Here is a 57,671-nt window from a genome sequence, read left to right as displayed (position 1 = left end):
CTTTGCTGCCGGAGTGCTGAAACATATGCAACCCGGTGGCCACCTGGCCCTGATTGCGTCTCTGGCTGGCATGTGCGGCAGCTATACCCACGGTGCCTACGCGACATCGAAATTCGGCGTCGTCGGTTTGGCGGAAGTGCTGCGCACGGAGTTGAAGCCAAAAGGCATTGATGTATCGGTGGTTTGTCCGGGCGAAATTTCTACGCCGATGCTGGAAGAAGAGCGCCGGGTCGGCAGCAAGGTGACGGAGATTGTGAACGAGTTTGCCGGTGTGCTTCCGGTCGATGTGGCGGTGCAGGGCATTCTCGATGGCCTGCGCAAGCGCACCTTCATGATTACTCCGGGCTTCAAGGCAAAACTTACTCGCTATCTGGCCCGCAGTCACACCGGACTTTTCCGCTGGATTGTGGACAAGAAAGTGGCCAAGGCCCTGAAACTCTTTGGCGATAAGACTGCCGTATAACCTGTGGTACATTGAATCGCACCGTAACCGGTAAAGGTGTAGTCCCCAAAACGACTATTAGTAAATTGAGTAGTACCCGAAAAATAAAACAATAATTATGGAGCGCAAATGAGAGAACAAACTATGAATGCACGCGATCTGAGCCAGGCTTCTGCCAACCTTGCAGACTATATCGGCCAATGCCTGAAACGCTTTCACGACAAGCCGGCCTACCACTGCCTCGGCCAGACGCTGACCTTCGGCGAGATCGACGAAAAGTCCCGCTATCTTGCCCAGTGGCTGCGCCATGAGTGCGGCCTTAAGGCTGGCGACCGGATCGCCATTCAATTGCCCAATATCACCCAGTATCCCATCGCCGCCTATGCGGCATTGCGTGCGGGCCTGGTGGTGGTGAATACCAACCCGCTGTATACGCCTCGGGAAATGCAGCACCAGTTTTCCGATTCCGGTGCTAAGGCGCTGGTGATCCTGGCGGACTTTGTCGGCAAGTACGAGGAAATTAAAGCTTCTACCGGCATTGAGCACGTACTGGTCACCGGGCCCGCCGATCTGCTGGGCAAGATTGCTCCTGCACCCGAGGGTTACCACGGTTTTGTCGATGCGCTGGAGCGCGGCGCCAACTGCCCGGAAGTTGGGGCAAGCACCGCGACACGCGAGGACATCGCGGTATTGCAGTACACCGGCGGCACTACCGGTGTGGCCAAGGGGGCAAGTCTCACCCATGCCAACCTGCTGGCGAATACCGACCAGATGCTGCAACGTATCCTGCAGCGCGGCAACGAGGGCGAGGAGATTTTCGTCTGCCCACTGCCGCTGTATCACATCTATGCATTTACTGTGAACATGCTGACCTTCTTCGGCATGGGCAGCATGAACATACTGATTCCGAATCCGCGGGATATCGACGGCTTCGTGAAAATGATTGCGCCTTTCCGCTTTACCGGTCTTGCGGGTCTTAACACCCTGTTTGTCGGTCTGTGCCGTCACCCGGAGTTCAAGAAGCTGGATTTCAGCGCGCTGAAAATGACTTTCTCCGGTGGCACCGCACTGACCAGCAGCGCTGCCGAGCTGTGGCTCCAGGTGACCGGTTGCCCGGTGACCGAGGGCTGGGGCTTGTCGGAAACCTCACCGGTTATCTGCCTGAACGCATTCGATCACGAAGAAATCGGCACCGTGGGCCCGGTATTGGAAAATACTGAGGTGCAGGTGTGGGACGAGCAGGGCAACCCGGTGCCCCAGGGCGAGAGTGGTGAACTGGTGGTGCGCGGCCCGCAGGTAATGCAGGGTTACTGGAAGCGCCCGGAAGCGACTGCTGAGGTGATGCACAACGGCTTCTTCCGTACCGGTGATGTAGGCCTGATCCAGGACAACGGCAACATCCGCATCGTTGATCGCCTCAAGGACATGATCATCGTGTCCGGTTTCAATGTGTACCCGAATGAGGTCGAAGACGTGCTCTGCCGTTACCCGCAGGTGGTTGAGGCCGCGGTCATTGGAGTTCCCAGCGAGCAGACCGGTGAAGCGGTGTGTGCGCACCTGGTCGTAGACGGGGAAATTGATGAGGCGGCATTGATTGAGTTCTGTCGCACCCAGCTGACGGCCTACAAGGTGCCCAAGCAGATCGTGATTCAAAGCGAGCTGCCCAAGTCCACCGTCGGCAAGATACTGCGCAGGGAGCTGCGCACAGCGCCGGTTTCTGAATCCGCATAAGCTCAGTTCGAACCTTAAAAAACGCAGCCATTGGCTGCGTTTTTTTTCGCCTGTTCACAGCGGCTTGATACTATGTGCTTGTGAATTGCGGGTATAAAAAAGCCGCCAGTACATTCGCACTGGCGGCTCGCAGTTACGCTACTGGCTGAAGATTAATTCAGCTTGTAGCTGCGCAGAGTAGTCTGCTCAGAGTGGCTGCCTTGCTGGTTGCTCATTTCTACCCGCAGGTGCACGAAGTCGCCGGCAGGCGCGTCATTGGGAATGACCGCGATCCACTCGCCATCGACGTTTTTCACTTCCGCGTCTACCCAGCTGCTGGCGGAGAACTTGGTGTTCACCGGGCAGTAAACATAGGCAAATACGGAGTCCAGTACGCACTCCTGTCCGTAGCCGTATTGCAGGGATACCGAAGCCAGCTCCTCTTCACCCAGGTCGGTGACACCGGAAAGTTTGACCTCCATCGGCTCGCCGGCGGGCGCGGTATTTTCGACACTAACCGGCAGATCAATGACCGGCATCAGCACAGACTGCGCGCCTTGCAGGCTACTGTCCGTGTTGAAGGTGTAGAGTCCCTGGAAGAAGGAACCCAGCTCGTCACCGATGGGAGAGCGCTCGCCCACGCCGCGGGCGTTGTAGCGGGTTTCCAGTGTGATCTGGGTTGCACCGTGGGGTACGGTGAGCATGCCGCCGTCCAGGTACTGGGCTTCGCCATTAACACGGATGCCGTACGCGGAAGAGCCGTTGTAACCGCCGGTGCCATCGTGTCCGGACGCGTCGCCGAAGGGCGCGAAGCTGAACTGAATAGCGTTGGTGTTGCGATAAGCAATCGGCGAGCCACTGGTCAACAGGGTGCTACTGCGAGGCCCCTTGAACCAGGTGGTTTCTTCTTTGGTGCCGGCGGTCATCAGACGTGGGCCGTCGAAGTAGCCACCGCTAGAGTTAAGCTGATGGTACGGCATCACAATATTGGTCCAGGCATTTCTGCTGGTGGCGGTGTAGTACTCATCGCGCTTCACTGGTGTCATCACCATCTGCGGGCTACCGGTTGAATAGAATTCGCCGGTACTGTTGGTCATCGCCATCACATCGGTCCAGGCGGGTCTGTCACCGTTCTGGGAATGGTATTGGGCAGTGGTCTTGTGCATCTGATCGTCATGGATACGCACAAGTCCGCTGTCAATTTGGCCCAGGGTAATGTGATTGATGGAGTAGGCGTAAGGGCTGCGCTCCGGTGCGATACCTGACCAGCTGACCTTGTTGTTGCCCGCTTCCACTTCGGCGTGCAGGCGCGCGCCCTGTTCAGCACTCAGGGCAACCGCAGGGATTTTCGGCGTGCCGGAAATGGTGCCCTTGAAACGGCCGTTGGTATTCGGACGGTAGGCGATCACCCCGATGGCGCCGGCGCTCATGGCGTTACCGACCATGTACGACGTGAGGTAATAAGGGTTGGAAATCAGGGCAATTTTTCCTTCCAGGTCAAACTGGGACCAGTCCGTGCTGTAGCCGGCATCACCCACAGGGACGATTTCAGCACTGCCTTCGCCGTGGAAACCCAGGGCGAGGCCCTGATTCACGTATTCAAGCACTTCGCCGTTTTCCATGGTCATGACGGTTTCCGGTGCTACCGCGCGGGTCGTCACAAAGGAGCGGAAGCGGTCGTCATGGCCTTGGGACCAGGCATAGAAGTTGTCGACGTAGTCCGGAGCCAGTTCGATGGCCGCGAGCTTGGCGACCTTGGCGTCGTCCAGCGCGTAGGTAAAGCCAAAGGAGTAGCCCTGCGGCGCCAGCGGCTGGTCTGCTTTGAATTCCAGCTTTTGTGCATCGCGCGCGTCAAAATCGATATGCGTGTCCGCACTGACCTTGCGACGTAGTACCGCCATTTGCGCCGCAGATTCCACCAGGCCGCCGAAATCGGCGTCGTTATCGTAGGTCATGATGTTGGCGACAATGCTGTATTCGCCTTCCGGTACCTCAACGCTAGCTGCACCATTTTGCAGGCTTACATAGCGACCCCAGTCGTCCTCGTCGTTCATCAGATAGATTTTCGACGGCGACGTTGCAGGTTTGCCGCGATTGTCGGTGACGTTGAAGCTCAGCTCGACGGTGGGCTGGTCGATCCAGAAAGAAACCGGCACGGTGATGCGTTCGTCGTTGGTACCGGTGCTGGTGCCGGTAATGCGGCCGGTGATGGTGCCGTAAGCACCACTGCGCAGGGATACTTCCGGGTCTATCCAAACCGGTACTTCGGCGCTGCTGTTGGCGGGCACGGTGATGGATTTTATTCCCAGGCCGGCAATGGTGGCGGGCAGCTCGGTAGAGCCGTCTTCACCGATCAGGTCCAGCTTCAGCTTGAAGGTTTTGTCTTCGCCAGACAGGTTTTCCAGGGTCACGGAGGTTTCTGTCCGTTCGTAGGCCTGGCCGTAGGCGAAGCGGCCGAGTTCGCGGTTGGGTTCGGCGACGACCGCCTGTACCACGGCTGTGTTGACATCCATGGGGCCGGCACCCTGTTCCAGCACGTGTGCGTCAGTGAGGGCTACGGAAGAGGTCAGCACTTTTTTCAGCTGGCGCGGGGTCAGGTCCGGGCGCGACTGCTTGAGAATGGCCGCGCCGCCAGAAACGTGCGGTGCGGACATGGAAGTACCGGACAGGGAAACGTAGCCGGTATCACCGAAACCACCGGAAGCGGCGGCAACCACATCCACGCCCTGGGACGTAATATCCGGCTTGGCGGAGTGGCCGTCCGGGGATGGGCCGCGGGAAGAGAATACGGCGGTCTGGTTTTCCCGGTCCACAGCACCCACGGTCAGTGCGCTCGGCGCGCAACCGGGAGAGCCGACGGTTTCACGCGTAAAGCTGTTGCCGGCAGAGATCACGAACAGGGCCTGGTCGCTCAGGGCTTCCACCAGGTCCACCATCGGACCTTCACAGGAAGTGGCGCTACCGCCGAGGGACATGCTGACAATATCGGCGCCCTGGTTCACCGCCCAGATCATGCCGTTCATGATGCCGTAGGTGGAGCCACCACCGGTGTTGCCGAGTACCTTACCGATGACGAGGTCGGCACCGGGTGCCATACCCGCCCAGAGACCATTCGACTCAGCGCCGGTACCTGCAATGGTGGAGGCAGTGTGGGTGCCGTGGCCATTCAGGTCGTCCACGCCGTTGCGGGAGTAGGTGAAGTCCATGGAGGCGATAACCTGGCCGGCGAGGTCGGTGTGCTCCACATCGTAGCCGGTGTCCAGTACCGCGACGGTAACGCCGTCACCATTAAACTGCGCGGCAAATTCACCCTTGGCGCCGGTGAGCGGAACCGTAGGCGTCAAGGTTTGCCCGCTGGAAACCTTGTGCGCGTGCACAAACGCATCCAGCCATACGCCTTCCACGTTGCCCTTGCTGGTCAGCTTTGCCCAGACCTCGGCGGCTTGCGATTTATCGATGCCAAACGCCGCGCTGTCGATGATTTCAATTTCACCGGTCAACGACATGCCGTTGAGCACTTCCGGAGTGGCAGCACCCGCGAGGGCGCCATCGGTATATTCGACGATCACCGGTAATTTGCTGGTAGACGCGTCGTCGTAACCGCTTTCGTGCAGCTTGCTGATGTTAAACAGCTCCAGATCCACGGCTTTCGCATCCACCAGCGGTTGCGCTTTCGGTGGGATGACATAAGTACCCTTGCCGTACTGGAAAATGCTGGTAACGACTTCATTGCCGTCTTCGCCAAGAAGCCGGATGCCGGCGAGTGCGCCGTCATTTTTAATAACGGCAGAAACCTTGTCACCGGTGATTAAAGTGAATATCAGTTCGCCACCGGCGGGGGCTTCACTGAGGGATTCTGCCTGTGCGAGTGCGGGAACTGTCGCCAGTCCGCTCGAGGCGGCAATGATTGCCGCGGCAATACGACGCACTCCGAAAAAGTGTTTCATTTTATTGGCCTTATCTTTCGAATTTTATTTTACCAACGACCCGTTTAACCAATCGCAAATCGATGCATGCGGCAGGTACGCGGTCAGAGTGGGCATTCAATTTCACGAGCGTATAGCAATATCGGTGCACTGTGCTGGGGCTCACGCGACCGGATTTGGTGCAAGAAATATTGAGGTGTCTGATGTGCTTTCAGGTCACAACGAAACTGCTCGGATAGTGCATAACTACTTCAAAACCTTTAGCACTGTGGCTGGCGCCAATATGCGGGATGGTTGGAAAACTAGGTGTTGGTATTAACCTACCCGATCGATTCTATGTACGAGCGTTTTTTCTTGTCTACCGGTCATTTGTAATATTTTTGGATTTTTTAAGTGGTTCAAACAATTTGAGGAATTTGTTTTTTCTGGTGTGGTTTTTTGACCGGGGTGTCGATTTTATAATGGTGGTTTTATGTTGATGGAGTTAACAAACAGGAGAGAAACTCGATGAGTTTTTTAACCCGGCTTGTGGATTCGCGAAGGGCAGTATTCAGCCCTCAAAGAGAAAAAGATTCTCGGTAGGTGCTTTTTATTTTTCATTTTTTAAATAAATCTCGGGTTTTATGAGAATACGTTTTAAAAGTGCCGCTATTGCAGTGTGGGGAGCAAAAGAGATAAATATCTTCTTTAGAAGGGGCGGTATTTTTTACTGTTATTCGCGGACGCCATTAAAAACCGGTGGCCTTAAATAACCTTAATCGAGGTGGCGGAGTGTGCCTGGGTTCTACACTGCCGGCGGCTGGCGTTGGTAGAGGTGTAGGTAGCGGCACTGAAGTAGCGGTAGACAATTGCAGAAAGTGGGAGGCCATTCACCCTTGTTGAGGGTTCTCGAGTACTACAAATGGGCTTCACAAGTGCCGGAAAAGTGGCGACACTGGACGCAAAACAATAATCAATCCCAGTGAGGACGCGATAGTAAGCGATGTCTGTGCACCATTTTGAGACCCTGATCATCGGCGCCGGCCTGTCCGGCATCGGCACCGCCTGTCACCTGATGCGCGACTGCCCCGAACGGCAGTTCGCGATTCTGGAGCGCCGCCAGCGTATCGGCGGCACCTGGGATCTGTTCCGTTACCCGGGGATTCGCTCGGACTCCGACATGTTCACCTTCGGGTACAGCTTTCGTCCCTGGAACGGCGACCAGGTTCTGGCCGACGGCCCATCCATTCGCCAGTACCTGGCGGAAACCGCCGAGGCGTATAACGTCAGTGAGCGCATTCATTTCGGCGTCGACTTGATCTCCGCCAACTGGGACAGCGCCAAGCAGCGTTGGGAGTTGGTTGCTCAGTGTGACGGTGCAGAAGTGCGCTACCGCTGTTCGGTACTCATCTCATGCACCGGATACTACGACTATGCCGGGGGGCACGCACCGGCGTTTCCCGGGCAGGAAACATACGCGGGCCAACTGGTGCACCCGCAGCACTGGCCGGAGGACCTGGATTACCGCGGCAAGAAGGTCATTGTGATTGGCAGCGGTGCCACCGCGGTCACCCTGGTACCGGCGCTGGCGGAGCAGGCTGCGCAGGTCATCATGCTGCAGCGGTCGCCGACTTATATTCTGTCGATGCCGGGCCGCGATCATCTGCTGGCTCTGCTGAACAAGCTACTGCCGGAATCCTGGGTATATCGCTTTGCCCGGCGCCGCAACCTGACACTGCACCGCCTGCTGTTCAAGCTCTCCAAACGCTGGCCAAATCTCATCCGTCAGCTGATGCTGCGCGGTGTCAGGAAGTCTCTGGCGGGCAGCGCGGATATGCGCCACTTTACTCCGAGCTACAAACCCTGGGACCAGCGCCTGTGCGCCGTGCCGGATGGTGATCTGTTCGAGGCCATCAAGTCCGGGCGCGCGGCGGTGGTGACCGACGAAATTGACTGTTTCAAGGAAGATGGCATTCGCCTGAAATCCGGTACCGAACTGGCGGCGGATCTGGTGGTCACCGCGACCGGGTTGAAGCTGCAACTACTTGGCGGCATGTCGCTCACAGTGGATGGCCAGGCGGTGGATATGCGCAACCGCCTGACATACAAGGGCGTGCTGATGGAGGGGGTGCCCAATATGGCCTGGGTGTTTGGTTACACCAATGCCGCCTGGACACTGAAGTCGGATCTGTCCGGCGCCTATATCGGCCGCTTGCTCAAGCACATGCGGGCATCAGGCTACGGCGTCTTCCTGCCGGTTGATCGCGAAGGTTGTGTCGCAGAAGAGTCGGTAATGGCGGCCCTGCAGTCCGGCTACGTGGCCAGGGCCGACCACCTGCTGCCCCGCCAGGGCACCAGTTACCCGTGGCGACTGCTGAATGATTACGAGCGGGATAAAGCGATACTGCTGAAAGCGCCCATCGAGGATGGCGTCCTCAACTTTTATCCCGCGCTGACCGAACGAGAGGGTAAAGAGGAACATCTGCCTGCAAAGGATCACGCGGCAATGGAATAGCCGCAGTGCCACCGGTTCCCCACGCCCGAGAGTGAACGGGGGCGAACCGGTGCCGACAGGGGATAGCAGCGAGTGAACGACTAGACTGTATTCTGAAGACCCGGCGCCGCGCTTGTGAATCCCCGTGACGCTCGGGCGTGTTGTGTTACCAGGTCGAATTGTTCAGCATCATGATTCCAGTTCCCGCAACTCGTTTACTGAACCTGGCCTTTTTAGTGGCGTTATTGGTGGCGTTGTTGGTGGCGCTGCTGTCGGGTTGTGGGGACCCCTCGGATACCGGTACCGGGATGACCGCAAAACAGCGAACCGTGACAACCAGCCTGAAACCCGCCACCGACTCCCGGCTTGCCGTGGGTATCCGCGACGCCCTGGCGGCACAGCCCGCGAGCGACTCCGGGTTCTACCTCTTGTCTGATGGCCTGTCGGCCTTTGTGGCCCGCGCGGTGCTGGTCGAAGAGGCGACGGTGTCCCTTGACCTCAAGTACTACATCTACGAAGACGACAGTGTCGGCCACCTGCTCACCAGCCTGTTGTTGAAGGCGGCGGATCGCGGCGTACGCGTACGCCTGCTGGTGGACGATCTCGGCACCCGCGTCGTCAATCCCTGGATCCTGGCCCTGGATCGGCACCCGAATATGCAAATCCGGGTGTTCAATCCGGTGGAGGGGCGCAGCGGTCCCAAGCGTGTGTTGGAGCAGGCCGTGAATCTGGGGCGCATCAATCACCGCATGCACAACAAGCTGCTGGTGGCCGATGGTCTGGCGATGATTACCGGCGGGCGCAATATTGCCGATGGGTATTTTTCCAAATCCACCGTCGAGTTTCTCGATGTGGATTTGCTGGCCATTGGCGAAGTATTACCACAGGCGGGGAAAATCTTCGATAACTACTGGAACAATCAGGTTTCGGTCCCTGTGTCTGAGTTGCTGATTGCGAATGACGAGACGCACACCCTGGATGAACTGCGCAAGCGCACCCGCAAGCTGCTGGCGGAGGAAAAGGGCAGTGAATTTTCCCGCGCGCTGGAGCAAAGCCGCTTGGCCGCGGAGTTGTCCGATGGTGACCTGCCTTTCAAATGGGGAAAAGCGCGGCTGTTGGCCGATCCTCCGGAAAAAGCACTAGGTGAAGACAATATTCCCCGCGAGGAATATCCAGGATTCCAGTTGGAGGAAATCATTCAGGGCGCGAGCGAGCGGCTCAATATCAGCGCGGCGTATTTTATTCCCGGTGTCATCGGTACCGATCTGTTTACGGGGTTGGAGAAGCGGGGGGTTAATGTCGGAATTCTCACCAATTCGTTGAGCAGTAACGATGTGGCTATTGTGCACGGCGCTTACGCGCGCTATCGCAAACGCCTGTTGCAAGCGGGGGTTGGCCTGTGGGAATTGCGCACGGTAGCGGGACAAGAGCGACGCAAGAAATGGTTCCGAGGAGAGTCCCGGGCAACGCTGCATGCGAAAACCTTTGTGGTTGATCACAATCTCGGGTTTGTCGGTTCAATCAATCTCGATGGCCGTTCACTATTGCTCAACACCGAGATCGGCTTGTTGATGGAAAATGCGGAGATCAACCAGCAGCTTCAGGACTTATTTGAAGATTGGGTAGCGGCAGACTCGGCCTGGGCGGTGAAACTGTCAAACGCCAATCAGCTTGAATGGCACGCGCAGGATGATGAAGGAAATCCTCTGATAGTGCACAAAGACCCGGAAACTACCTGGTGGCAGCGGACGCTGTCCTGGCTGCTTTCCTGGTTGCCGGTTGAGTCGCAAATCTGACGAGTGGATTTTGAAAGGCAGATCGCGCTTGGTGCCGGTTCAGCGCGGGCACCACTTCGTAGACGACCTGGGTACCGGCATAGCTCGGGCGATACCAGGTACCGCCACAGTTCTTGTAAGTGACATCGTTGACGACCCGCTCTACGCACTCTCCCGGCAGGCTGTACACCATGCCTCCGACTGCCGCGCCGGTGGCGACACCGGCCCAGTATCCGGGGGCGGGGTAGGGCCAGTAGTGGCCGTGGTGGTGGTCATTGTGATGATGATCTCCGCCGCCGCCATGGGGTGGGAGATGCTCCGGGCGCGGGCCATGGTAGGGCGGTACCCGGTGAATTCCCCCATCCATTGGCCGCATCGGCCGCATTGGTCGCATGGTGCGAATTCCCACTCCACCGCCGAACCCGGGGTGAATATTCATCATTGGCCCGCCAAAGTGTCCACCGCCGAACCCCGGACGTGCCAGGGCCGCACTGGCGCCCCACAGCAGGACACTCGTCGCGGCCAGTGTGGCAAGGACTCTGGTCAGTGTCGAGGGTTTGAAATACGAGGGGCTATTCACTGCCTGCCTCCTTGCGTCCGTTGTTTTCTTCCATCGTGTTCGCATCTGCGGCGTTGGCCGGCTGCAGTTTCTTAAACGGAATTTTGCGGAAGTCTTTGTCCATCTTCGGGGTAAACAGGCTGTCCCGGATAGACGCGCGCTCGTTCCATTTGATGATGGCGGTAAATCGCGGCTGGCTGGGATCGTGGTAGCTGACGGTGGAAATTTTCAATGGCAGTGGGTCTTCCCCCTGGGTTACCCAAACCTCCCAGTCCAGCCTGGGGCCGCGAAACGCCCAGTGATCCACGGCTTTACCCTGTACCCGGGTTTCGCCGATATAGGTGGCAGAGTCTACTGTTAGCGCCTCGGTCCCTTTTGCGCCCCAGGCGATCAGGTCTACCAGCGGAACCTGGAGGCCGTAGTCATTGGCGGCGCTCATCATGGCTTCGATGCTGGAGGAGTCTGCTTCAATGGTGCCGTAATATTTTTCGTTGGGCGCGATCACCGTCAGCTGTTTGCCATCGTGATAAATCTGTCGACGAATACTGTCGGTTTCCAGTTCCACCATCAGCTGGTTGGGGCGCTTGAAGTACACCTTAGTGGTGCCGGCGATCTGGATTTTCTGTCCGTTGTCGAGCACGACATCGGAGGTGAGTTGGGTCTCGTAGGTGAGGCGGGGCTTCCCCGACAGATGCTCTTCAAGGGCGCGCACAATTTTTCTGGCTTCCGCTGCCGCTTCGTTAATGGCGGTATTCGGTGATTCGTGCAGTGATGTATCCGGTTCCGCATCTTGCTGCGCCCAGAGCGCGAAGCTGGCGAGCGCAAGGCAGAAAAATAGAAGTGTCAGCGTCTTCATATTGTGCCCTCCTGGCGACCCATGAAATTCTCAGAATTCAAATTGAATGGAGCCGCCGAGGAAGTGGAGCACTGTGTCTTCATAGGTACCCTGTAGGCGTGGACTGAAGGGCGGGCGCCCCTGCTGGTTGATGTCGATATCACCCAGGGAAACATAGTTGTAGCCCATATCCATGGTGACTCCCGGGCATAGCTCCTTGCCTGCCCCCAGTCCGAATGTTACGGATTCGTTGGTCACGGTATCGGCGGTAATGGCATAGGTTTCCGCCATGGTGCTTTCCAGGGCAATACCCGTAGACAGGTACCATCCATCCAACATGCCCCGATTGAACTCATGGCGTACTCCCAGTGCGAAAGCCCCGGTGTCTTTATAACCACGGTCGACTTTAACGGAGGTCTGGGCGGGGTTGTCCAGGGCCAGGCTGACACCGGCGTATTCGGACCAGTCCTGCCACGCCAGGTTCACATAGAGTGTGGTGGCGTCGGTCAGCTCCTGTTGCAGGCTGGCGGTGACTGTTGCCGGCGCGTTGATATCAATGGTGGTGCGGGTGCCGTCAAAGCGGCCAACGGCCAGCTCGAACAGTGGGCCGAAATCCCGCAGTTTCAGGTCATCTTTGAATTCAAACTCCACCTTGGAGGTGTAGGTAATACCGAAGGTGGTGCCACTCACCGGGCGGTAGATGATGCCGAGGTTACCACCGTACCCCATATCCAGATCCTTGAAGCGCAGGTAGGCGTCTTCATCGATCAATCCTGCGCGGGGCGCCGACTGGAAACTGAAATAGCTGGCCATGGCATTCAGGCCGAGGCCAACGGACAGGCAGTCGTTTATTTGCCAGCTGAGGGAGGGAATCAGGCTCATGCCCAGCAGGTCCACGTTCTGAACAAAGCGTCGGCCTTCCCAGTTGTCGTGGTAATCGAGTCCCAGGCCAAAGTTGCCGGCCATGGCAAAACCCCAGCCGATGTTGTCCGTCAGTTTGCCCGCGGCGAAGGCGCCCATGCCGGGAAACCACTCAATGGGGTTGCCACCGTCATTGCCGGGTACATTACTCAGGCCGCCATCGGTGAATCCCACATCGCCGTAAAGTGCCTGTCCCGCAGCACGTATTTCCGTAACGTCTCGCCACGCGGTGCCTGCAGGATTGGTAAACGCCGTGGATGCATCTTCCGGCATTGCCGCCCAGCCAGCGCTGGCCGTGCCGAGGGTGGGTGTACCTATCTGCCACAACATGATGCCACCCGCCTGCGCTGCGGGTGTCGCGAGTGCGGCGATGAACAGCGGCAGCATTTTTTTTGCGGTGCACAATTTTCTCGGTTGCTGTTGTTGCATAACCTGTTCCCTCAGGGAATGACGCTGACAGAAAATTTCAATACTAACGAAACGGGATCTTGGCTATTTCGATTTGGGGAACAGCATTACCCAGGCGAGCCGGAAGCCCCAGTCCTGGGCGCCGCCGTCGGGGCTTTCCGCGTAATACCGTGGTCCAGCAGTTACCTGATAGGTCTGCTTACCCACCGTAAATACCTTACCCACCAGAAAGTGCACCGGCACATTCCACTGCTCGGTTTCCCAATCGTAGGTGGACTCTGTTTGCACGGTGAAGGTCCAGGATGTGGGGGTGTTGTAGGCGAGGAACGGTTGGATGAAGGTGCTGTTAACGTCGGCGCGGTTATCGCTGCCCGCAAAGGACCAGATATGGTTGGCAAGGGTGCCAATGGTCCAGGGACCCGCTTGTTTAAGCACTACGCCGGTGGGGCCGGCGCCCCATTTTTCCGTCCCCAGTAGCGGCTCTGTCCCTGTCGGCAGTAAAAAGGCCGGACCTGCGCCCCAGGTGATACCGCCGGCGGTTGGTTGCTTTGGCGAAAAAAAGAGGCTTTGCACCGTATCGCCGAGGCCGGTCTGGTCTCCGCTGCCGGGAAAAATGTTTTCCTGGCTGATCACCGGCAGAATGGTTCGGCTGATGAGGTTCCAGTTTTCACTGATAGATATAGGGATAACCGGTTGGATATTCAGGGTGTACTTGCGTCCGCCTTCTGTTGGCCCAACACGATTATCCCAGTTGTGCTGGAAGGGCACGCTGATCAGATCCGAGACCGGGTTACTGAGTTGTTTGGCGAGGTCGGAATCAGCGACTGCGTTGACACTACACAGGGTGAAGATCAGGGCAAAAAACGCGGCGAAACGTTGATACATCTTTTTCACCTATGGGGAAAGGTCGTAAAACAGCTTTCCTCAGTCTAGATGGATCAGGTGTATTTTGTTTTTCTGCGTCGCTCTGCTCGACATCGATGGTGGGGCGGGAGCAGTCAGACGACATTTGACGTCGTCTGATGCGAACGACGAATCTTATTTGGCCGCGATGGCCAGTGCCACGGTGCCGGGGCCGAGATTGATACCGCCGGATAGACTCATCACCGAGCGGTAGATTTTTACCTTGTGCTCGGCAGCCTTTTTTTCAAACGCCTTGAATCCGGGTACCTTCTCAAGATCCTTGAGAGGACCGGCGATGCTGACGACCACTGCAGGCATCAGTAATTCATTCGCCGCCATTTTTTCTTCCGCCAGTTCGAACAGGCGGTGGGTACAGCCGTCGTAGGTTTTTACCGTGTCGGCCACCGCAGATCCCTGGTAGGTCATGGAGAGAATCGGGTGCAGGTCGAGGGAGCGGGCCATAAATGCCTTCAGCCAGCTCACACTTTTTTCATTTTTCTGGCGGCCGCGTTCGCGCAGGTAGTAAACATCCTGAATGGCTGCATAGCCCACCATTTTGCGTCCGAATTCTTCCGCTCGGGATTTGATTTGTGCGCCGGTAAGTCCCTTTTGGATCAGCGACAGGGTGTAGAGCGCCAGTAGCCCCTGGCCGGAGAAGAGGGTGTGGGAATCCACGGTGTTGATGTTCACCGTGTCACTACCCAGTTTGCGCGCCACATTGACCGCGTTGGCGTAGGTGGGACTGTTGGCGGCATTGATGGTCTGGACCAGGATGTCCGTCTGCCCCTGGCGAATCAGTCTGGAAATGACCTTTTCGATCTCGGGTTCACCAGCTGGGCCGGAATTGACCTGGCGAGAGCGGTCAACCAGGGAGCGAGCGTAGAAGTGGCTCATCTGTGCGGGGTTGCGCTGGTCACCAAAAGAGTCTTTGCCAACGCTGACACTGTGCGGCAATACCGCAACATTGTATTTGCGCAAAAATTCATCAGGTAAATCGCAGCCGGAATCGACGACTAACTGAACCATGGGGGTACCTCTTATTGTCTGGTCCACTGCCGGAGGCATTTGGCGTCAAATTTAGCACTTTGTCACAAGCGGTGACAGTTGAGGTGAGGAAGTTTGTCCCAACGATTTGTGACTGGCTGGTGCCGCGTGGGAATGCGGGGCAAAAAAAACCGCGGTAATTACCGCGGCACAAGCGAGTCAAGGTGCTGACTGTATTCGGGCGAATTACGGATTTGGCGCCGGGGAATTCACTGGGGTGCTGGATACTGGGGTGCTGGGTAATCGACGCTCGGCCAGTTGCACCTGGTCACGGGCAAACTGCATCAGTGAACGGGAGCCGCTGTGTATCGCTACCGTCTCGGGGATCGGGGCCAAACGCCACATTACGGACCAGTTGAGCGCCTCGCCTGACCTCAGTGATTGCGCGGCACTCTGTACTTCCAGCTCTAGAAAAGGCAGCTCACCACTGAGGTACAGCTCGATATCTCCCTCGCCGGTGGCCATATCGGCCATCGCGACCCTGGGATAAATCTTCAGATACAGCAGGCGGTCCACCGCGTAGGCAAGCCAGCCCTCGGTACCATTGGCAATGACCTTGCCTTCGACAAGGGGTGCTTTGTCTTCCAGCGCCAGCCACAGGGTGTCACGATTCAGTTCGTAGGCGACCTTGCCGCGTACAGTTTTCACGCTGTCAGTGGTCACCGGGGCAAAGGCCAGACCACGGTTTGGGACGCGGGTGATTTCCCAGGCCGCTATTTCCGGAAAGTCTTTGTCGGCATCAATTCGGTAGTGCACGCGGGCGCTGTGGCCGTTGTCCAGGGTTACGGTTTTGCTCACCCGGGCGCCGTGGCCGAGGGCGCTGCTGAGCGTGGCGGAATCCGCTGTTTTTGCGGACACGGCATAGGGCGCGGTGTCGTGCTCCGGGATTGGCGGCCAGTCCCACAGGGTCTGCGGGCTTAGCCAGAAGGTCGAGCCGAAGCTGTTTTCGCCCGGCTCCGGTACTGCCAGCAGGTCGCGGTCGCCGTACCAGAGTTCGGTAATGCGGCCGCCGTAGTGTGGGTCCAGTGCCAGCTTCAGGGAATCCTTTGCCAGCTGGATAGGGGCGTCTTCCGCCGCGCTGGCAGACGTTGCCAGTAGCATGGATGCCCCCAGAATGGCGGCGATTCTGGTAACCCCTCTCTTGACTATCACGCCTCAGCTCCCGCAGCGAATCTGGGCCTGGTCGCCCGCGCCAGGAACAAACTTGATATTGGCCACGGCCATCGCCAGTTTGCCCTCACTGTGCAACGACAGGCCCTGGGAGACGTTGGAAAAATCGGCACCGGCGTCGGCGAAGCAGCGCAGGTCAATGGACACTTGTGACCAGTCGCCCAGAGGCAGGGCTTCCAGTGTGGGTTGCAGGGGCAGGGCGCCGCGGCAATTTTTTCCTTCGCAGGAAATCTGCGCGAACACCGGCGCCTGCGGTGCCTGATCAACGCGAATATCCATGGTCAGTGCGGCGCCTTCATTCAGGTAACGGCTGAGGTCCTGGGGCTTTTGCGTCTGCAATACCACACTGCCGGCGCGCAGGCCTTTCCAGTTCAGTGCGCGGGCGTCTTCCTGGGACAGCATATCGATGGAAGCCACGGTAATATTGTCGTCGGCACTGCGGGCCATATTGCCGTTCACCCAGACCGGTTGCTGTTCGCCATCGGCAATGAACAGCTTCCATGGCGCCTGTGGGCGAGAGACCATCAGCCAGGCATCTTCCAGCTTGCCGTCTACGTAGGATTCGCCGTCTTCGTTCAGCGTATTGGCCAGCTGTACGTCGCTTGAATAATCCAGACCGAAGCCGTAGGTAAACAGCGGTGCATTATCTTCATCGTTTTCATCGCCGCGGTTGATGACCGTCTGGTGCACCAGCTCCGGCCAGCTGAAGGAGAGGCGGCCGGTAAAGTCATAACGTTGGTTGCCATCACCATCGGTGAGCAGCACATCCGCAACTCCGGCGCCTTCCGAACCAGGCAGCCAGGCAGCGACGAAGGCGTCGGACAGGTTCAGTTCTTTATTCACCCACAGCGGGCGGCCGGACAGGAATACGCTGACCACCGGAATATTCTGCGCCTTGAGTTTCTGCAGCAGTTCCAGGTCTTCCTTACTGCCGAGCTGGAATTCGATACTGGCCAGGTCGCCGTGCCACTCCGCGTAGGGATCTTCGCCGAAGACCACGATGGCCACATCGGGCTTTTTGCCATCGAATGCACGGGCATCCAGCTTGCCGTTTTCACTCAGCACCACCTTGCCGCCGGCGGCGTCCACCGCCTGTTGGATACCGGTGTAGATGGAAGTGGCGCCCGGGAAATCTTCGGCAGTATTGCCGGTGCCCTGCCAGGAAATGGTCCAGCCGCCGCTTTGCTTGGAAATGCTGTCGGCGCCGTTACCGGCCACCAGAATGTTTTTGCGTGCGTCTACCGGCAGCAGCTGGTCGTTGTTTTTCAGCAGCACCAGGGATTTGCGCACCGCTTCGCGGGCAATGGCGCGGTGCTCGGTACTGCCGAGAATACCGTTCTTGCCTGCCAGCGGGCGGTCGCGCTCAAACAGCCCCGCGCGGATTTTGACCCGCAGGATGCGGCTCACCGCATCGTCGATACGGCTCATGGGAATTTCGCCACTGTTTACCTGGGCGATGGTGTTTTTAATCAGCGCTTTCCACTCGGCGGTGATCATAAACATATCCAGGCCGGCGTTAACTGCCGCGGCACAGCTGTCCACGGTGCAGCCGTCCACAAAGCGGTGGCCGTTCCAGTCGCCCACTACGAAGCCGTCAAAGCCCAGGCGATTTTTCAGTACCTCTGTGAGCAGGTATTGATGGCCGTGCAGGCGCTTGCCATTCCAGCTGTTGAAGGAGGCCATCACCGATTGCACACCGGATTCCAGCGCGGTGATGTAGCCGGCGGCGTGGATTTCCGCCAGTTCTTTTTCGCTTACCTGGGTGTCGCCACGATCGATACCGCGGGTAGTGCCGCCGTCGCCAACAAAGTGTTTGGCGGCGGATACCAGATGGCGGCCATCGAGGAATTCGTCGGAAGATTTATCGCCCTGGATACCCTTGATCATTTCCCGGGCGTAGGCGGCGACGATTTCCGGATCTTCGGAATAGCTTTCAAAGGTGCGGCCCCAGCGGTCGTCGCGCACTACTGCAATGGTGGGGGCGAAGGTCCAGTCCACACCGGTGACAGCGACTTCGCGGGCCGTGGCTTCGCCGATGCGGCGAATCAGCTCCGGGTCGCGGGCAGCACCGAGGCCAATGTTGTGGGGGAAGAGGGTCGCGCCGATCACATTGTTATGACCGTGTACTGCGTCGGATCCCCAGATAATCGGGATGGCCACGCCGCCGTCACTGGTGTCCATGGATGCGGCAAAGTAGTCGTCCGCCAGCTGGCGCCAGTCGTCCGGGGTGGCGAACTTGTCGTTGTTGGGGAAGGTGCCGCCGCCGTTGAGGATAGAACCGATGTGGTATTGCTTCACTTCTTCCGGCGTTATCGACTTGATCTCCGCCTGCATCATCTGCCCGACTTTTTCTTCCAGGGTCATCTTCCCAAGAAGGCCGGCGATACGGGCTTCGAGCTTTTCATCCCGGGGCAAGGCGGGTTTGAGCGCGGGCCAGTTATCCAGGGAAAAATTTGCTTCGGTGTTTGCAGCGCTGGGTTCCGGAGAGGAAGCTGCTGTGACGTTCGATACTTGCTGTCCTGCGTCGCCACACGCGCTGAGACCGACCGCGATGGCAATGGAGCCGGCAAGGCGTTTGGCAGAGCGGTAGTTGAAGATATGGGTGTTGAAAATAGGGCTGGAGTGACAGCGGGCGCGACGGGTCTTCTGAATCATGGTGACTCCGGGGGTGAAGCTGAATCTGGCTGAGGGAATGCGTGTAAAAAAGCCGGGCGCCCCGCTAAAGGGTGAAGGCGGGAGCGCCCGGTCAGGCCTGGGGTGGTGAGCCAGCTGGGAGTGCAGGCTCACTTCTCCGTTGATAAGACGCACAATGTGCCGGAAACGGCCCCGTTTAGCCTTTCGTTTAGCCTTTCATTTGTTCCAGTTCGAGGCCCTTGGTCTCGTGGACCATGTAGAGCACAAAAGCGACAGACAACAGGGCGAACAGGGTGTAAATGCCGTAGGCGCCCGCCAGGCCGATACTGGTCAACATGATCGGGAAGGTCATGGTGATGCCGAAGTTGGCTACCCACTGGGCCAGGCCGGAGACCGCAAGGCCTGAGCCGCGGATCTGGTTGGGGAACATTTCACCGAGCATGGTCCACATGGCTGGGCCCCAGGAACCGTTGAAGAAGAAGACGTAAGCGTTAGCGGCGATCAGTGCCAGCATGCCCATGCTTTGGGACAGTTGCAGTTTGCCGTCCACCACGGAGGAGTTGGCGAAGGCAAAGGCCACCAGGCCGAGAGTCACCGCCATACCGATGGAGCCTACCAGCAGCAACGGTTTGCGGCCGATCTTGTCGATCAAAGCCATGGTGATCAGGCAGGCCGCAATGCTCACGCCACCAGAGATGATGTTGATCAGCAGGGCATCGGACTCGGAGAAGCCCACCGCCTGCCACAGCACCGCGCCGTAATAGAACACTACGTTGATGCCGACCAACTGCTGGAATACCGCCAGGCCGATGCCGACCCATACGATCTTGCGCACTTTGCCCACGCGCTGGCCCGCGCTTTCCAGCAGGTCCGACATGCGCGGACGGTGATCGCCGGCCACAGATTCGCGGATACTTTTCAGCTTCTCTTCGACCGCCGCTTCACCGTACAGCTTGCGCAGTACTTCGGTGGCGCGGGAAGTCTGTTTGGATAGCACCAGATAGCGGGGGCTCTCCGGAATCAGCAGCAGGGCGAGGAAGAACAGGGTGGCCGGAGCGATTTCGATCCAGAACATCCAGCGCCAGGCGCTGTAGCCCATCCACCACTCATTCACTGCGGAGCCGGCGGTATTGGCCAGCCAGTAATTGCTGACAAAAGCAGTGAAAAGGCCAGAAATGATCGCGATCTGGTTGATGGTGATCAGACGCCCACGAATCGCCGCCGGGGCAATCTCACTGATATACGCAGGTGACATCACGCTGGCCGCACCCACCGCGAGGCCGCCCAGAATGCGATAAAACACGAACTCCGGCGAACTGCTGGCGATACCTGAGCCCCAGGCACTGATCACAAACAATACGGCGGAGATCAGCAGCAGGGTTTTGCGCCCCCAAAGGTCCGCCAGGCGTCCGGCAAAGAAGGCACCCACGGCACAACCAAGCAACATGGAGGCCACGTTGAATCCGGTACCGGCGGTGTTGGAGTTAAACGCCTGCTGTAGCCCGGTGACGGTGCCGTTGATCACACCGCTGTCAAAACCGAACAGGAAGCCGCCAATGGTGGCGACACCACAGATCAGCACGATAAAGGGAAGTGGAGGGGCGTCTTGACGGCTTTGGGCACTGCCCTGGAGTCCGTCGATGGAGTTCTCAATCGCTTGCATGGGTGGTTACCTGCATTTTTATTGTTGTTACTTTACTTAGACTCGCGGGCAACAGGGTACCCACTTGCCTTGTTGTATTTTTATAGGCTCCCGTTTGGGGGAGTCGCTATGTTGACGTGTCTACCGGCGAAAAGCGTCCTACTTTGCGATAAAACTTAAAATCGGACGCCCCAATTGATCCACTTTGTCACTTTTTCCGGAATGAAGTGGGACAGTCACCACTTTCAGGGGACTTTGGCGGCCTCCAGCCAGTTCAGATTCCAGCCGCCGTCTGTGGCATCCAGCCGCAACACTGATTCACCGGCCGGTAACTCCACCGTGGCCTCCACGGTGGTCCAGGCCTGCCAGTCCCCGGTGTCCGGTACCGCCACCGAATGTGCAATGTCGCCGCCATCCACCGACAGACTGAAGCCGTTGCTGCCACCACTGCTCGCCAATCGATAGTGGATGGTATAGGTGCTCGCGGTGGGGGAGGAGACTCGGTATTCCAGCCAGTCACCCGGGTCCAGCCAGGCGACATTAAGACCGCCTCCGTTATCGGTGCAGTTTTCCAGCTGGATGCCGGACATGGCGCTGAAGGTTTCCGCCTCGATACGTCCGGGTAGGTTCTGGGCCACCACGGCGGTTGCCACCTCGTTGCCCGGGTAGCTCTCGGCATATCCGCGCACCGCGGTCACCCGGTAGTAAAAGGTCACTGCGGCACTTCCATCGGTATAGGTGGTACCGGCAACGGGGCCTGCAATCTGCGTATATCCGCTGCCCGATGTGGTGGAGCGGTAGATGTTGTAGCCATCAATGTCCGCGGTGTCACTGGCGCTCCAGCTGAGTTCAGTGCCCGCTGTGGTCTCCGCCAGAATCAGCTGCGTCGGTGCCGCAGGCAGGTCGAAGAGGTTTGGGCTGGATTCCGCGGTCAATGCTTCCCTGGCGGTCTCGTGGATGTCATAGGGGACGCTACCAAAAGCCCGGAACAGGGCCTCAATCTCTTCCTTGGGGGCGCTGTTGAAGTCCAGCGAGGCAAAAGGTCCCTCCGCCAGTACATCGGTACCATCCACCGGTTGGCTCTCTACCAGATAGATTTCGGCCCAGGCATTGGTGCTGCCGTTGTCCTTGAACACCCCGGAGAATTGGTAATTCCTGCCAGACTCGAGGGTAACCGGCTGGTAGATGCCGCCATTGACGTCCGCCGCGCCGCTCATGTGCAGTACCGGCCCATCGCTGCCGGTGGGGGTAAGGGCGGTATCGGTGGCGTCGAAGTTCAGGGTCGGCGGCGCGCTCTGGTACCAGCTTGTCCAGCCGCTTTCGCTGCCGAAGCTGCCATTGGCGAGCAGTTCATTACCGGTCTCCGTGTCGACAATACTGAGGCTGTCGATACTGACATCCAGCGCACCGTCGCAGCAGCTGCCGAATTTCACCACCAGAAAATAGGTCTGCGCGCCGGCGCGATCCGGAGTGAAGTTGCTGCGTGCACTGCCGCAGGCACTTTCCAGGGCGCTGTCCCAGCCGGGGCAGGCCCAGGTGTCCGCTTTTGCCAGCAGGCCGAGTCCCTGCTCATTGGTGACCAGGCCCCAGGTGCCATTGCCCTCGCCCCCCTGATTGGTGATCAGTTTGTAGGACCAGGCGGTGGAGGCCCAGCCAAAGCTGGCATAGGTGTCGTAGGTGGCACGGGTGATCTGGGCGCCGAGTTCCGGGCCGAGGCCGGTCCAGGGCTGGAATTCGCCAATCAGGAAGGGAGCGTCCAGCTGTCGGAGTTTTTCGTCCCACGCGCAGACACCGCCGCTGCCGTCTTCACCGCAGGTCAGCCAGTCGCGGTTTACCGGGTAGCCGATTTCGCCCCAGCCGAAAATACCGGGATAGAAGTGCATTTCAAAGGCCACATTGGTCTGTCCGGCATCGGCGGGTTTGGGGTAGGCGTCGAGTCCGGCGGAGTGGCCCGGAAGAATGACGATGGTGGTGTCGTCGACTTCGCGAATGGCATCGTAGAGTTCGCTGGCTTCTGTTGCGAGATTTTCCGGCGTGGTTCCCCAGGGTTCATTTAATACGCCGTAGCCGGCAACCGCAGGGCGATCGGCGTAGCGACTGGCGACCTGCTGCCACAACCACTCGGTCCGTGCCTGGTATTCGGGGGTGTCCCAGTAGAGGTTTTTCCCGGCACAGCCGCTGTGGTGCTCCCAGCCCTGGGCGCCCACTGCGCCGTGCAGGTCGAGGATCACGTAGATGCCGCGGGCTTCCGCCTGTGCGATGGCACTGTCGAGGTACTGCCAGGCATCGTCGCGCAGGTGCATGGGGTTCTGTTCGTCCTCGATCAGGTTCCAGATAAATGGCAGGCGTACCACATTGAAGCCAAAAGACTCGATCAGGTCCCAGTCCCGCTCGCCAATCCAGTTATCCCGGAACAGGTCCATAAGGCGCTCGCGTTCGGCGAAACCGAAACGGCTATCGAAGATGCCTTCGAGCGTACACTGATCGTTCACTGCCTCCGAACTCTGGCCCATCATCCAGAACTCCTGTAGTAACCAGTTGCCGAGGTTGACGCCCTTCAACAGTACCTGCTCGCCGTCGGCATTGATCCAGCGGGTACCCTCGGTTTGCAGGCGGGTAAAGCTGGGGGGCTCGGGTTCCGGTTGGGGTTGCGGTTCTGGTTGCGGTTCGGGCTGGGGCTCAGGTTCTGGAATGGGAGTGTCGCTGTCACTGCTGCCGCAGGCAGTGAGAAACAGTGTCGTAAACACTGCGGCAAATATCGGCAACAGTAATCGGTGGGCGCGCGCCAGCGGCGCAGCGGTTGAACGCATTCGCATGGTTTTCTCTCCTTGGCAGCGCCACCCCGCGAGCCCCGCGGAGTGACACTGCGAATGCCGGAATTATTGTTTTATGTTTTTTTGGTGTTTCGGTCAGCGCAGGGTAAAGCCGCCTTCGAGGCCGGATTCCGCATCCGGCGCGATCCACACGCGGAACTCCCCCGGTTCGATCACCGGCTGCATCTGTGCGTTGTGGAACGCCAACTGGCTGGCCTTCAGGGTGAAGTCCACTTCACGGGATTCGCCGGGGGCGAGGGTGATGCGCTCAAAGCCTTTCAGTTCACGCACCGGCCGCGACACGCTGCCCACCAGATCGCGCACATACAGCTGCGCGGTTTCTGTGGCGGAGACCTTGCCAGTATTGGTGAGGGTGGCGGAAATGGTGAGCTGGCCGTCACCGTCCAGCTCTAGACTGCTGAGCACTAGGTCGCTGTATTCGAAGGTACTGTAGGTAAGTCCGTAGCCGAACGGGAATTGCGGTTTGTGTCCGTAGTCCAGCTGGTTGGAGGAGTTGCCCGGCTGGTGCTGGAAAACCTCGCGGCCTATCCTGTCGATACGGGTGTAGTTATCGTCCGTTGCCGGTCGACCGGTGGCCAGGTGGTTGTAGTAAATCGGAATCTGCCCCGCGCCCACCGGCCACGACAGCGGAAGGCGGCCGGACGGTGAGGTTTCGCCGTAGAGAATGTCTGCCAGTGCCGGCCCCGCCATGGTGCCCGGGTGCCAGGCCATCATGATCGCGTCGGCCTGTTGCAGGGTTTGATCCAGTTGCAGCGGGCGGCCCGCCATCAACACCATCGCCAGGGGTTTACCGGTTTTCGCCAGTTCCGCCACCAGCTCGGCCTGGGCACCGGGCAGGCGGATGTCGCCACGGCTGTGGCCTTCGCCGGAGAGGATCGCCTCTTCGCCGCCCACAAATAGAATCACATCGGCTTTCTTCGCGGCTTTGAGCGCGGCCCTGAATCCGCGTGTGCTGATGTCGCGGCTGTAGTCGAGGCCAGCGGCAAACAGGATTTCACCATCGTCACCCACCATGTCGCGCAGGGCTGGCAGGAGGGTGTGGGAGTACTTCTTGTCACCGTTATAGATCCAGGTGCCCAGCTGGTCGTGGGCGGCATCCGCCAGGGGGCCGATCACCGCGACACTCTGCCCTTTCTTCAGCGGCAGTACCTGGTTGTCATTCTTGAGCAGTACGAAAGTTTCCTTGGCGGCGGCTTTGGCGGTGTTCAGGAATTGGTCATTGCGGATGATCTGGTCGCGCTCCGCTTTGGATGTGGCGCGGGGGTAGGGGTGGTTCCACAGGTCCAGGCGCAGCTTGACTCGTAGGATATTGGCTACCGCTGTATCGAGTTGGGCTTCCGAGAATTTCCCTTCATCCATCAGCTGCGGCAGGAACTTCTCGTAGGTATCGGTGTGCATCTCCATATCGATACCGGCGTTGGCGGCGAGGGTGGCCGCGTGTTTGGCATCGCGGGCGAAGCCGTGGGGCACCATCTCCATCACCGCGTTCCAGTCGCTCACCACAAAGCCGTCAAAGCCCCATTCGTCGCGCAGTATCTGTTTGAACAGGAAAGGGCTACCGGTACCGGGCACATCGTTCAGGGTGCTGTAGGTGCTCATGATGCTCTGCATGCCCGCGTCGATACTGGCCTTGAACGGCGGCAGGTAGATATCGCGCAGCAGGCGCTCGGGAATATAGGCACTGTTGTAATCGCGACCGCCCTCGGCAGCACCGTAGCCGGCAAAGTGTTTGCCGCAGGCGGCGAGGCTGGTGGGGTCGGCGAGATTGTCGCTCTGGAAACCTTCGACCATTGCCACGCCCAAGGTAGAGGTCAGGTAGGGGTCTTCACCCAGGGTTTCGGCGATACGGCCCCAGCGCGGGTCGCGGCTGATGTCGATCATGGGGGCGAAAGTCCAGCGGATACCGTCGGCACTGGCTTCCTGGGCGGCGACACGTGCACCGTCTTTGATCAGCTGCGGGTTCCAGCTGGCGGCCTGGCCCAGTGGGATCGGGAAGATGGTTTCGTAACCGTGGATGACGTCCTGACCAAACAGCAGCGGAACGCCCAGCGGGCTTTCTTCCACGGCGATGCGTTGCAGCTCCTCAAATGCGTTTTGGTCGACGGAACTGAAATTGACGTTCAGGAATCCACCCACGCGCCCCTCGCGCACCGCCTGTTTGATGACCTTCATATCAGCGGAGCCAAAGGTGCCCCAGTCCCGCAGGGCCAGCTGGCCGATTTTTTCCTGGGTGGACATCTGCGTGAGCAGCTGTTGAATTTGGGACTCGATGGCGTCTTGTTGCTGGCTTTGCGCAACTGCCGTTAGCGCCACGGATTCATTGGCGGCTTGCAAGGGCAGGGTGGTGGCGAGCGAAAGTAGCCCGGCCATAACGCCGACATAAAGGGGATGCTTTTTCATGGTATTCACTCTGGTACTTTTGTCTCTCGGATGTCTCTCGGATACTGCTGTGCCGACATCGGTTCGCTTGTACGCTTCCTGATGACTTCCCGTTTTTAAGGGAGACGTAGGAAAAAGGCCCCCACCGCGTAGGGTGGAGGCAAGAGAGACAAGCGAAGATGACGATCGCTTTTGGGGTTAGCGCTTTTTGCGCTTAGATATTTTCGCGGTTAGAAGTTGTAATTACCGCGTACGCCGTAGAAGCGCGGCATGGAAACCGGGCCCTTGATCAGGCCATCTCCGCCACCGGCCCAGTAGGTTTCTCGCTGGTCGGTGAGGTTGTAGACGAAGGCTTCCACATTCCATTTGTTATCCGGCGCTTCCAGCTTGAGAGTGCTGTTCACACTGTGGAATGCCGGGCGCACATCGCTGAACGCATCGGGGGTTTCCGTGGCAAAAGCGTCGTAGTGTTTATCCACGTTCTGGAAGGTGTGGTACGACTTGTCGCGCCAGAAGTAGCTGAGGTGCGGGACAATCGCGAAGCCGTTGTTGAAACGGAAGGTATGGGTGTAGTTCAGCTTGGCACTGAGTTTTGGTGACGCCGCCAGCTCGTTGCCTTTCAGGTTGACCTTCATGGCGTCGTTGTCTGGATTGGTGGCCGCACCGTGATCCACTTCGAACAGGTCGGTGGCGGCGAAATCCCAGTGGTAGATAAAATCGCTGGTGATTTCGGTATCCAGCCAGGTCACGTAACCGTCGAAGCGACCGTTCTCGATCGGCGCCCAGTCAAACTCGATCTCCAGGCCTTTGATGGCGGCGCTGCCGATGTTGGCGGTCTGGAAAACGGTCTGGGTTTCGGTGGTGATTTCGCCAGTCAGTTCACCGCTCTGGTCATCCCGCTCTTCCACGTAATAGGGGAAGATGCCCTTGGCGGAGGCCGCCTGCATATCCTCATAGTCGCTGTAGAAGAGGGTGGCCATCAGGTTCAGGCTGCCATCGAGATAGGTGCCCTTGGTACCTAGCTCGTACGTCGTTACTACCTCCGGATCGTAGGTATTCTGGTGACGCTGCTTGACGATACGATCGCCATTAGCATCCAGGTCGTATTCCGCGGTGAGCGGGTCCTGCTCGTATTGCACAAAGACGTCGCCTATACCGCCGGACTTGAAGCCGTTGGCCACGTAGCCGAACACCATCAGTTCGTCGTTGACGATGTAGTCCAGGCCTACGCGGTAGTTGGTGAAGTCCCAGCTGCCCTTGGTCTGGTTGTCGCTGACGGTGGTGTAAATGGACGGATCGTAGAAGTAGTCTGGGGGCAACTGGTTAAACGCATTGCGGTCCCAGGCCGGGAAACAAGCTTCGCCGGTTTGCGGATTGATGGTGTCACCGTTACAGGTCATGTTGTGGCCGCCCACATCCTGCTTGGTGTCTTCGGTGTAGCGTACACCCAAGGTCAGGTTCAGCTGGTCGGTGACCGCGTAGGTACCCTGGGTGAAAAAGGCCTGGGACTTGAGGGTGCGGTTGGGCTGGTTCCAGTAGTCCGCATTCTGGCCACTGTTGATCCAGCCACCCTGCATGTTGTTGTCTTCTTCAAAATAGAAGGCGCCGGCGATCCACTGCAGCGGGCCGGAACCGGTGGATTGCAGCTGGATCTCGTGGGACTGGGAGGTAAAGGTCGCATCGCGGAAGAAGATGGACATATCCCAGCCGGTGATACCGCGGTCCTGGTCAGAGTGTTGTGAGCGCACCTGCTCGGCCCAGCCTGCGTTGTACACCAGGGCGATTTCGTCAGAGACGTCCCAGCTCATGTTGGAGCGCACCGAGTCGATGCTCAGGTCGAGGAACCCGGGCACACTGACGTTCACGGTGTAGTCATCGGCACCGGGGCCGTACACGCTTTCACAACCCAGCTGGCCGGGCACCGGCACACCGGAGATATTGCCGTCGGCATCGAGATAGTTGCCGTCGCCGTCTTTGCGGATGCGCTTCGCCGCCATGTCACAGTTGAGGGTGTCGGCACCACCGGCGCTGTTATCCTGGAATTGCTCGTAGGCCAGCATCCACGACAGGGACTCGGAGGGTTCCCACAGGGCGCTGACGCGGAAGGCGTACTGGTCGGAATTGTTGTAGAAGTCGGAGGGATCGGCTTTTACCAGCTCCTGCACGTCACCATCTCCCCAGCGTTCGCGCTGGCGCAGGCTGCGGTCTTCGTCGGCACCGGTATAGACCGGAGCGTTCTGGACTTCTTCCGGCAGGTAGCGCACGTCCCACTGGTTGGGGTCGTAATAGCCGTCGAGATAGGAGTCGCGGGTTTCCTGCATAAAGGAGGCGCGCAGGGCGAAGGTTTCGCTCACCGGGATATTGATCATGCCGCGGGTCTGCTGGTGATTCCAGCGGCCGGCCTCGATGCCGACAGACGCATCGAACTCGTTGAAGTCCGGGCGTTTGGAAATGATGTTGACGTTACCCACGGTGGAGTTGCGCCCGAACAGCGTGCCCTGGGGGCCGCGCATGGCTTCCACCCGCTCCACGTCGAACATCAACGCCATGGCGCCCTGGGGGCGGGGTGAGTAAATTCCGTCCAGGTGCAGGCCTACGGAAGGATCGCCCAGTTCGGTGATGTTGGTGGAGCGCACGCCGCGCATGGCAACCACCGGGGCAGTCTGGGACGAGTCCATGGAAATCTCCATGTTCGGCACCATCTGCGCCATGTCCTTGACGTTGGTCAGTCCCTCGCGGTCGAGTTTTTCCTGGCTAAAGGCGGTAATGGAAATCGGGGTTTCCATCAGGTTGGTTTCGCGCTTGGTGGCGGTGACGGTCACTTCTTCCAGGGCGGTGGTGGCGTACGCACTCTGAGTTTCTTCTGGCGCGTCTTGTTGCGCCTCTTCTTGAGCAAAGGCGAAGCCGGAGTTCACCAGCGCTATGGAGAGCGCCAGAGGCTTGTGCAGTCTCTTCATCGGTATTCCTCTCATGTTTATTGTTTTCGGTCGCCAATGTGGGCGACGGAGGAAATTTGCCAAATGCCGTGGGGGTGGGCGTCCGGATGCGGTTATTCGAACGCAAAAAACGGGATTTTTTTGGCGTTCGACTATCCTACGTCTACTCGAACGTCTCGTAAATGTCGGAAAATCAATGGCTTAGATGTTTTTCTCGGGTGGGATGGGTGTCGGCGAGAATATCGAAAAAAAGGGCCGCGGGAGGGGTTCCTGCGGCCCAAAAAAGAGCGGATTAAGAGAGAGTTGGTAGCGGCTGGTTAGTTTTCAAACAGCCACAGCTGGTTGTCATTACCGTGATAGGTCCACTGCTGGATATTGCCGCCGGCGCTGGTGGAGCCATCCTGAACATCGAGGGATTTTCCGCTCATGGCGGACAAGATACGGAACTGGTTGCCGGAAACCGGCTCAATGATCCAGTGCTGGTTGTCACCACCGCCGTACTCCCACTGTTGGATATTGGCGCCGTTGCTGGAGGACACATCCTGCACGTCCAGAGCCAGTCCGCTGTAGCTGTTTTCGATCCGGTAGTTGCCGTCGCTGAGCAGGGTGACCTGCCAGGACTGGTTACCCCCCTGAATCACATTGCCGCCGTTGCTGGTGGCATTGTTGGCAACGCCCAGAAACAGGCCACTGGCCAGGTTGCGGATCTGGTATTCGCCATCGGCAATGTCGCCAGATGGCGGTGGGGTGGGGTCCACGGGTTCTTCCTCCCCGCCGTTCACTGCCAGCTCAAACCAGTTGAGATTGAAACCGGGGCCCGCCACCTGCAGGCGCAGAGTCTGGACGCCAGCGCTCAGGCTCGCGGTGGTGGAAACGGACTGCCAGTTCTGCCAGCCACCGGTGTTGGGCAGGCTGGTGTCGGCGACCTGAGTACCACCGGCTAGTAGTCGTAATTGCCCGGTATTGGCGGTGCTGGCAACGCGGTAGGTCAGTGTGTATTCACCACTTTCGGGCAGGTTTACTCGATAATCGAGCCAGTCGCCGCTATCGGTCCAACCGACATTCTGACCGCCGCCATTATCGCTGGTGTCCTCCGTTTGGATACCAGACATGGCGCAGTAGCTCTCTGCTTCGATGCGCTCACTACTCTGCGGATTGGCTGTATCACAGCCGGCAGGAGGTGGGGTGCTGCCACCACTAGTTTTGATGGCATCGTAAAAACCCTGGTGCCAGCTCACGTTGCTCGCGCCGTTGCCGATATGGTTCTGGGCAAAATCGATCATGCCCGCATAGGCGTTGGCCGGCGGTGTGCCGCCATGATTGATGTAGTTCACTACCTGGCTGTAGATGCTGTTGGGGGCAATGGTCCACAGGGTGCGGTCGTGGCTCATCTTCTTGAACGACCATGGGAATTGGCCGGCGATATTGTTGACGGACCAATCGGTGAGCTGGCGGATGATGTCGTTTGTGTCCTCCCCGTATTCCCCAAGGATCATTGGAACGCCCATATTGTTGGTGCGGTCCGCGCGAGGGTACAGGTCCGGGATCCAGCCCGTATTGCCGAATACATAGTGGTGGGTCTGGTATACCAGATTGTCATCCCAGCGAGTGCTGATGCCGGTATTGGTCTGGGTATCGGCATCGGTCCAGTCGATCTTCTGCATATCCGATCCCCACCAGCTGCCCCCGGCGATGATCGCGTGGTTGGTATCAACTTCGCGGATGGCGTCGCGCATGGCGATCAGCGATGGCAGCAGCTCGTACTCGCGTCCTGCCTGGGGCACGGGCTCGTTGATCAGGTCGTAACCCCAGATCACTGGCTCATTTTTGTAGCGGTTGGCAATGTGTCGCCACACCTGGCTGGCAATCTGAACATTGTTGCCATCCCAGAATTTCACCGAATCCCGCGGCTGGCCGGCGTTGGAGTCGATATTATCGCTGTGGTCACCGGGGTTCTGGTAACCGGGGGCGGCGTGCATATCCAGCAGCACATAAATGTCGTGGGTGCGGCAGAAGTCGATCAGGCGGTCGAAGTACTGGAAGCCGTGGTCCGACAATTGCCCGTTTTCCCAGAACAGGTTGTAGTGGAAGGGCACCCGCACGGTGTTGAAGCCGAGACTTTTCAGGTCTGCGATCTCCCGCTCGGTCACGTAATTGAGCCGCCATTGGTGCTCAAACTCCTTCGCCTGTGCCATGCTGCCAAAAGTGTTGGCGAGGCTATTGAGGAACTGGGTATGGGTGCGGTAGTTGAAGTCGCCCATCATCAGGTAGCCTTCCCACAGCAGCCAGTTGCCGAGGTTGATACCGTTCAGATGAATGGGATTGCCGTCACCGTCCACAATCTGGGTTCCGTCGGTGTGGACATACTGGGCCTGCGCCTTGTCGGCGGCGGTAAACGAGGACAATAAGACCAGCAGTATCAATAGACTGCCGAGCCTGTTTGCGGAGTTAAATCTCATCATGCTTTCCTTTATTATGCGTTTAGATGTTGAGAGATAAAGGCGAATAAATCGCCACACGCACCCTAAGAGGGAAGCGCACCCTGCGTCGTTCTGACGGCGTGAAATGTGCGGTATGCGATCAGTCGAACCCGTTCGGCTGCTGCGCGGCATTCGAACGTCCCCGATTCACTGGATAAAAATCATAAAAATGAGCCAGGTTCTGTTTAATTTTCACGATGTCGTTCTGCTGATGACGGCCATGCAGTGCCTATTTTTTGCGGTGCTGCTGCTGGCTACCAATACCAGCAAACAGATAAGTACCTACTTTCTTGCAGCATTCCTTTTTGCCCACGCCTTTATTCCGTTGCACGAACTGGTGCTTTGGGGCGCCGAGTTCAAATTTGCCGTACGCGAGTGGTTGCCGCAGGTGTATTTCCTCGGTGGTTTCGCCTATTACCTGGATGGCATGTTGCTGTTCTTTTGTGTGAAATCCTTGATCTTCCGCGACTTTTCCCTGCGCCCGCGCGATGGAGTGCACCTGCTACCGTTTGTGTTTGCGCTGGTGTATATGAGTGCTGTGTTCTTCCGTTTACCACTGGATGAACGCCTGATTCTGATCAATAGCGAAACCCTAGTGTACGGCTGGCATTACGTGTTGGTGGAGTTTTTGTGCAAGGGGCTGCGTGTGGCTTACTGCCTGTGGTCGCTGCTGTTGATCGTGAAATACACCCAGCGTCTGAAAAGCACCCACTCCAATGTGGAAAAAGTCGACGTGACCTGGATTCGTACCCTGGTGCTCGGGTTTATGCTGGTGATGCTGATGGAGGTGGTGCTGAGCATCGCCAAGATGTTCAGCCTGTATCAGCATTACGACCTGGGGGTGTTCGAGAAGATCGGACTCACCGGGTACTACACCGTATTCGTACTGGTGAACCTGCTGGTGTTTACCGGTGTGCGCTATTTCGCCAGTTTTGAGTCACTACGCGAGCCGGAAAAGCCGCGCAAAGCCGCGGGTGAGCAGGTGTGCAATCCGGCGCTGGCGGAGGAAATTGATCGCAAGATGCACGAAGGCAAGCTCTATCTTCAGCCGGATGTGACCATCGACCTGCTGGCGGAGAGTTTGCAAGTGCCAACCCGGGATCTGTCGATGATTATCAACCGGCACTTCGAGGTGAACTTTTACGAGTTCATCAATCGCTACCGCATTCAGGAAGCCATGCGCCTGTTGCGGAGTGCCGATGGGGAGGGTAAGACGATTACCGATATCTATTTGGAAGTCGGCTTTAACAGCAAGTCGGTTTTCAATACCTTCTTTAAAAAGGCCGCTGGTATGACACCGTCACAGTACCGACGGGCTGATGCGACTCCTCTGGGTGCCTAGGGATCAGTGGGAGTAGAGGAAGAGGCGCGCGCCCATCAGCACAGAAGGGCGGGTATAATCTGCGCTTTCCTCTTTTACTGGCCCCTTCTTTACTGGCCCCTTCTTTACTGGACCCCTCGTAAGCCCCATGTCTGAATTGTCCTCCAAGCTCACCGAACTGCTGCGCAGCAGTTTGCTGCGTCACCCCTCTGCGGGGAAGCTGTGGCTAGGGTATTCCGGTGGGCTGGACTCCGCGGTGCTGTTGCACCTGTTGGCGCGCGCCGGGATCCCGGTCACAGCGCTGTATATTCATCATGGGTTGAGCGAGCGGGCGGCGGAGTGGCAAGTCCACTGCGAATCGCAGGCGCTGAAGCTCGGTGTTCCTTTTGTTTCCCGCGAAGTGCGTGTAGATCGCTCGGACGGCGGTCTGGAGCAGGGCGCGCGGAACGCCCGCTACCTGGCATTCGAGCAGTGTATGGCGCCGGGCGACCAGATCCTGTTGGCCCATCATGGCGATGATCAGGCGGAGACCTTTTTTTTACGATTATTGCGTGGCGCCGGAGTGCTCGGGCTTGGAGCAATGCCCGAGTGTCGGCCCCTTGGGCGTAAGCGTGATGGCAGGAGCCTGTTGCGCCCGTTGTTGAAGGCAACTCGGTCGGAACTGGAGTCTTACGCCCGCGAGCACGGACTGACCTGGGTCGAGGACGAGAGTAACGCGGATCTCTCGATCGACCGAAACTATCTTCGCAGTCAGGTGCTTTCTTCTTTGACGGAACGTTGGCCGCTGCAGGTTCGGGTGGAACAGGCGTCAGAGAATCTACGCGAGGCGGCAGACCTGTTAAGTGATCTGGCAAGTGAAGACCTGCAGCGGTGTGGGTGCCGGCAGGAGCCATTTGGCCACAGTATTGATCTGGTTAACTTCTCTGCGCTTACCAAGGCGCGTCGCAAGAACTTACTGCGCGGTTGGTTGGGGCGGGTAGGTTCCGTTATGCCGGAAGCCGCACATCTGGATGAGGCGCTGCGGCAGGCAGAAGCAGCCGATGATGCCGTGCCTGAAGTAACCCTGGGTGAGCGGGTATTGCGCCGCTATCGCGATCGCTTGTTTCTCACACCACAATTGCAGCCTCTCAACGGGTTTGATGGGGGTGAGGCCAAGTGGAATGGGAAGTGGAATGGCCAGTGGGATGGATCTGGCGAACTGATATTACCGGGGAGCTGGGCGCTGGCACCCAGCCAGGGTTGGCCTGTGGCCGACTACCAGGTCCGCTTCCGTGTCGGTGGCGAACGGGCCAAACCGCGAGAGCGTCATCACTCCCAGACCCTGAAAAAGCTGCTTCAGGAGTATGGTCTTCCTCCCTGGCTGCGGGACCGGGTACCGCTGGTCTACCGGGGCGAGGCCCTGGTGGCAGTGGGCGATCTCTTCACTACACCGGATGGGCCGTCACAGCCGCCAATCTGGCGGTTTTTAGATTGAGCAGAAAACTGCTTTCTGGTAGTCTGGCGTCCCATCTCAAAGGCACTAGGAAGCGCGACTTCGCGCCCCTGAGCCAGTCCCGCACGCCCGTACTCGTCGGGCATTCAACTGACCAAGGTTTTGCATGACGCGCTATATATTTGTCACTGGCGGCGTGGTTTCCTCATTGGGGAAAGGTATCGCCTCCGCTTCTCTGGCCGCAATCCTCGAAGCCCGTGGCCTCAAAGTCACGATTCTGAAGCTTGACCCTTATATCAACGTTGACCCGGGCACCATGAGCCCCTTCCAGCACGGCGAGGTCTATGTGACCGAAGATGGCGCCGAGACGGATCTGGACCTGGGCCACTATGAGCGCTTCATCCGTACGCGCATGTCCAAGCGCAACAACTTCACCACCGGCCGCGTCTACGAGACCGTACTGCGCAAAGAGCGTCGTGGTGATTACCTGGGCGGTACCGTTCAGGTTATTCCGCATATCACCGACGAGATCAAGCGTCGTGTGATCGAAGGCGGCCGCGATGTGGACGTCGCCATCGTCGAGATCGGCGGCACCGTGGGTGACATCGAATCCCAACCGTTCCTGGAATCCGTACGCCAATTGCGTGTGGAGATGGGCACCAATCGCGCCCTGCTGATTCACCTGAGCTATGTGCCTTACCTGGGCACTGCCGGTGAAACGAAAACCAAGCCCACCCAGCACTCGGTAAAAGAGCTGCGCTCCATTGGCTTGCAGCCGGACATCCTGTTGTGCCGTTCCGAACGCGCCATTGATGATGATTCCCGCCGCAAGATTGCGTTGTTCACCAACGTCGAAGAGCGTGCGGTAGTGCCGCTGCCCGATGCCAAAACCATCTACGGCGTGCCGCGCATGCTGCACGGCTACGGTCTCGATGCCATTGTGGTGGAAAAGCTGCAGCTGGAGTGTGAAGCCCCGGACCTGTCTGAATGGGATGCGGTGGTTGATGGCAAGCTGAACCCGCAGCACGAAATCAAGATTGCCATGGTCGGCAAGTACATGGAGCTGCTGGACGCCTACAAATCCCTGATTGAATCCCTGGTGCACGCGGGCATCAAGAACCGCACCAAGGTCAATATTGATTACATCAACGCCGAAGATGTGGAAGGCGAGAATGGCCTCGACCTGATCAAGGGTGCCGATGCCATTCTGGTTCCTGGCGGTTTCGGTGAACGCGGCTTGGAAGGCAAGCTGGAATCGGTGCGCTACGCCCGTGAAAACAATATCCCCTTCCTGGGCATCTGCCTGGGCCTGCAGTCTGTCGTGATCGAATACGCGCGCAACGTATTGGGACTCGAGGGTGCCAACAGCACCGAGTTCAACGCCAAGACCCCACACCCGGTCATCGGTCTGATTACCGAGTGGATCGACAGTGAAGGCAATATCGAGAAGCGCGATGAAAAATCCGATCTCGGCGGCACCATGCGCCTTGGTGGTCAGGAGTGTCGACTGGCGAAAGACTCCAAAGCCCGGGAAATTTACGGTAAAGACGTCATCGTAGAGCGCCACCGCCATCGCTACGAAGTCAACAACAACTACGTTGACCGCCTGCAGCAGGCCGGCCTGAAAATTGGTGGCTGGTCAGCGGACGACACCCTGGTGGAAATGGTTGAACTGCCCGAGCACAACTGGTTTGTGGCCTGTCAGTTCCACCCGGAATTCACCTCCACCCCGCGTGACGGCCACCCGCTGTTTGAAAGCTTCGTGGCGGCGGCGCTGGCTCACAAGAAATCGTAACGTACAGATAGCGACAAGCGAGCTGTTAAGTTGCAAATAGAGTGGGCGGCAAGCGCGTGTGACCAAGCAGCGCCTGCCGCTCACTTGAATAAATGATTTGACGCGATGACCAGAGGCAATCTGGCTCAGGATGAGAAAGAATGAAAACAATCGCAGTGGGTAACCTGCAGGTTGCCAACGACAGACCGTTCACCCTGTTTGGCGGCATGAACGTGTTGGAATCCCGCGACATGGCCATGAAAGTGGCTGAGCACTATGTCAATGTGACCGATAAACTCGGTATTCCCTACGTTTTCAAAGCCTCTTTCGACAAAGCCAACCGCTCCTCGATCCACTCCTACCGCGGTCCGGGTATGGAAGAGGGATTGAAAATTTTTGAAGAAATCAAAAAAACCTTCGGCGTCCCCCTGATCACCGACGTGCATGAGCCACACCAGGCCGCGCCCGTGGCCGAAGTGGTAGATGTGATCCAGCTGCCCGCATTCCTCGCCCGCCAGACCGACCTGGTTGCCGCTATGGCCGCCACCGGTGCGGTAATCAACGTGAAAAAGCCGCAGTTCATGAGCCCGCCGCAGATGAAAAATGTGGTGGAGAAGTTCGCGGAAGGTGGTAACGAAAAGATCATCCTGTGCGAGCGCGGTGCCTGCTTCGGCTACGACAACCTCGTCGTGGATATGCTCGGCTTCCGCACCATGATCGATTCCACTGGCGGTGCCCCGCTGATCTTCGACGTGACCCACTCGCTGCAGATGCGCGACCCCGGTGGCGCCGCTTCCGGAGGCCGCCGCTCCCAGGTGACAGAGCTCGGACGTGCCGGCCTGGCGATCGGCATCGCCGGCCTATTCCTGGAAGCGCACCCGAACCCGGAAAAAGCCCTGTGCGATGGCCCCAGTGCATTGCCGCTGGAAAAACTGGAGCCGTTCCTGGCACAGATGAAAGCCGTCGACGACCTGGTGAAGAATTTCGAACCGCTGGATACCAAGTAAGCAGCGATTCAATAATCATTAATCGAGTACCGAATAACTAAAACGAGTGGCCCCCACAAGGCGGCCTCCAAGTCCAAACCTCACAGAAATATTATTTCCTAATTTAACAAGGAGCCCGTTGTAGAAATGAGCAAGATTGTTGCTGTAAAAGCGTTTGAAGTTTTAGATTCCCGCGGTAACCCCACCGTTAATGCCGATGTCATCCTGGAATGCGGCGCGGTAGGTTCTGCCTGCGCACCCTCTGGCGCTTCCACCGGTTCCCGCGAAGCCCTCGAGCTGCGCGACGGCGACAAAAGCCGTTACCTGGGTAAAGGCGTACTGAAAGCGGTTGAAAACATCAACGGCGAAATCGCCAGTCTGCTGGTAGGCAAAGACGCTACCGATCAACGGGCACTCGACCAGGTCATGATCGACGCCGACGGCACCGAGAACAAATCCAAGCTGGGCGCCAACGCCATCCTGGCTGTCTCCCTCGCCGCCGCCAAAGCTGCCGCCATCTCCAAGGGCGTCCCCCTGTACCAGCACATTGCCGAAGTAAACGGCACCCCTGGCCAGTACACCCTGCCGGTACCGATGATGAACATCATCAATGGTGGTGAGCACGCCGACAACAACGTCGACATCCAGGAATTCATGATTCAGCCGGTGAAAGCCAAAACCTTCGCCGAAGCCCTGCGTCAGGGTGCTGAAATCTTCCACGCCCTGAAAAAAGTCCTGTCTTCCCAGGGCCTGAACACCGCCGTAGGTGACGAAGGTGGCTTCGCCCCCAACCTGCCGTCCAACGAAGGTGCCTTGAAGGTAATCGCTGAAGCTGTCGAAGCCGCCGGTTACAAACTGGGCGACGACATCACCCTCGCCCTGGACTGCGCCTCTTCCGAATTCTACAAAGACGGCAAGTACAACCTGTCTGGCGAAGGCAAAGAATTCGACAGCGAAGGCTTCGCGTCCTACCTGCAGGAACTGTCTGAAAACTACCCGATCATCTCCATCGAAGACGGCATGGACGAGAGCGACTGGGACGGCTGGAAAATTCTGACCGACAAAATCGGCAAGAAAGTACAGCTGGTCGGCGACGACCTGTTCGTCACCAACACCAAGATCCTGAAAGAAGGCATCGAAAAAGGCGTTGGCAACTCCATCCTGATCAAGTTCAACCAGATCGGCTCTTTGTCCGAAACCCTGGACGCGATCAAAATGGCCAAAGACGCCGGCTTTACCGCGGTTATCTCCCACCGCTCCGGTGAAACCGAAGACACCACCATCGCCGACCTGGCCGTTGCCACCGCTGCTGGCCAGATCAAAACCGGCTCCCTGTGCCGCTCCGACCGCGTAGCCAAGTACAACCGTCTGTTGCGTATCGAAGCCGAGCTGGAAGGCAAAGCGCCTTACCGTGGCATTGCTGAGTTCAAGTAAGAACTGAAGCCCGGTAAACTGGCTAGATCTTGCATCGAAGCTCGATTTTACGCGCTTTGATGCGAAGGCTTCGCCGCCGGAAGTTGTTTGCGAGACCGTCTGCGGCCAGGACGGCCGCAGCCGAGCCCCCATGGATGGGTTTACGGCGTGTCTCGCAAACAACTTCCGGCGGCGGAGCCGCCACAAGATCCGAAAACATCGGACCATTTTAGCCAGAAGAGAACGCAATAGATGAAATGGCTGCTGGCAATCCTCACCGTAATGCTGCTGGTCACCCAATACCGACTTTGGGTGGGCGAGGGCAGTTTTGCAGAAGTGACCCGACTGGAACGCCAACTCGGCGAACAGCAGCAGAAAAACGCCGCGCTTGAGCGTGAAAACCGCCAACTGCTGCGCGAAGTCCGAAGCCTCAAACGGGGCACCGACGGCGTAGAAGCCAAAGCCCGTTACGATCTCGGCCTTATCAAAGAAGGCGAAACCCTCTTTATTTTTCTCGACCCCGACAAAAAAGCACCATCGCGAGAAAAACAATGACCGCCACCGAATCCAGCGCCCCCGAAGTTATCGGGACGCCCTATTGGGTCATAGTACCCGCCGCCGGCTCTGGTAAACGCATGGGTGCCGATAAACCCAAGCAATACCTGCCACTCAACGGCAAACCCCTTATCGCCCACACACTGGAAAACATTCTTAGCTGGCCTGGTCTGGCCGGCATCATTGTCGCCATCGCTGCCGACGATCAGGAATTCCAGACCCTGACCCAGGCTCGCGATGCAAAAATCCAAATCGTCATCGGCGGCAAAGAGCGTGCAGACTCCGTACTCGCAGGCCTCGACCACCTGATCGGAAAGGTCCCGCCGGAAACCCCCATACTGGTGCACGACGCCGCGCGCCCCCTGGTAAGCGTCAGCGATATTCAAAAACTCCTCAACGCTGACCCCATAGCACTACTCGCCCAGCCCGCCAGCGACACCGTAAAACAGGCCGGGCAACAGACCGGGAAGCAGGGGAGCGGACTGGGCAAAGTATTGGTCTCCCAGACCCTGCCGCGAGAACAGATCTGGCTCGCCCAGACCCCACAAAAAGCGCCGCTGCAACTATTGCACGAGTGCCTGCGCCAGGGCCTCGCACAAACACCGCAGGCCATCACCGATGAAGCCAGCGCACTGGAACTGGCCGGGTATCAGCCGGAACTCGTTGCCGCTTGCCGCAGTAACTTTAAAGTCACTCACCCGGCGGATCTGATTCTCGCCGAGGCACTGCTGCGGCACTCTTTAGAGCAAATTCAAACAGGAACACCTTCATGAGTCTCAGAATCGGCCAGGGCATTGATGTTCACGCCTTCGGCCCCGGTGATCACGTCGTCCTCGGTGGCGTCACCATTCCCTACGAACAGGGGCTGGTCGCCCACTCCGATGGTGATGTACTCCTGCACGCGCTGGCCGATGCCTTGCTCGGCGCGCTGGCCCTCGGGGATATCGGCAAGCATTTTCCTGATACCGATGCTGCCTACGCCGGTGCCGACAGTCGCGCGCTGCTGCGCCACGTGATCGGGCTGATTCACGAATGCGGCTATCGCCTGGTCAACGCCGATACCACCCTGATTGCCCAGGCCCCGAAGATGGCCCCGCATATTGTCGCCATGCGTGAAAATATCGCTGCCGACTGCCAGGTAGCGGCCGATGCCATCAGCGTCAAAGCCACTACCAGCGAGAAACTCGGCTTCACTGGCCGCAAAGAAGGCATTGCCGCACAGGCGGTCGTATTACTGGAATCGCTCCGTGACTGAACCTGGTAAAGAAAGCCCAAACGAAAACTGGAATCTGGACTGGCCTCGGGCCCTCGGTGGCAGTGCCATTGCGGGCGACTTCCGCAGCGAGCCGGAAGATTTTGTCGTCGACGAACTGGCCGCTCCGCAGGCGGGGGAGGGGGAGCATGTCTATCTCCTGGTCCGTAAGCGCGGCGCCAACACCGGTTATGTGGCGCAGCAGCTGGCGCAACTGGCAGGCGTACAAAGCAACGACGTTGGGTACTACGGGCTCAAGGACCGCCACGCCGTGACCACCCAATGGTTCAGTGTATGGCTGGCGCAAAAGCCGGAACCGGATTGGGCGCAGATCCAGAATGATGAAGTACAGGTTCTTCAGCATTTTCGCGGGCCGCGCAAATTGCGCCGGGGCGAACATATTGGCAATCGCTTCCGGATTTGCCTGCGCAATGTCAGCGGTGACCGGGAAGCGGCCGAGCAGGTATTGCAGCAGATACCGCAGGGTGTACCCAACTACTTTGGTGAACAGCGTTTTGGCCACAGCGGCGGTAACCTGGATCTGGTAGAAAGGTTCGTTGCCGATGAAGCCGCGGGAAAACGCCGGAAAATTAACCGCAATCAAAAGGCATTCGCCATGTCGGCGGGGCGCAGCTGGCTGTTCAATCACGTGTTGGCAGCCCGGGTAGAACAGGGCAATTGGCAGCAGGTGCTTGAAGGGGAGCCCGAGACCGCGGCGACAGGCCCGCTCTGGGGCCGAGGGCGCAATCCGGCCACTGCCGCCCAATTGGCGCTCGAGGACGCGGCAATGACGCAGTGGAAGCCCTGGTGTGACTGGCTGGAGCACTGCGGTCTCAGCCAGGAGCGGCGCCCGCTGGTATTGGTACCTGAAGGCTTTCGCCACCAGTGGCAGGACGATCAACTTATTCTGGAATTTGCCCTGCCGCCGGGTGCGTTTGCCACCGCGGTAGTGCGGGAGCTTGCGGAGCTGGCCAATCTGTCGGCTCCCACAATAAAATAAACGACAACAAAAATGTGACCGGTGGCACAGTGGTGACCCCGGCCAGTCGTCGAAGGCGTCATCACCTTATTATTGGAACCATCTAGATGTTGGAGCTTTCTAGGGGTTGCTTGGGGAATGGGCAACGGCGCTTCGCTTGCAGGGAGACTGTGCGTTCTTATGGACCGATTTAGACACGAAGGCCTGGGCATGACCTCCCAGCGCACTCGCAATCGCCTGATTCAGCGGTTGCGAGACGAAGGTATCAGCAATGAAGAGGTGTTGGATGTTATGGCATCCACCCCTCGGCACCTGTTTCTGGACGAGGCCCTGGCGATTCGCGCCTACGAAGACACGGCGCTGCCCATCGGTTACGGTCAGACCATCTCCCAACCCTATATCGTGGCCCGCATGACCGAACTCCTGATGAGCCGGGCGCGCTCACGTGCACGCGTGCTGGAAGTGGGGGCGGGTTCCGGTTACCAGACCGCCATTCTTGCCCGCCTGGTCGACAAGCTCTATTCGGTAGAGCGGGTTGAGCCACTGTTGATCAAGGCCCGTCAGCGAATGCGCGAGCTGGGTATCTTCAATGTGGAAATGCGCCTCAGCAGCGGCGGTTTCGGGTGGCCGGAGCAGGGCCCCTATGATGCGATTCTGTGCGCCGCAGCCCCGGCCAGCATTCCCGATGAGTTACGCGAGCAACTGGCCCCGGGTGGGGTGCTGGTGATTCCGGTGGGCAGTGACCGTCAGTACCTGACCATCGTCACTCGCAGTGAAGACGGCAGTCGCTTTGATGTTGAAAAGGCTGAGCCAGTGCGCTTCGTGCCCTTGTTGAGTGGGGTAGTGCGCTGATGTCTCTGTTTCGAAGCCGCTACTGGGGTGTCGCGGCCCGGGGGTTGGCGATGGGCGCTGCTGATGTTGTGCCCGGTGTGTCCGGCGGCACTATTGCTTTTATCACCGGTATTTACCAAGAGTTGCTGGATTCCCTCAGCCGTATCGGCCCCCACACCCTGACCACCCTGCTGCGCGAGGGATTCGCGGCGGCCTGGCGGCAGGTGAACGGCAGCTTCCTGCTGGCGCTGTTTGCGGGCATCCTAGTCAGCATCTTCAGTCTCGCCAAATTGATCAGTTTCCTTTTGGCGAATTACCCCATTGTGGTTTGGAGTTTCTTTTTCGGGTTGATCCTAGCCTCGGTAGTGCCCATTGCCCGGCGGGTTCCGCAGTGGACCTGGCAATGCGGCCTGGCGGTAGTGCTGGGCATCGCGCTCGCTATTCTGGTGAGTGAAATGCGCCCCACCGAGATAACCGCCACGCCGACAACGCTCTTTGTGTCCGGTGCAGTGGCGATTTGCGCCATGATCCTGCCTGGAATCTCCGGTTCCTTTATTTTGCTGATGATCGGGATCTACCCCCAGGTGATTGCGGCTGTGCATCAGTTGCAGCTGGGTGCACTTGTATGGTTTGGCGCCGGCGCAGCCAGTGGTTTGTTACTGTTCAGTCGCCTGCTGTCCTGGTTGATGCACCGCTTTCCCTCAATAACTCTGTCGTTTCTGGTGGGAGTGTTGCTGGGTAGCCTGAAAATTGTTTGGCCCTGGAAATTACCTACGGACGCCATGGCAGGGGAACTGGCGAGCGGAAAGCTGGCACCGATGATGTCTAACGCGCTTCCGGCAGATTTCGCCGCGGTGGCTGGCCAGCCTTCCTATATCGTGGGTGCGACGCTGGCCGCGCTTTCCGCAGTGGCGCTGGTGCTGGCCATCGAGTGGTTGCACTGGCGCAATGTAGGAAAAGTCGTACAAGCGTCGTGACTGAAATCTGACATCCTGGTTGCCGCTGGATTACCGGGAATTTCCGGCTGACTTGCAGGTCTGTTACCAGGGATTTCCCCCGAAAATACGATTGGTCGTTTTCCGGGGAAAATGCCAATTTTTCTATCGCTTGCAAGTGCGAAAAAAGCAGTTTTCTTTAGACACTTTTTCCATAAATGCACCCCTTTGATGTAAAAAGAGAATAATGAAACGGCGTATTAATCGACACTCTGAAGGCTCTAAATCGGAAAGTTGGCCACGCAATGTGCGCCATTTGTCCCTTTTGGCGCATAAGGTTTTTGTCATTCTTACCCTGAGTGTCGGCGTCGTATCCTGTGCCAGCAATCTGGCGCCCACCTCATCTTTAAATCAACCGCCCAGTCAGAGAATCCAGCATCACACTGTCAGCAAAGGCGAGACGCTTTATTCGATCGCTTGGAGATATAGTAAGGATTTCAAAGACTTAGCGGCGATAAATCGCATTCCTTCGCCCTATCGTATTTTCCCTGGGCAACGTCTGCAGCTCACCGGGCGCGTACCTGTAGCGGTTAAAGCAGCGCCAAAGGTTGCGGCGAAGCAGCCGGTTAAAGTGACCAGAAAGCCTCCGCCTAAGGTAGTAAAACAGCCGGTCAAGGTGGCAAAAAAATCGTCAAATTCGGCCAGAAACAAATTTGACATAAATTGGCACTGGCCAGTGCGGGGCCGGGTGCTTGCCCGCTTCCAGCCCAACGACCCCCTGCGAAAGGGTGTTGATATCGCCGGGAAAAAGGGGGAATCTGTTCAGGCAGCAGCGGATGGCACAGTGATTTACGCCGGAAGCGCACTGAGAGGTTACGGCAAGCTTCTGATCATCAAGCACAGCGAGGAGTTCCTCAGTGCTTATGCCCACAACGACAAGTTACTTGTTGGCGAGGGTACGGCGGTCAAGGCGGGGCAACGGATAGCGGAACTGGGTTCAAGTGGTACCGACCGCGATATGCTCCACTTTGAAATTCGTCGGAATGGTCAGCCGGTAGACCCCATGGCCTACTTACCTTGATTTGCTCAGTGTTGGTTAGTCGGTGCGAGTATCTGCCTGTCTTTACGCTGTTGTGTAATAAAAATGGACTTTTATTGATAACCACTTGAGGTAGTCACCGGGATCGGCAGTAACTGCCCTGCAGTGACAAGACTCACCAACGGAGGTGAGTTGCCAGGAACGGAGGCTGTCGCGTCGACAGCGACCGGTTGTTCAGCGATCGCAAGCTTTAGATGCGGCTGATACAGGCAAAGTACAAGGAGTTGGGGAAATGGAAGCACAACGTCACGATCATCTGGAATTTGGCTCCAGAGCCGATCTTTCACCCGAACCGATGGATTGCGAAAAATCCACATCGGGATCCGAAACTAAAGCAAGCCGCTCTCGGAGTAAGGCTTCAAAAAAAAACTCTGAAACAATCTCGCAGAAAGCAAATACTCAAACAACAAAAACCTCCTCCCAGAAAACATCTGTTCGTAAATTAGATGATGCCCACGGGGCAAAGAACCTAGACGCCACTCAGTTATATCTCAACGAAATCGGTTTCTCTCCTCTGCTGACGGCAGAAGAAGAAGTTTACTATGCACGCAAGGCCCTACGAGGTGATGCGGCAGCGCGTAAGCGCATGATTGAAAGCAACCTGAGACTGGTTGTGAAAATCGCCCGCCGTTATGTCAGTCGTGGCCTGGCTTTGCTGGACCTGATTGAAGAGGGCAACCTCGGCCTTATCCGCGCCGTAGAAAAGTTTGACCCTGAGCGCGGTTTCCGTTTCTCCACCTATGCCACCTGGTGGATTCGCCAGACGATAGAACGTGCGATCATGAATCAGACGCGTACGATTCGCCTGCCCATTCACGTGGTGAAAGAACTCAACGTTTACCTGCGCGCTTCCCGCGAACTGGCACAGAAGCTGGATCATGAACCGTCAGCGGAAGAAATTGCCAATCTGCTGGAAAAGCCGGTTGAAGACGTTGAACGCATGCTGGGTCTTAACGAGCGTGTGACGTCGGTAGACACACCAATAGGCCCATCTTCTGAAAAGACGTTAGTCGATACTATTCCGGATCAACAGGAATCTGATCCGGCGGAATTGCTGCAAGACAAGGACTTGTTTGACAGCATCAACCGCTGGCTCGGCGAGCTTCCGGACAAGCAGTGTGAAGTGGTTTCCCGCCGCTTTGGCCTGCGCGGCTACGAAGCCAGTACACTGGAAGAAGTTGGCCGCGAAATCGGGCTTACCCGGGAGCGCGTGCGGCAAATCCAGGTAGACGCCCTGAAGCGTCTGCGTGAAGTGATGGAGAGTCAGGGACTGGATGGCATGTCTCTGTTTGCCAACCTGTAACGGTTACCAGGCAATCAGCGATTAATCATTTCCCTGATTAAACCCCGCAATCCAGATTTGGGTTGCGGGGTTTTTTAATGGCTGAATGATTATTTCTGCTTCCAGCGCCCCAAGTTGTCCTGGTAATACTCGCCCTTGGCGAGGCGCGCTTCCAGTTTCTCTGCGGCCCGTGCCGCCACCTGGCTGATATCAATATTGTTACGCTTGGCAATTGCTGCGTATTCCGCTTTGCGCTTGTTGTTAACCTCTGCAACAAGCTTTTCAATTTCCGGGGATCCGCTCTGTACTGGCGCGATATAGCCACTATTGGCTTCACCCACCAGCCCCTGGCTCTGTGCCTCTTTCAGGGTGATGGCACTGGCAGGGACGGCAAGGAAAAGGCTTAACGAAAACAGGCCAGCGATCAATTTTTTAAACGATGCTTTGGTTGGCATGGCATTGGGTTCCTTGGCAAATTCTGTATTGGTTCAACATTCTGATGGGGCATCAACGGGTTGATGATCCGGCAAATCAGAAGATTCCTTCTTTATCTTCGAACAGGTTATCCAGCTCTTTGTCCACCTTGACGCGGATTTCATGTTCGATTTTGACATTCAGATTGACGGTGATTGGCTCACTGGGGGCCTGTACCGCGACGGTTGGCGTGCAGGCGGACGTCACCGCTGCTCCCAATATCAGCGCGAGCACAATGCTCGAGCGCTTTTTGATGCCTGTTGGATTCACTGAATACTCCTGTGTTTCTCAGCCTTTAGGGTCTGCTATGGCCGGGTAAATACCACTCCTGGACGGCAGCCTGGGGAGAGTTGATGGTTACTATAGATGGTGCAAAATTAACCGCGACTGAACGCCAGCCATAATGGTCTAATTCTGCGTATATCGCTCGATTTCATATTGTTGTTGGTTGTTCGTGTGGTTCCACCAGTTTCTGTTCACTCCTGTCCGCTTATCTATTGTACCTGCTGCTCCAGCACATCCGTAAGGTCGCGGCTGGCTTGCAGGGAGCGCAACATGGTCGGGATGTTGTTTTCCAGATTGAGGTTGATGATCAGATCCCGGTTGGCATCAATGGCGGCACTGCGTCCGGTCAATTTGAGATTGAGTGTCAGGTCGCCGCTCAAGGGATAGGTGATGGTGCCACGAATGTCCTGATAGTTGTAATCCTCCAGGGCGCCCGCCAGCAGTTTCAGCTGGGGGTTACTGCCCAGCATGCTGGGGGAAAATGCGCCGTAATACCGCAGCCGCCCACCGGGCGCCCGGGATTGTAGAGTACCGTTTTCAACGGTGATGCCCAGGGCATCGGCAGTGATGGGAATGGTGGCGTCCAGAAGCCCGCTGGCGGCAAAGTTCTGGGACTCCATTTCTTTCGCCAGTGCACCCATCGAAATACCCGTGAACTGCAGGAGCGATTGCCGCTCCTCACCTTTTAGGCTCCAGGTCAGCGCATCGGAGGTCAGCACGCCGTCCAGAAGCTCGGCGGCAAAGCGCTGGAGTGTTACATCCCCAGAGTTGGCAGCGGAAAGGGAAAAATGCAGGTTTTCGATCGCGACACCCGCGTCGACTTTCTGTATCGATACCGGTGCTGGTGTGGGGGTTACCCAGTTGCCGGATTGCTGTAGCAAGGTGGTCGACAGGTTGATGCCGACCGCGACCGTATCCCCGTACTGGATCGCGGCGTTCTCCATCGACAGGGTTACCTGATCCCGGTCTGATTGCGGCCAGTGTACCTTTGCATCGGCGCTCAATGTGCCGTCGACGATATCCGCGGGCAATCCCTGGATAGCGTGGCTTAGTGGGCTGACCGGCGTGAATGTGGCCTGTGGCAGGTTCAAGTGACTGCTGCCCTGGCCGGTCTTCAGATTGTGCTTCCAACTGGTCTCGATACTCAGCGGGCCACTGGTAACCTGTCCGTTGCCGGTGACGAGATCATTGCTTAGCCTGAGTTGCCCTTTTGAAGCGAAGGTAGTTTTGTACTGCCCGAGTGCCGTCACGTTGAGCGAGTCGGTGTGAAACTTGGCGGCAGCACTGATTGATGGTGTTCCCTCGCTCACCTGCTTATCGCGTTTGCCCTCAGGTGTTGCACTATTTGTCTGTGGGAGTTGCTTCAGAGACTGTTTCTCCCCAGATTTTTTCTCCCAGGGTTTTTTCTCCCAGGGTTTTTTCTCAATAGTGAGCTCCTCAAGGAACAGTACACCGCTGAGTTGATTATCCACTAGCGTCAGGGGCGCCAGGCTGAGCGCCAGCTGCGGGCTGTTACAGCGAAGGGTGTCCGGTTCCATGTCACAGCCAGCCCTTTCCGCGAACACTTCTGGCGAGTCGATGGTTACAGCACCGGACTTCAGCTGGTCGGCGGTAATGTTCAAAGCCTGGAATACCAGGCGCGTTTGGGTGTTTTCTGATGGTCTGTCCAAGGTCAGTGAGGACTCTACGCTCAGGTCTTTCAATGACATGGCGGCATCCTCCACGGCTAGTGCCGGAAGTTCTGCCTTCAATTGCAGCTGGCAGTGCAGACCCGGTAAACTGGAGCATTGCACGGCTTGCAGTCGGCCGTTCAATGAGGGGCTATCGGAAGAAAGTGGTTCTGAGCCGGCGCCCGCGGTTGACGCAATTTGCAGGTCGGCTGCTTTCAGTGTGACGCTGCCGGGCAACGCCGCAGCTGAAATTTCAATACCACTCTCGGTGGAAAGGCGAGTGTGGATGCGTTGCCATTGCGCGAACGCCAGTGGGTTGTTTTTTTCCGGTAGCGTGACAGTGAGCTCGGTACTTTGACCTTGCGCGGGGTGGATTGTCGCGGAAAAATCGTGAATTAGACCGTTTTTTATCCGGTTGGAAATCTCCTCGACTTTTGGCAATGAGAAGCGGCCCGTAATGCGATGGAGGCCACTGAGTTGACCTATACGATAGGGAGAGAGCACTTTTTGCCATTTCGGACTGCGAAGCAAATCGTTTGCCTGGGCCAGGTCGTACTCTCCATTAAATTCCACCAGGGGTATCTGTTCTTCAGTAGCCAGGGCGATATCGCTTTTCAATATTGTCGCCGGCCTTGATACATTGACGGCATTCGAGCCCGGGTTGGAGACCGCAACGGAGAATTCGCCGGCCAGTGATTCCACCTGAAATGGCGCCAGTGAAGGTACCTTTGCCGCGAGCGGTCGGATTGAATTTACCGAAATGGCCAGGGGGATTCCCCCGATCGTTTCCGGCAATTCTACGTGCAAAGCATCGGCGCCAAGCTCCAGTGTGATGTCTTTAAGGCCATTCAGCCGCTCAATCTGATCGGGCAATTCGCTCAGGGTTCTGGCATTCAGCGTTCCCGACAACGCTGTTCCCTCGGTCAAGGGTGAGGTGGGCATTGAAATAGCGGCCGCATTGAGTAAATTGAGCAAGGGTTGCGCAGCGGCTTCCAGTTTGGCTTCGGCATCCCAAACCACGGTGTTTTGGGGCACTGCATTCTGCCGCCGGGTGAGCGCGGCAGAGAGCTCGGCTACGGGGATATTCTGGTGGAAGAGTTGCAGCTGACTATTGGCCCTGGATATCTGGTTTACGAGTGACCAGGAAATACGGCACTCGCTACAGCGGCTACTGGTCAATTCCGCAGAAATCAGTTGGCGGCCAGTAGCATTCGCGGTTTTATCCTGAGCGGTTTCGGTCCGGAAGGTCGCCACTAGAGAAAGAGGCGTATCGATATGGTTGAGCCAGATGAGTCGATGGATAAGCAACTTCTGCAAAGGTAAGCCATACAGGGTGGCGAGCCCACGGCTGATACTGACTTGTTCCGGCCCTTTATCCCGAGCGGATGCATTGCTGGAAGAGGGACTTGATACTGTAGGCGATAAACGTCCGCTGGCGGTATCGGAAGCGCTTGACGTAGAGGGTTGATTACCCGGTTTGGCCAACGCCGTAGCTTCCGCGGCGATTTCCACGCGCCCGAGGGTCAGCACAGCACGATTTACCTTGTCGCCATTCTGGTCGGCGCTCGACCTGAAAAGGGACATGAGCTTATCGAGACGCAACTCCTGTACGCGGACGGTCAGCCGGTTTTCATTGACCAGTTCGAGTGCCTGTATCGATAGTCCCAGCCCCGGTTCTGTGCGAGAAATAGTCAAACCGTTGATCCGGCGCACTTCTATGCCATCCAGAAACTGATTGGCGAGTGGCGGGATCCAGTGATGCCGCGAAAGCCAGCCGGTGGTCCCCAGCAGCAGGAGTAGGAGCAGGGTGCTAGCTACTATCTTGAGAGTACGCTTGAGGGCGCGCGGGAAAGGGGGCACAGAAACCTCGGTTGACCGACTTGAGTATCGGGTACTAAATGTAGAGACTTGCTCTGAGAATAACGATTGAGGCAGAAATTGTGAAATTCGTGATGACACTTTTGAAATCTGGTCTTGCCCGGGGCCGTGCGACCGCCGTATCGGCCTTACTCGGCACTTGTTTGCTCGGGATAGGGTTGCTCGGGATTGGGTTGATGGCCGCCAGTGTTCACGCTTATGACCGCGTCAACGGTGAAGGGTTCGCCAGTCGCTCGCCGGTACTGGCGACGGAAGGCATGGCCGCAACCAGCCAACCATTGGCTACTCAAGTGGCACTGGATATCCTCAAGCAGGGTGGGTCTGCAGTCGATGCCGCAATTGCAGCGAATGCGGTACAGGGGCTGATGGAACCCACGGGCAACGGTATTGGCGGCGACTTGTTTGCCATTGTCTGGAGTGCCAAAGACAAAAAACTGCACGGTTTGAACGCCAGTGGCCGTTCGCCAAAATCTCTCCCTTTCCGCTACTTTGCGGACAACAACCTCGACAAGATTCCCTCCCATGGCCCTCTGCCGGTTTCGGTGCCAGGTGCGGTGGATGGCTGGTTTGAGTTACATGAAAAGTTCGGCAAGCTGCCGATGAAGGATATTCTGGCGCCGGCAATCGCTTACGCCAATAACGGTTTTCCCGTCACCCAACTGGTGGCCTACTACTGGAACCGCTCGGTACCGTTGCTGGAAAAGTACCCCGGTTTTCGGGAAACCTATATGCCCGGCGGAAAAGCGCCCCAGGAGGGCGAACTTTTCCGCAATGAGCGCCTCGCCAACACGCTGCAGAAAATTGCTGACGGCGGTCGCGATGCCTTTTACAAAGGTGACATAGCGCAAGAGATTGGCCGATACATGAAAGCCAACGGCGGCTTTCTTTCCTATGAGGATTTGGCCAGTCATCAATCAGATTGGGTAGATCCGGTCTCCACCAATTACCGCGGCTACGATGTGTGGGAGCTGCCACCCAACGGCCAGGGCATTGCCGCGCTGCAAATCCTGAACATTCTGGAAGGTTACGATCTGGCAAAGCTCGGTCGTGAAAGCCCGGAATATGTGCACCTGTTTACCGAAGCAAAAAAACTCGCATTCGAAGATCGCGCCAAGTACTACGCGGACCCGGCGTTTAATAAGCTGCCGGTTCAGGAGCTGATTTCCAAGGGCTATGCCGAAAAACGCCGCAAACTGATCAACCCGGAGCGCGCGGCCAAGCGTTACGATGCGGGCACGGTAGCATTGCGCCATGGGGACACCATTTATCTCACCACCGCCGACAAAGACGGCAATATGGTCTCGCTGATTCAGAGCAACTACCGCGGTATGGGTTCCGGAATGACACCGGGAGACCTGGGTTTTATTCTGCAGGACCGCGGCGAAATGTTCAGTCTGACAGAGGGGCATTTCAACCAGTACCAGCCTGGTAAGCGTCCTTTTCACACCATTATCCCGGCGTTTGTGACCAAAGATGGTAAACCCTGGATGAGCTTTGGTGTTATGGGCGGCGCTACTCAGCCGCAAATGCATGCCCAAATCGTCATCAATATGGTGGACTTCGGGCTCAATGTGCAGGAAGCGGGCGATGCGCCCAGAATTTTGCACAGTGGCTCAAGCCAGCCTACGGATGAATTGATGGAAGACGGCGGATACCTGAGCCTTGAAGATGGCTTCCCGATGGAAACCCGGCGCACGCTGGTCCAGATGGGGCACCAGATTCGCTTCGAGAGCGGGCCCTACGGCGGCTACCAGGCGATTATGAAAGCGGATAATGGCGTATACCACGGCGCCAGCGAAAGCCGCAAAGACGGGAACGCGGCGGGGTACTAACTCCTATTTTCCGGCCCATGACCAAGCCCGGTTTGAGTGCTTTTTGCCGCTCGCCGGGTGAAATAGGGCAGCCCGCAGGCTGCCCCGACGTTAAAAGAGATTGCATTGAATGAAAGACACCCAGGCGCGCACGATTTTCCTGAAAGACTATCAGGTTCCCGAGTACCTGATTGATAGCACGGACCTGACATTTGACCTGGATCCGCATGCGACCCTGGTGAAATCCAAATTGCGCGTAAGGCGAAACCCGGCGGCGGAGGTGAAAGAGTCGGATGCGTTGCCGGCACTGTGGCTGGATGGCGTGGATCTGGATTTACTCTCGATCGCCGTAAATGGCGAGTTACTACCGGCTCAGCGGTATCAAGAGAAACCGGGTGGCTTGTTACTGCAGGTCGATCAAGCGGAATTTGAGCTGGAGGTGCAGACCCGGATTGCCCCCGAAGCCAATACCTCCCTCGAGGGGCTTTACCTTTCCAATGGTATGTACTGCACCCAATGTGAGGCAGAGGGATTTCGCAAAATAACGTTTTACCCGGATCGCCCGGATATCATGTCGGTATTTACCACTACGATCATCGCGCCGGCAAAATATCCAGTGTTGCTGTCCAATGGTAATAAAGTGGACAGTGGCTCCACCGAAGATGGTCGCTTGCGGGTGACCTGGGAAGACCCCTTTGCCAAACCCTCCTACTTGTTTGCACTGGTTGGCGGCGATCTCCAGTATGTGGAGGACAGTTTTACCACCGCCAGTGGGCGTACCATAAAGCTGCAACTGTTTACTGAAGCCCGCAACATCGGCAAGTGTGAACACGCGATGATCTCCCTCAAGCACTCCATGGCCTGGGACGAAAAAGTCTATGGACGGGAGTACGACCTGGATATTTTCATGATTGTCGCCGTGGACCATTTCAATATGGGCGCCATGGAAAACAAAGGGCTGAACATTTTTAACTCCGCCTGTGTACTGGCGAGCCCTGAAACGGCCACCGATGCTGCTTTCCAGCGTATTGAATCTATTGTGGCCCATGAGTATTTCCACAATTGGTCTGGTAACCGGGTGACCTGTCGTGACTGGTTCCAGCTCAGCCTGAAAGAGGGCTTTACCGTATTCCGCGACGCTGAATTTTCGGCAGATATGAACTCGCGTGCGGTAAAACGTATTGAAGACGTAACCCTGCTGCGCACCGCACAGTTTGCCGAAGACGCTGGGCCCATGTCGCACCCGGTGCGCCCGGATTCCTATATGGAAATCTCCAATTTCTACACTCTGACTATTTATGAAAAGGGTGCAGAAGTGGTGCGCATGATTCACACCATTCTCGGCCCCGAGGCATTTCGCAAGGGAAGTGACCTGTATTTCGAACGGCACGATGGTTGCGCGGTGACCTGCGAGGATTTTGTAGTGGCCATGGAAGATGCCAATGGTGCAGATCTGACGCAGTTCCGCCGCTGGTACAGCCAGGCGGGAACGCCGGTATTGGATGTGACGGATAGCTATGATCCGGCTACGTCAGAATACACTCTCACCATTCGTCAGCACACACCAGATACCCCCGGGCAGAAAGACAAACTGCCGCTCCACATTCCCGTAGCCATCGGTTTGCTGGGAGCGAATGGGGAATCACTCGCCGTCGACGATTTCGGTATGACGGATGTAGTGCTGCATCTCACTGAGGCGGAGCAGAGTTTTACGTTTTCCAACATTGGAGAGCGGCCTCTGCCGTCATTGCTTCGCGGATTTTCTGCACCGGTAAAAGTGCGCTATGGCTATTCCAGTGAACAGCTGCAATTCCTGATGCAGCACGATAGTGATCCATTCAACCGTTGGGATGCCTGCCAACGCCTGGCTCTGAATACCTTGCAGGCGCTGCAACAACAATTCCGTGCGGGCGCAACCTTGGAGGTACCCCGGGCACTGATAGATGGTTATGCGGCGCTTCTGGAGAACACGGAACTGGACCCGGCGCTGGTGGCCAAAATGCTGGCACTGCCCAGTGCTCAGGAACTGGCAGAGCAAGATGGGGAAGTGGATGCCGGGGCAATCGTTGCGGCGCGAGATTTTGTATGGTCGGCCATAGCCCGCGCGCTAAAACCCCGCTTTTTCAAGCGATTCCAGCAATTGGATCTTCACAAACCCTATAGCCCTACGGCTGGTGACATTGCCGAACGCAGCCTGAAGAACACCTGCCTGGCTTACCTGTGTATGACCCGGGATGACGATGCGCTGCAACTCGCGCGAGCACAGTTTGAGCGTAATGAAAACATGACGGATAGTGCTGCGGCACTGGCCGCACTGGTTGAGTACGGTACTGAGCCTGAGGCAGATACGGTTCTGCAGTCATTCTATGAGAAGTGGCAGCAGGATACCCAGGTCGTTGAAACCTGGCTGGGCTTGCAAAGTAGTAGCGCCGGTTACGGTTCTCTTGAGCGCGTCCGCCAGTTGATGGAACACCGCGCATTTGAAATGACCAACCCGAACAAGGTGCGCGCCGTTATTGGTGGTTTTGCCATGCGCAACTTTGCCCAGTTCCACAAAGAGGACGGCAGTGGTTTTGAGTTTCTGGCGGAACAGGTGATTGCACTGGATAAACTCAATCCACAGATTTCAGCCCGCTTGGTTACCCCTCTGACGCGCTGGAAGAAATACCGTACACAAGATTCCGTGCTGATGCATGCGGCGCTGCAGAAAATATCGGACAGTGGTGAATTGTCCAGAGATCTTTATGAAGTTGTCAGCAAGAGCCTGGAGGATAGTTGACGGGTAAGTAGCAGTTACCGTGCAGAGCCTACGTGTAGATGCTAAAAGGGGCCCAATATTGGGCCCCCTTTTTTTGTTTGGATTGTCCGGTAATCCTAGCGGTGACTATTGAATCAGGTTGTCGATCGCCTTTTGCTGCCCGAGTTCTTCCACCGTTAATTTTCCCTGTTGCAGGTTCAGGCGTGTCTGCGAGGTGTAGTCCGGGTGGAACTGCACCACATTCAGATCATTGCGAATATGCGCTACAACGGAATTAATGACCATGAAATGGCAGAATATGAGCGTGGTGTGGTATTCGCTACCCGGTTCTTCCAGCTGCAGCAAATAATCGATCATTTCACGACGCCACAGGCGTTGTGTATTCGTCAGTTGGTCCCATTGCTGGTTGAGTAGTGCTCGAATCCAGTCGAGGCGCGCTGCCAGTGGCAGTCCCTCCGGGGAGGGGATCTCAATGGATCGCGGCTCTTGTTCGATTTCCTTGTTCCAGCGGGTAGCGACCGGCATGGCGGTCTGTAGAGCTCTCGATTTGGGGCTACTGATCAGGCGAACACCTCGACCGTTAGGGAATTGTTGCTGCAGGTGCTCGGCGAGTTCTTTGGCCTGCTGTTGCCCAAGATTGGTCAATCCCGGATCAGCGTGATTCGGTGACTTGGCGGCTTCTCCGTGACGGATAAGAATGATCTGATGCAATGAACTGGGTTCCTGTTATCCGGTGTCTGATCCAATCATTTTAACCTCAGCGCAATCGGGATTGAAAATAACGGTGCTTGAAATTGATATAACTGCAGCAGTTTTATCAGTATCCAGTCTGGCTACTTATAGGAACCCACGCAGTTGTTTGTCATCCAGTATTTCCCAGAGTGCATGTAATGCATCGGCATCCAGTGTTCTGTTTTCCTGGCTGCCAAAGTATCGACTGTGCCCTTGCTCGAACCCGGGCCAATCGTCCCCCGGACTGCCGCTTTCTGCAAAACTGAGCCAGGCGTTGCGCATAGATTCACTGAGTAGGTGTGGTTCTGTCTCGCCACCGTAAAGGTGCTGAAGGGATTGATCACTGTGAGTACCAAAGACATACCCCAGTTCTGATGCGTGACAGGCGCCAAGCAGTGGTTGGGCACTCAGCGGCTGGGCAAAATGGTAGTGAAAGCGTTTGCCACTGTGGGCACGCAGTAATCGCAAGCCGGGTACAGTGAACACCATGTCTGTCAGCATGAGGTTCCAGGCCCGGCTCCACATAGGCCACGGGTTATCTGGGATGGCCTCTGCGCGCAATCGATAGTGCTCCAGTAGGCTGCTGACGATGTGATCCGGGAGCAATCTTCCCAGTTGTCCCCGAATTTGTTGATCGTTGATGGTATAGCTTTCGGGGCGTGCGGCACTGAACAGGTTCCATTCATCACAATTACTTCCCACCATCATGGCAACTTTGTTGCCGATACCACGGCGCAATGCTTCTACCGGACGGTGTTTTATGAGCGCACCATCTAGCACTGGTTTGAACGGGAGTTGACCCCAGTGCTGGTCAGTTGCCGGGTCGTTAACCAGCGCCGCCTGTGTTTGCAGAATTTCCTCGGTGCTGGGCATCTGTTGCAGAGACTTGCCATTGCGCAATATTTCCAGCCGTTCACAGAACTTTTCTGCCAGTTGTGCGGCCTTTGTTTTGGAGTGGAACACGCTCGGGTTACCACTTTGTACTATGGCCTTGTGGAACAGTTGCCCGGCCAGTGATGACCCGGAGTCATCCCGGGCTCCAAATAAGCTGGCGATAGACATGGCGCCCGCAGACTCTCCGAACAGGGTTACATTTTCCGGGTCGCCCCCGAATGCTGCGATGTTTTCCTGTACCCAGTGCAGCGCTGTAATCTGGTCCTGTAAGCCCTCGTTACCGGTGGCCGGAATATCGCAAATGTCCTTTAGTCGCAAGAAGCCCAAGGCGCCCAGACGGTAGTTCAGTGTTACTACAATTGCCCGGCCACTTGCCGCCAGGTATCTGCCGTCATACAGGGCCTGGCAGCCAGAACCCATATAAAAGGACCCGCCATGTATCCACACCATGACCGGCAGCGCAGCCTGCGCATCCGCTGCCGGCTTGTAAAAGGTCGGGGTATAGATATTCAGGTACAGGCAGTCTTCGTTTTCGGGCATTTCCCCATCGGGTCCGCGGATCTCAAATAAAGGAGAGGGGTTCTGTGGCGCCGGCATACCAAATCTGGTGGCCTGGTATATCCCGGTCCAGGGGGCAATTGGCTGCGGCGGGTGCCAGCGCAATTCGCCGGTAGGTGGAGTGGCGTAGGGTATGCCTAAAAATTGCCGCACCGTCCCCTGATCGTCAAGCTTGCCTGCTACGGCACCACAGGGAGCTTCGACGAGCAATGACTCTTGGGCAGACGCCCGTCCAGCGGTGGCGTGACGATGCGGACGAGCTTTAGGGTTCTTGCCGGGCACAGATAACTTCCTTTGCGGTAAAAACTTTCCAATCCATTTTTCGATAGTTGGCGCACCGTGAATCAGGCGAGGCTGTGACTGGCAGCCCATGACTGTTTCTCGATGATTGAATTGAGTATAGAAGCTGTCATATTCGACGGTTTTCGTTAAGCCATTACGACATGACGAAAAGGTTACCGAGTTAAAAAATACGATATTTCTTGTGTTTTCGGTTGCATCAAGATTGAAGTCGGATATTATCTAACGTTCGAAAGTCAAGTAGTCCTGAATCGGCGAATTGCACGCAAGTCGCTCGCCGCCGATCGAAATTAAAAACCAGAGATACCAAAGAAGCCGTTCGCACATGAAACTCCTGAAGAACCTGACCACCAAGGCCATCTGGCAGAATCATTCTGATTCCATGCCTGTCTGCGTGGCTATTGGTATGGCGGTTTATTTGAAGGCAGTTTGTTGGCAAGCGGTTTGCTGGAACGCATCTGGCCTGCGAGTTTCTCTATCTAAACATACCGCTGCTACCACTCTGACTTCTGTCATTGTCGTTCGAGTACGTAGCATGATTACCTGACAGTTTGCTTTGAATAGGTGCTGGAGGGTTTTCGCAAGACCCTTCAGGAAAAAACCCGGAGGGCCTTGGCCTCCGGGTTTTTTTTTGCCGTTAATTAGGAGAAACCGGCGATGGACAGGCAATGGTGGCAATCACTGTATGGCTTACCGCCACTGATATGGATCGTTTTAATCGGGAGTTTTTTGGGGCGCGGAACCTATTTTATGGTTTGGCCTTTCCTTGCGATTTTACTCTATGAAAAATTTGCGTTGGGTCCGGCGACAATTGGGCTGATCCTGAGCCTCTCTGCCGTGGTGGCTGCGGTACTTGGGTTTTACGTGGGAACCCTGTCCGACCGCTTTGGTCGGCGAAACATTCTGGTGCTGGGTACGGCGATCAATACCCTGGCATTTGCGTACCTGGCTATGGCAGAGACCTTGGCGGCCTTTATCGTCTCAATCACCTTTTGTGCCATTGGTCGATCCATATGGGAGCCGCCAGCCAGTGCCCTGTTTGGCGATCTGATCCGGGATAAATCTACTCGGGAACTGGCGCTGCAATTTCGCTATTTTCTGATTAATGTTGGAGCGGCGCTGGGTCCCATCGTGGGTGTCTGGGCAGGAATCAGCGCGCAACAATCAACCTTCGGGTTGACGGCTGCCAGCTATTTTTTACTGTGTATTGCATTTATTTTGGCATTCCGGTTTTCGCAGGCGGGTAGGGCGTCATTAGCACGAGGCTCTTCGGTGACGAGCTTCCGAAGTACCCTGGAGGTATTGGCGCGCGACAAAGTATTTCTGGTTGTGATTTTCGCCAATATATTGACGTTGTTTATCTATGCGCACATGGATTCCA

General features: G+C 57.2%; 38 protein-coding genes (2 of these 38 cut by a window edge). 20 read left to right on the top strand and 18 right to left on the bottom strand.

Annotation, left to right across the window (positions count from 1 at the left end):
- Nucleotides 1-463, top strand: partial view of an SDR family NAD(P)-dependent oxidoreductase gene (locus GRX76_RS15110; RefSeq protein WP_160154070.1) — the 3' portion only. The gene continues 371 nt to the left of window position 1, outside the view; only the last 463 of its 834 coding nucleotides appear in the window; its start codon lies beyond the left edge, outside the window; its stop codon occupies nt 461-463.
- Between the two features lie 108 nt (nt 464-571).
- On the top strand, nt 572-2,173 hold the full coding sequence (locus GRX76_RS15105; RefSeq protein ID WP_236250394.1) for an AMP-binding protein: 1,602 nt from the start codon (nt 572-574) through the stop codon (nt 2,171-2,173).
- Between the two features lie 152 nt (nt 2,174-2,325).
- Here the strand turns inward: GRX76_RS15105 and GRX76_RS15100 are convergent, their stop codons facing one another.
- Entirely contained in the window at nt 2,326-6,099 is a 3,774-nt protein-coding gene (locus GRX76_RS15100) for a S8 family serine peptidase (protein WP_160154069.1), read from the bottom strand.
- A 961-nt stretch (nt 6,100-7,060) separates the two neighbouring features.
- Here GRX76_RS15100 and GRX76_RS15095 point away from each other — a divergent pair.
- Both GRX76_RS15095 and GRX76_RS15090 read left to right on the top strand, forming a co-directional pair.
- Nucleotides 7,061-8,572 (top strand): NAD(P)/FAD-dependent oxidoreductase, encoded by a 1,512-nt coding sequence (locus GRX76_RS15095; RefSeq protein WP_160154068.1) that lies wholly within the window; start codon nt 7,061-7,063, stop codon nt 8,570-8,572.
- A gap of 170 nt (nt 8,573-8,742) precedes the next feature.
- Nucleotides 8,743-10,347, top strand: a complete 1,605-nt coding sequence (locus GRX76_RS15090) for a phospholipase D family protein (protein WP_236250393.1) — start codon at nt 8,743-8,745, stop codon at nt 10,345-10,347.
- Here the strand turns inward: GRX76_RS15090 and GRX76_RS15085 are convergent.
- The 12 genes from GRX76_RS15085 to GRX76_RS15030 form a co-directional block, all read right to left on the bottom strand.
- Nucleotides 10,283-10,906, bottom strand: a complete 624-nt coding sequence (locus GRX76_RS15085) for a hypothetical protein (RefSeq protein WP_160154067.1) — start codon at nt 10,904-10,906, stop codon at nt 10,283-10,285. The two genes, GRX76_RS15090 and GRX76_RS15085, sit on opposite strands and share 65 nt — an antisense overlap.
- Complete coding sequence (locus GRX76_RS15080; RefSeq protein ID WP_160154066.1) at nt 10,899-11,741, bottom strand: DUF2092 domain-containing protein; 843 nt, start codon at nt 11,739-11,741, stop codon at nt 10,899-10,901. The genes GRX76_RS15085 and GRX76_RS15080 overlap by 8 nt, the downstream gene beginning before the upstream one ends.
- A gap of 30 nt (nt 11,742-11,771) precedes the next feature.
- The gene (locus GRX76_RS15075) at nt 11,772-13,070 is read right to left on the bottom strand and encodes an OmpP1/FadL family transporter (protein WP_160154065.1); all 1,299 of its coding nucleotides are present in this window, start codon (nt 13,068-13,070) and stop codon (nt 11,772-11,774) included.
- Nucleotides 13,071-13,133: 63 nt separating this feature from the next.
- Nucleotides 13,134-13,934, bottom strand: coding sequence for a transporter (locus GRX76_RS15070; protein ID WP_160154064.1), 801 nt, complete (start codon nt 13,932-13,934; stop codon nt 13,134-13,136).
- A 153-nt stretch (nt 13,935-14,087) separates the two neighbouring features.
- Nucleotides 14,088-14,978 (bottom strand): DegV family protein, encoded by an 891-nt coding sequence (locus GRX76_RS15065; RefSeq protein WP_160154063.1) that lies wholly within the window; start codon nt 14,976-14,978, stop codon nt 14,088-14,090.
- Between the two features lie 204 nt (nt 14,979-15,182).
- Nucleotides 15,183-16,148, bottom strand: a complete 966-nt coding sequence (locus GRX76_RS15060) for a DUF4380 domain-containing protein (RefSeq protein WP_160154062.1) — start codon at nt 16,146-16,148, stop codon at nt 15,183-15,185.
- Between the two features lie 3 nt (nt 16,149-16,151).
- Nucleotides 16,152-18,821, bottom strand: a complete 2,670-nt coding sequence (locus GRX76_RS15055) for an exo 1,3/1,4-beta-D-glucan glucohydrolase (RefSeq protein WP_160154061.1) — start codon at nt 18,819-18,821, stop codon at nt 16,152-16,154.
- Between the two features lie 187 nt (nt 18,822-19,008).
- The gene (locus GRX76_RS15050; RefSeq protein ID WP_160154060.1) at nt 19,009-20,463 is read right to left on the bottom strand and encodes a sugar porter family MFS transporter; all 1,455 of its coding nucleotides are present in this window, start codon (nt 20,461-20,463) and stop codon (nt 19,009-19,011) included.
- Nucleotides 20,464-20,687: 224 nt separating this feature from the next.
- Nucleotides 20,688-23,258 (bottom strand): cellulase family glycosylhydrolase, encoded by a 2,571-nt coding sequence (locus tag GRX76_RS15045; protein WP_201276834.1) that lies wholly within the window; start codon nt 23,256-23,258, stop codon nt 20,688-20,690.
- A gap of 93 nt (nt 23,259-23,351) precedes the next feature.
- Nucleotides 23,352-25,676: a glycoside hydrolase family 3 N-terminal domain-containing protein gene (locus GRX76_RS15040; protein WP_236250392.1), complete on the bottom strand. Its 2,325-nt coding sequence runs from the start codon at nt 25,674-25,676 to the stop codon at nt 23,352-23,354.
- Between the two features lie 209 nt (nt 25,677-25,885).
- On the bottom strand, nt 25,886-28,612 hold the full coding sequence (locus GRX76_RS15035) for a TonB-dependent receptor (protein ID WP_160154059.1): 2,727 nt from the start codon (nt 28,610-28,612) through the stop codon (nt 25,886-25,888).
- Nucleotides 28,613-28,908: 296 nt separating this feature from the next.
- Nucleotides 28,909-31,050, bottom strand: a complete 2,142-nt coding sequence (locus GRX76_RS15030) for a carbohydrate-binding protein (RefSeq protein WP_236250391.1) — start codon at nt 31,048-31,050, stop codon at nt 28,909-28,911.
- Between the two features lie 190 nt (nt 31,051-31,240).
- Between GRX76_RS15030 and GRX76_RS15025 the strand changes: the two genes are divergently transcribed.
- The 13 genes from GRX76_RS15025 (at nt 31,241) to rpoS (ending at nt 44,951) form a co-directional block, all read left to right on the top strand.
- On the top strand, nt 31,241-32,413 hold the full coding sequence (locus GRX76_RS15025; RefSeq protein WP_160154057.1) for a helix-turn-helix domain-containing protein: 1,173 nt from the start codon (nt 31,241-31,243) through the stop codon (nt 32,411-32,413).
- Between the two features lie 127 nt (nt 32,414-32,540).
- Complete coding sequence (gene tilS, locus GRX76_RS15020) at nt 32,541-33,866, top strand: tRNA lysidine(34) synthetase TilS (RefSeq protein ID WP_160154056.1); 1,326 nt, start codon at nt 32,541-32,543, stop codon at nt 33,864-33,866.
- 124 nt (nt 33,867-33,990) lie between these two features.
- A complete protein-coding gene (locus GRX76_RS15015; RefSeq protein ID WP_160154055.1) occupies nt 33,991-35,619 on the top strand; it encodes a CTP synthase in 1,629 nt (542 codons plus the stop codon).
- Between the two features lie 140 nt (nt 35,620-35,759).
- Nucleotides 35,760-36,605: a 3-deoxy-8-phosphooctulonate synthase gene (gene kdsA, locus GRX76_RS15010; RefSeq protein WP_160154054.1), complete on the top strand. Its 846-nt coding sequence runs from the start codon at nt 35,760-35,762 to the stop codon at nt 36,603-36,605.
- A gap of 126 nt (nt 36,606-36,731) precedes the next feature.
- Nucleotides 36,732-38,018 (top strand): phosphopyruvate hydratase, encoded by a 1,287-nt coding sequence (eno, locus tag GRX76_RS15005; RefSeq protein ID WP_160154053.1) that lies wholly within the window; start codon nt 36,732-36,734, stop codon nt 38,016-38,018.
- Nucleotides 38,019-38,249: 231 nt separating this feature from the next.
- A complete protein-coding gene (locus GRX76_RS15000) occupies nt 38,250-38,552 on the top strand; it encodes a septum formation initiator family protein (RefSeq protein WP_160154052.1) in 303 nt (100 codons plus the stop codon).
- Nucleotides 38,549-39,325, top strand: a complete 777-nt coding sequence (ispD, locus tag GRX76_RS14995; protein ID WP_160154051.1) for a 2-C-methyl-D-erythritol 4-phosphate cytidylyltransferase — start codon at nt 38,549-38,551, stop codon at nt 39,323-39,325. Before GRX76_RS15000 ends, ispD begins: the two co-directional genes overlap by 4 nt.
- The gene (ispF, locus tag GRX76_RS14990; RefSeq protein WP_160154050.1) at nt 39,322-39,807 is read left to right on the top strand and encodes a 2-C-methyl-D-erythritol 2,4-cyclodiphosphate synthase; all 486 of its coding nucleotides are present in this window, start codon (nt 39,322-39,324) and stop codon (nt 39,805-39,807) included. The genes ispD and ispF overlap by 4 nt, the downstream gene beginning before the upstream one ends.
- Complete coding sequence (gene truD, locus GRX76_RS14985) at nt 39,800-40,804, top strand: tRNA pseudouridine(13) synthase TruD (RefSeq protein ID WP_236250390.1); 1,005 nt, start codon at nt 39,800-39,802, stop codon at nt 40,802-40,804. The genes ispF and truD overlap by 8 nt, the downstream gene beginning before the upstream one ends.
- Before the next feature lie 159 nt (nt 40,805-40,963).
- The gene (locus GRX76_RS14980; RefSeq protein WP_201276833.1) at nt 40,964-41,635 is read left to right on the top strand and encodes a protein-L-isoaspartate(D-aspartate) O-methyltransferase; all 672 of its coding nucleotides are present in this window, start codon (nt 40,964-40,966) and stop codon (nt 41,633-41,635) included.
- On the top strand, nt 41,635-42,591 hold the full coding sequence (locus GRX76_RS14975; protein WP_160154048.1) for a DUF368 domain-containing protein: 957 nt from the start codon (nt 41,635-41,637) through the stop codon (nt 42,589-42,591). The genes GRX76_RS14980 and GRX76_RS14975 overlap by 1 nt, the downstream gene beginning before the upstream one ends.
- A 205-nt stretch (nt 42,592-42,796) precedes the next feature.
- Nucleotides 42,797-43,630: a peptidoglycan DD-metalloendopeptidase family protein gene (locus tag GRX76_RS14970; protein WP_160154047.1), complete on the top strand. Its 834-nt coding sequence runs from the start codon at nt 42,797-42,799 to the stop codon at nt 43,628-43,630.
- 250 nt (nt 43,631-43,880) lie between these two features.
- Entirely contained in the window at nt 43,881-44,951 is a 1,071-nt protein-coding gene (gene rpoS / locus GRX76_RS14965) for an RNA polymerase sigma factor RpoS (protein ID WP_160154046.1), read from the top strand.
- Between the two features lie 89 nt (nt 44,952-45,040).
- Here rpoS and GRX76_RS14960 read toward each other — a convergent pair whose 3' ends face one another.
- The 3 genes from GRX76_RS14960 to GRX76_RS14950 all read right to left on the bottom strand — a co-directional run bounded on the left by GRX76_RS14960 (nt 45,041) and on the right by GRX76_RS14950 (nt 49,219).
- Nucleotides 45,041-45,385, bottom strand: coding sequence for a YdbL family protein (locus tag GRX76_RS14960; RefSeq protein ID WP_160154045.1), 345 nt, complete (start codon nt 45,383-45,385; stop codon nt 45,041-45,043).
- Nucleotides 45,386-45,461: 76 nt separating this feature from the next.
- On the bottom strand, nt 45,462-45,674 hold the full coding sequence (locus GRX76_RS14955; protein ID WP_236250389.1) for a YnbE family lipoprotein: 213 nt from the start codon (nt 45,672-45,674) through the stop codon (nt 45,462-45,464).
- A 224-nt stretch (nt 45,675-45,898) separates the two neighbouring features.
- On the bottom strand, nt 45,899-49,219 hold the full coding sequence (locus tag GRX76_RS14950) for a YdbH domain-containing protein (RefSeq protein WP_160154044.1): 3,321 nt from the start codon (nt 49,217-49,219) through the stop codon (nt 45,899-45,901).
- Nucleotides 49,220-49,413: 194 nt separating this feature from the next.
- On the opposite strand from GRX76_RS14950, the gene ggt reads away from it, so the two are divergent.
- Entirely contained in the window at nt 49,414-51,069 is a 1,656-nt protein-coding gene (gene ggt / locus GRX76_RS14945) for a gamma-glutamyltransferase (protein ID WP_160154043.1), read from the top strand.
- Nucleotides 51,070-51,178: 109 nt separating this feature from the next.
- Nucleotides 51,179-53,827, top strand: a complete 2,649-nt coding sequence (gene pepN / locus GRX76_RS14940) for an aminopeptidase N (RefSeq protein WP_160154042.1) — start codon at nt 51,179-51,181, stop codon at nt 53,825-53,827.
- 105 nt (nt 53,828-53,932) lie between these two features.
- On the opposite strand, the gene GRX76_RS14935 is transcribed toward pepN, so the two are convergent.
- Complete coding sequence (locus GRX76_RS14935; RefSeq protein ID WP_160154041.1) at nt 53,933-54,517, bottom strand: histidine phosphatase family protein; 585 nt, start codon at nt 54,515-54,517, stop codon at nt 53,933-53,935.
- Between the two features lie 126 nt (nt 54,518-54,643).
- The gene (locus tag GRX76_RS14930) at nt 54,644-56,200 is read right to left on the bottom strand and encodes a carboxylesterase/lipase family protein (RefSeq protein WP_236250650.1); all 1,557 of its coding nucleotides are present in this window, start codon (nt 56,198-56,200) and stop codon (nt 54,644-54,646) included.
- Nucleotides 56,201-56,947: 747 nt separating this feature from the next.
- On the opposite strand from GRX76_RS14930, the gene GRX76_RS14925 reads away from it, so the two are divergent.
- Nucleotides 56,948-57,671 carry the 5' portion of an MFS transporter gene (locus tag GRX76_RS14925; RefSeq protein ID WP_160154039.1) on the top strand. The gene runs 575 nt beyond the window's last position, so only the first 724 of its 1,299 coding nucleotides appear in the window; the start codon lies at nt 56,948-56,950; its stop codon lies beyond the right edge, outside the window.

The organism is Microbulbifer sp. ALW1 (genome assembly GCF_009903625.1).
Lineage (GTDB): Bacteria > Pseudomonadota > Gammaproteobacteria > Pseudomonadales > Cellvibrionaceae > Microbulbifer.
Note: the sequence above shows the minus strand (reverse complement) of the source record. Positions and strands in the feature narration are given on the sequence as shown.

What these genes read in the sequence shown, in the direction of transcription:
- GRX76_RS15105 (WP_236250394.1), top strand. Translation starts at nt 572, where the DNA reads ATGAGAGAACAAACTATGAATGCACGCGATCTGAGCCAGGCTTCTGCC.
- GRX76_RS15100 (WP_160154069.1), bottom strand. Translation starts at nt 6,099, where the DNA reads ATGAAACACTTTTTCGGAGTGCGTCGTATTGCCGCGGCAATCATTGCC.
- GRX76_RS15095 (WP_160154068.1), top strand. Translation starts at nt 7,061, where the DNA reads ATGTCTGTGCACCATTTTGAGACCCTGATCATCGGCGCCGGCCTGTCC.
- GRX76_RS15090 (WP_236250393.1), top strand. Translation starts at nt 8,743, where the DNA reads ATGATTCCAGTTCCCGCAACTCGTTTACTGAACCTGGCCTTTTTAGTG.
- GRX76_RS15080 (WP_160154066.1), bottom strand. Translation starts at nt 11,741, where the DNA reads ATGAAGACGCTGACACTTCTATTTTTCTGCCTTGCGCTCGCCAGCTTC.
- GRX76_RS15075 (WP_160154065.1), bottom strand. Translation starts at nt 13,070, where the DNA reads ATGCAACAACAGCAACCGAGAAAATTGTGCACCGCAAAAAAAATGCTG.
- GRX76_RS15070 (WP_160154064.1), bottom strand. Translation starts at nt 13,934, where the DNA reads ATGTATCAACGTTTCGCCGCGTTTTTTGCCCTGATCTTCACCCTGTGT.
- GRX76_RS15065 (WP_160154063.1), bottom strand. Translation starts at nt 14,978, where the DNA reads ATGGTTCAGTTAGTCGTCGATTCCGGCTGCGATTTACCTGATGAATTT.
- GRX76_RS15055 (WP_160154061.1), bottom strand. Translation starts at nt 18,821, where the DNA reads ATGATTCAGAAGACCCGTCGCGCCCGCTGTCACTCCAGCCCTATTTTC.
- GRX76_RS15050 (WP_160154060.1), bottom strand. Translation starts at nt 20,463, where the DNA reads ATGCAAGCGATTGAGAACTCCATCGACGGACTCCAGGGCAGTGCCCAA.
- GRX76_RS15045 (WP_201276834.1), bottom strand. Translation starts at nt 23,258, where the DNA reads ATGCGAATGCGTTCAACCGCTGCGCCGCTGGCGCGCGCCCACCGATTA.
- GRX76_RS15040 (WP_236250392.1), bottom strand. Translation starts at nt 25,676, where the DNA reads ATGAAAAAGCATCCCCTTTATGTCGGCGTTATGGCCGGGCTACTTTCG.
- GRX76_RS15035 (WP_160154059.1), bottom strand. Translation starts at nt 28,612, where the DNA reads ATGAAGAGACTGCACAAGCCTCTGGCGCTCTCCATAGCGCTGGTGAAC.
- GRX76_RS15030 (WP_236250391.1), bottom strand. Translation starts at nt 31,050, where the DNA reads ATGAGATTTAACTCCGCAAACAGGCTCGGCAGTCTATTGATACTGCTG.
- GRX76_RS15025 (WP_160154057.1), top strand. Translation starts at nt 31,241, where the DNA reads ATGAGCCAGGTTCTGTTTAATTTTCACGATGTCGTTCTGCTGATGACG.
- tilS (WP_160154056.1), top strand. Translation starts at nt 32,541, where the DNA reads ATGTCTGAATTGTCCTCCAAGCTCACCGAACTGCTGCGCAGCAGTTTG.
- GRX76_RS15015 (WP_160154055.1), top strand. Translation starts at nt 33,991, where the DNA reads ATGACGCGCTATATATTTGTCACTGGCGGCGTGGTTTCCTCATTGGGG.
- kdsA (WP_160154054.1), top strand. Translation starts at nt 35,760, where the DNA reads ATGAAAACAATCGCAGTGGGTAACCTGCAGGTTGCCAACGACAGACCG.
- eno (WP_160154053.1), top strand. Translation starts at nt 36,732, where the DNA reads ATGAGCAAGATTGTTGCTGTAAAAGCGTTTGAAGTTTTAGATTCCCGC.
- GRX76_RS15000 (WP_160154052.1), top strand. Translation starts at nt 38,250, where the DNA reads ATGAAATGGCTGCTGGCAATCCTCACCGTAATGCTGCTGGTCACCCAA.
- ispD (WP_160154051.1), top strand. Translation starts at nt 38,549, where the DNA reads ATGACCGCCACCGAATCCAGCGCCCCCGAAGTTATCGGGACGCCCTAT.
- ispF (WP_160154050.1), top strand. Translation starts at nt 39,322, where the DNA reads ATGAGTCTCAGAATCGGCCAGGGCATTGATGTTCACGCCTTCGGCCCC.
- GRX76_RS14980 (WP_201276833.1), top strand. Translation starts at nt 40,964, where the DNA reads ATGGACCGATTTAGACACGAAGGCCTGGGCATGACCTCCCAGCGCACT.
- GRX76_RS14975 (WP_160154048.1), top strand. Translation starts at nt 41,635, where the DNA reads ATGTCTCTGTTTCGAAGCCGCTACTGGGGTGTCGCGGCCCGGGGGTTG.
- GRX76_RS14970 (WP_160154047.1), top strand. Translation starts at nt 42,797, where the DNA reads ATGAAACGGCGTATTAATCGACACTCTGAAGGCTCTAAATCGGAAAGT.
- rpoS (WP_160154046.1), top strand. Translation starts at nt 43,881, where the DNA reads ATGGAAGCACAACGTCACGATCATCTGGAATTTGGCTCCAGAGCCGAT.
- GRX76_RS14960 (WP_160154045.1), bottom strand. Translation starts at nt 45,385, where the DNA reads ATGCCAACCAAAGCATCGTTTAAAAAATTGATCGCTGGCCTGTTTTCG.
- ggt (WP_160154043.1), top strand. Translation starts at nt 49,414, where the DNA reads ATGGCCGCCAGTGTTCACGCTTATGACCGCGTCAACGGTGAAGGGTTC.
- pepN (WP_160154042.1), top strand. Translation starts at nt 51,179, where the DNA reads ATGAAAGACACCCAGGCGCGCACGATTTTCCTGAAAGACTATCAGGTT.